50 protein-coding genes and 1 pseudogene (1 of these 51 running past the window's edge) are annotated in these 56909 nt (G+C 69.3%); 34 read left to right on the top strand and 17 right to left on the bottom strand.

Translation table 11 applies throughout. The features are described from left to right. Positions 1-244: the end of a response regulator gene (locus ACFY1U_RS49960; RefSeq protein WP_390700773.1), read on the top strand. It extends 434 nt beyond the left edge of the window; 244 of the gene's 678 nt are visible here — the last part of the coding sequence; the start codon falls outside the window, past its left edge; the stop codon is at positions 242-244. A 139-nt stretch (positions 245-383) separates the two neighbouring features. On the opposite strand, the gene ACFY1U_RS49955 is transcribed toward ACFY1U_RS49960, so the two are convergent. Then, positions 384-869, bottom strand: a complete 486-nt coding sequence (locus ACFY1U_RS49955; protein ID WP_390700772.1) for a MarR family winged helix-turn-helix transcriptional regulator — start codon at positions 867-869, stop codon at positions 384-386. A gap of 205 nt (positions 870-1074) precedes the next feature. On the opposite strand from ACFY1U_RS49955, the gene ACFY1U_RS49950 reads away from it, so the two are divergent. Further along, complete coding sequence (locus tag ACFY1U_RS49950) at positions 1075-2028, top strand: ester cyclase (protein ID WP_390700771.1); 954 nt, start codon at positions 1075-1077, stop codon at positions 2026-2028. 116 nt (positions 2029-2144) lie between these two features. Here ACFY1U_RS49950 and ACFY1U_RS49945 read toward each other — a convergent pair whose 3' ends face one another. Genes ACFY1U_RS49945 through ACFY1U_RS49930 form a run of 4 tightly spaced genes read right to left on the bottom strand, consistent with a single transcriptional unit; the run spans position 2145 to position 6051 of the window. Then, the gene (locus tag ACFY1U_RS49945) at positions 2145-2981 is read right to left on the bottom strand and encodes an SDR family oxidoreductase (RefSeq protein WP_390700770.1); all 837 of its coding nucleotides are present in this window, start codon (positions 2979-2981) and stop codon (positions 2145-2147) included. A 36-nt stretch (positions 2982-3017) separates the two neighbouring features. Then, the gene (locus ACFY1U_RS49940) at positions 3018-3839 is read right to left on the bottom strand and encodes an enoyl-CoA hydratase-related protein (protein ID WP_390700769.1); all 822 of its coding nucleotides are present in this window, start codon (positions 3837-3839) and stop codon (positions 3018-3020) included. Next, positions 3836-4738, bottom strand: coding sequence for a fumarylacetoacetate hydrolase family protein (locus tag ACFY1U_RS49935; RefSeq protein WP_390700768.1), 903 nt, complete (start codon positions 4736-4738; stop codon positions 3836-3838). Before ACFY1U_RS49935 ends, ACFY1U_RS49940 begins: the two co-directional genes overlap by 4 nt. A 17-nt stretch (positions 4739-4755) precedes the next feature. Beyond that, on the bottom strand, positions 4756-6051 hold the full coding sequence (locus tag ACFY1U_RS49930; protein WP_390700767.1) for a CaiB/BaiF CoA transferase family protein: 1296 nt from the start codon (positions 6049-6051) through the stop codon (positions 4756-4758). A gap of 201 nt (positions 6052-6252) precedes the next feature. On the opposite strand from ACFY1U_RS49930, the gene ACFY1U_RS49925 reads away from it, so the two are divergent. The 5 genes from ACFY1U_RS49925 to ACFY1U_RS49905 all read left to right on the top strand — a co-directional run bounded on the left by ACFY1U_RS49925 (position 6253) and on the right by ACFY1U_RS49905 (position 10593). Then, positions 6253-6552: a putative quinol monooxygenase gene (locus tag ACFY1U_RS49925; RefSeq protein WP_390700766.1), complete on the top strand. Its 300-nt coding sequence runs from the start codon at positions 6253-6255 to the stop codon at positions 6550-6552. A gap of 121 nt (positions 6553-6673) precedes the next feature. Next, positions 6674-8380 carry an alpha/beta fold hydrolase gene (locus ACFY1U_RS49920; RefSeq protein ID WP_390700765.1) on the top strand — a complete coding sequence of 569 codons (1707 nt, stop codon included), beginning with the start codon at positions 6674-6676 and terminating at the stop codon, positions 8378-8380. Positions 8381-8419: 39 nt separating this feature from the next. Further along, entirely contained in the window at positions 8420-9007 is a 588-nt protein-coding gene (locus tag ACFY1U_RS49915) for a TetR/AcrR family transcriptional regulator (protein ID WP_390700764.1), read from the top strand. A 210-nt stretch (positions 9008-9217) separates the two neighbouring features. Further along, positions 9218-10390, top strand: a complete 1173-nt coding sequence (locus ACFY1U_RS49910; RefSeq protein WP_390700763.1) for a cytochrome P450 — start codon at positions 9218-9220, stop codon at positions 10388-10390. Beyond that, the gene (locus tag ACFY1U_RS49905; RefSeq protein ID WP_390700762.1) at positions 10390-10593 is read left to right on the top strand and encodes a ferredoxin; all 204 of its coding nucleotides are present in this window, start codon (positions 10390-10392) and stop codon (positions 10591-10593) included. Before ACFY1U_RS49910 ends, ACFY1U_RS49905 begins: the two co-directional genes overlap by 1 nt. Before the next feature lie 116 nt (positions 10594-10709). Here ACFY1U_RS49905 and ACFY1U_RS49900 read toward each other — a convergent pair whose 3' ends face one another. Together ACFY1U_RS49900 and ACFY1U_RS49895 are read right to left on the bottom strand one after the other, a co-directional pair. After that, positions 10710-11483 carry an IclR family transcriptional regulator gene (locus tag ACFY1U_RS49900; RefSeq protein WP_390700761.1) on the bottom strand — a complete coding sequence of 258 codons (774 nt, stop codon included), beginning with the start codon at positions 11481-11483 and terminating at the stop codon, positions 10710-10712. A 202-nt stretch (positions 11484-11685) separates the two neighbouring features. Beyond that, entirely contained in the window at positions 11686-12093 is a 408-nt protein-coding gene (locus ACFY1U_RS49895; RefSeq protein WP_390700760.1) for a RidA family protein, read from the bottom strand. A 140-nt stretch (positions 12094-12233) separates the two neighbouring features. Between ACFY1U_RS49895 and ACFY1U_RS49890 the strand changes: the two genes are divergently transcribed. Then, the gene (locus tag ACFY1U_RS49890) at positions 12234-12614 is read left to right on the top strand and encodes a winged helix-turn-helix transcriptional regulator (protein ID WP_390700759.1); all 381 of its coding nucleotides are present in this window, start codon (positions 12234-12236) and stop codon (positions 12612-12614) included. Positions 12615-13020: 406 nt separating this feature from the next. On the opposite strand, the gene ACFY1U_RS49885 is transcribed toward ACFY1U_RS49890, so the two are convergent. Continuing rightward, on the bottom strand, positions 13021-13890 hold the full coding sequence (locus ACFY1U_RS49885) for a fumarylacetoacetate hydrolase family protein (RefSeq protein WP_390700758.1): 870 nt from the start codon (positions 13888-13890) through the stop codon (positions 13021-13023). Between the two features lie 77 nt (positions 13891-13967). Here ACFY1U_RS49885 and ACFY1U_RS49880 point away from each other — a divergent pair, with 77 nt between their 5' ends. The 8 genes from ACFY1U_RS49880 to ACFY1U_RS49845 all read left to right on the top strand — a co-directional run bounded on the left by ACFY1U_RS49880 (position 13968) and on the right by ACFY1U_RS49845 (position 24271). Next, positions 13968-14663 (top strand): FadR/GntR family transcriptional regulator, encoded by a 696-nt coding sequence (locus ACFY1U_RS49880; RefSeq protein ID WP_390700757.1) that lies wholly within the window; start codon positions 13968-13970, stop codon positions 14661-14663. Between the two features lie 24 nt (positions 14664-14687). Then, a complete protein-coding gene (locus ACFY1U_RS49875) occupies positions 14688-15932 on the top strand; it encodes a DUF3500 domain-containing protein (protein WP_390700756.1) in 1245 nt (414 codons plus the stop codon). A 757-nt stretch (positions 15933-16689) separates the two neighbouring features. Then, positions 16690-17790 (top strand): LLM class flavin-dependent oxidoreductase, encoded by a 1101-nt coding sequence (locus ACFY1U_RS49870; RefSeq protein WP_390700755.1) that lies wholly within the window; start codon positions 16690-16692, stop codon positions 17788-17790. A 142-nt stretch (positions 17791-17932) separates the two neighbouring features. Continuing rightward, a complete protein-coding gene (locus ACFY1U_RS49865; RefSeq protein WP_390700754.1) occupies positions 17933-19429 on the top strand; it encodes an MFS transporter in 1497 nt (498 codons plus the stop codon). A 591-nt stretch (positions 19430-20020) separates the two neighbouring features. Next, complete coding sequence (locus tag ACFY1U_RS49860; protein WP_390700753.1) at positions 20021-21325, top strand: ABC transporter substrate-binding protein; 1305 nt, start codon at positions 20021-20023, stop codon at positions 21323-21325. Between the two features lie 113 nt (positions 21326-21438). Continuing rightward, on the top strand, positions 21439-22374 hold the full coding sequence (locus tag ACFY1U_RS49855) for a carbohydrate ABC transporter permease (RefSeq protein ID WP_390700752.1): 936 nt from the start codon (positions 21439-21441) through the stop codon (positions 22372-22374). Beyond that, positions 22371-23207 carry a carbohydrate ABC transporter permease gene (locus ACFY1U_RS49850; RefSeq protein WP_390700751.1) on the top strand — a complete coding sequence of 279 codons (837 nt, stop codon included), beginning with the start codon at positions 22371-22373 and terminating at the stop codon, positions 23205-23207. The genes ACFY1U_RS49855 and ACFY1U_RS49850 overlap by 4 nt, the downstream gene beginning before the upstream one ends. 56 nt (positions 23208-23263) lie before the next feature. Continuing rightward, positions 23264-24271 carry a sugar phosphate isomerase/epimerase family protein gene (locus ACFY1U_RS49845; RefSeq protein ID WP_390700750.1) on the top strand — a complete coding sequence of 336 codons (1008 nt, stop codon included), beginning with the start codon at positions 23264-23266 and terminating at the stop codon, positions 24269-24271. Between the two features lie 61 nt (positions 24272-24332). On the opposite strand, the gene ACFY1U_RS49840 is transcribed toward ACFY1U_RS49845, so the two are convergent. After that, on the bottom strand, positions 24333-24995 hold the full coding sequence (locus ACFY1U_RS49840) for a TetR/AcrR family transcriptional regulator (RefSeq protein WP_390700749.1): 663 nt from the start codon (positions 24993-24995) through the stop codon (positions 24333-24335). 67 nt (positions 24996-25062) lie between these two features. Further along, positions 25063-25653 carry an NADPH-dependent FMN reductase gene (locus ACFY1U_RS49835; RefSeq protein WP_390700748.1) on the bottom strand — a complete coding sequence of 197 codons (591 nt, stop codon included), beginning with the start codon at positions 25651-25653 and terminating at the stop codon, positions 25063-25065. A 196-nt stretch (positions 25654-25849) separates the two neighbouring features. On the opposite strand from ACFY1U_RS49835, the gene ACFY1U_RS49830 reads away from it, so the two are divergent. Beyond that, on the top strand, positions 25850-28243 hold the full coding sequence (locus ACFY1U_RS49830; protein ID WP_390700747.1) for a glycoside hydrolase family 3 protein: 2394 nt from the start codon (positions 25850-25852) through the stop codon (positions 28241-28243). Between the two features lie 57 nt (positions 28244-28300). Here ACFY1U_RS49830 and ACFY1U_RS49825 read toward each other — a convergent pair whose 3' ends face one another. The 3 genes from ACFY1U_RS49825 to ACFY1U_RS49815 form a co-directional block, all read right to left on the bottom strand. Continuing rightward, positions 28301-29083, bottom strand: coding sequence for a TIM barrel protein (locus tag ACFY1U_RS49825; RefSeq protein WP_390700746.1), 783 nt, complete (start codon positions 29081-29083; stop codon positions 28301-28303). Between the two features lie 116 nt (positions 29084-29199). Then, complete coding sequence (locus ACFY1U_RS49820) at positions 29200-30165, bottom strand: sugar phosphate isomerase/epimerase family protein (protein ID WP_390700745.1); 966 nt, start codon at positions 30163-30165, stop codon at positions 29200-29202. Then, on the bottom strand, positions 30162-31100 hold the full coding sequence (locus ACFY1U_RS49815; RefSeq protein ID WP_390700744.1) for a sugar phosphate isomerase/epimerase family protein: 939 nt from the start codon (positions 31098-31100) through the stop codon (positions 30162-30164). The genes ACFY1U_RS49820 and ACFY1U_RS49815 overlap by 4 nt, the downstream gene beginning before the upstream one ends. A gap of 248 nt (positions 31101-31348) precedes the next feature. Between ACFY1U_RS49815 and ACFY1U_RS49810 the strand changes: the two genes are divergently transcribed. The 5 genes from ACFY1U_RS49810 (at position 31349) to ACFY1U_RS49790 (ending at position 36920) form a co-directional block, all read left to right on the top strand. After that, positions 31349-32731: an MFS transporter gene (locus ACFY1U_RS49810; RefSeq protein ID WP_390700743.1), complete on the top strand. Its 1383-nt coding sequence runs from the start codon at positions 31349-31351 to the stop codon at positions 32729-32731. A gap of 135 nt (positions 32732-32866) precedes the next feature. Continuing rightward, a complete protein-coding gene (locus tag ACFY1U_RS49805) occupies positions 32867-33253 on the top strand; it encodes a DUF6379 domain-containing protein (protein WP_390700742.1) in 387 nt (128 codons plus the stop codon). A gap of 19 nt (positions 33254-33272) precedes the next feature. Then, positions 33273-34754, top strand: coding sequence for a GMC oxidoreductase (locus tag ACFY1U_RS49800; protein ID WP_390700741.1), 1482 nt, complete (start codon positions 33273-33275; stop codon positions 34752-34754). A 4-nt stretch (positions 34755-34758) separates the two neighbouring features. Next, positions 34759-35916 carry a Gfo/Idh/MocA family protein gene (locus tag ACFY1U_RS49795; RefSeq protein WP_390700740.1) on the top strand — a complete coding sequence of 386 codons (1158 nt, stop codon included), beginning with the start codon at positions 34759-34761 and terminating at the stop codon, positions 35914-35916. Next, positions 35913-36920 carry a sugar phosphate isomerase/epimerase family protein gene (locus ACFY1U_RS49790; protein WP_390700739.1) on the top strand — a complete coding sequence of 336 codons (1008 nt, stop codon included), beginning with the start codon at positions 35913-35915 and terminating at the stop codon, positions 36918-36920. The genes ACFY1U_RS49795 and ACFY1U_RS49790 overlap by 4 nt, the downstream gene beginning before the upstream one ends. A 231-nt stretch (positions 36921-37151) precedes the next feature. Here ACFY1U_RS49790 and ACFY1U_RS49785 read toward each other — a convergent pair whose 3' ends face one another. Further along, complete coding sequence (locus ACFY1U_RS49785; RefSeq protein ID WP_390700738.1) at positions 37152-37820, bottom strand: TetR/AcrR family transcriptional regulator; 669 nt, start codon at positions 37818-37820, stop codon at positions 37152-37154. Between the two features lie 247 nt (positions 37821-38067). Here ACFY1U_RS49785 and ACFY1U_RS49780 point away from each other — a divergent pair, with 247 nt between their 5' ends. Further along, entirely contained in the window at positions 38068-39144 is a 1077-nt protein-coding gene (locus ACFY1U_RS49780) for a lipocalin family protein (RefSeq protein ID WP_390700737.1), read from the top strand. Positions 39145-39917: 773 nt separating this feature from the next. Here ACFY1U_RS49780 and ACFY1U_RS49775 read toward each other — a convergent pair. After that, the gene (locus ACFY1U_RS49775) at positions 39918-40592 is read right to left on the bottom strand and encodes a GntR family transcriptional regulator (RefSeq protein ID WP_390700736.1); all 675 of its coding nucleotides are present in this window, start codon (positions 40590-40592) and stop codon (positions 39918-39920) included. Between the two features lie 318 nt (positions 40593-40910). Here ACFY1U_RS49775 and ACFY1U_RS49770 point away from each other — a divergent pair, with 318 nt between their 5' ends. From ACFY1U_RS49770 to ACFY1U_RS49755, 4 genes are read left to right on the top strand one after another with little or no spacing between them, the layout of a single operon-like run. After that, positions 40911-42437, top strand: a complete 1527-nt coding sequence (locus ACFY1U_RS49770; RefSeq protein WP_390700735.1) for an ATP-binding cassette domain-containing protein — start codon at positions 40911-40913, stop codon at positions 42435-42437. Next, the gene (locus tag ACFY1U_RS49765; RefSeq protein WP_390700734.1) at positions 42434-43459 is read left to right on the top strand and encodes an ABC transporter permease; all 1026 of its coding nucleotides are present in this window, start codon (positions 42434-42436) and stop codon (positions 43457-43459) included. Before ACFY1U_RS49770 ends, ACFY1U_RS49765 begins: the two co-directional genes overlap by 4 nt. 51 nt (positions 43460-43510) lie before the next feature. Further along, complete coding sequence (locus ACFY1U_RS49760) at positions 43511-44554, top strand: substrate-binding domain-containing protein (protein WP_390700733.1); 1044 nt, start codon at positions 43511-43513, stop codon at positions 44552-44554. Positions 44555-44597: 43 nt separating this feature from the next. Further along, positions 44598-45386 carry a cyclase family protein gene (locus ACFY1U_RS49755; RefSeq protein ID WP_390700732.1) on the top strand — a complete coding sequence of 263 codons (789 nt, stop codon included), beginning with the start codon at positions 44598-44600 and terminating at the stop codon, positions 45384-45386. A gap of 350 nt (positions 45387-45736) precedes the next feature. On the opposite strand, the gene ACFY1U_RS49750 is transcribed toward ACFY1U_RS49755, so the two are convergent. Then, a complete protein-coding gene (locus ACFY1U_RS49750; protein ID WP_390700731.1) occupies positions 45737-46426 on the bottom strand; it encodes a GntR family transcriptional regulator in 690 nt (229 codons plus the stop codon). Positions 46427-46618: 192 nt separating this feature from the next. On the opposite strand from ACFY1U_RS49750, the gene ACFY1U_RS49745 reads away from it, so the two are divergent. From ACFY1U_RS49745 to ACFY1U_RS49720, 6 genes and pseudogenes are all read left to right on the top strand, one after another. Further along, positions 46619-47971: an MFS transporter gene (locus ACFY1U_RS49745; RefSeq protein WP_390700730.1), complete on the top strand. Its 1353-nt coding sequence runs from the start codon at positions 46619-46621 to the stop codon at positions 47969-47971. 20 nt (positions 47972-47991) lie between these two features. Beyond that, the gene (locus ACFY1U_RS49740; protein WP_390700729.1) at positions 47992-48882 is read left to right on the top strand and encodes a transketolase; all 891 of its coding nucleotides are present in this window, start codon (positions 47992-47994) and stop codon (positions 48880-48882) included. Next, entirely contained in the window at positions 48879-49883 is a 1005-nt protein-coding gene (locus ACFY1U_RS49735) for a transketolase family protein (RefSeq protein ID WP_390700728.1), read from the top strand. The genes ACFY1U_RS49740 and ACFY1U_RS49735 overlap by 4 nt, the downstream gene beginning before the upstream one ends. A 40-nt stretch (positions 49884-49923) precedes the next feature. Next, on the top strand, positions 49924-50691 hold the full coding sequence (locus tag ACFY1U_RS49730) for an SDR family NAD(P)-dependent oxidoreductase (RefSeq protein WP_390700727.1): 768 nt from the start codon (positions 49924-49926) through the stop codon (positions 50689-50691). A gap of 375 nt (positions 50692-51066) precedes the next feature. Next, positions 51067-52032, top strand: a pseudogene (locus ACFY1U_RS49725) (IS110 family transposase); the annotation flags it as partial. 450 nt (positions 52033-52482) lie between these two features. Further along, positions 52483-53754, top strand: coding sequence for an IS256 family transposase (locus ACFY1U_RS49720; RefSeq protein ID WP_390700777.1), 1272 nt, complete (start codon positions 52483-52485; stop codon positions 53752-53754). Positions 53755-53904: 150 nt separating this feature from the next. Here ACFY1U_RS49720 and ACFY1U_RS49715 read toward each other — a convergent pair whose 3' ends face one another. Continuing rightward, positions 53905-56268, bottom strand: a complete 2364-nt coding sequence (locus ACFY1U_RS49715) for an AAA family ATPase (RefSeq protein ID WP_390700726.1) — start codon at positions 56266-56268, stop codon at positions 53905-53907. A 259-nt stretch (positions 56269-56527) separates the two neighbouring features. Here ACFY1U_RS49715 and ACFY1U_RS49710 point away from each other — a divergent pair, with 259 nt between their 5' ends. Further along, entirely contained in the window at positions 56528-56719 is a 192-nt protein-coding gene (locus tag ACFY1U_RS49710) for a hypothetical protein (RefSeq protein ID WP_390700725.1), read from the top strand. The last annotated feature ends 190 nt before the right edge of the window (positions 56720-56909 follow it).

Raw genomic sequence — 56909 nt, 5'->3', positions numbered from 1 at the left:
GCCCAGCCGCACACCGGACGACGACCCCAGGGTCCGCTCGCTGACCGAACGCGAACGGGAGATCTTCGTCGCCATCGGTCAGGGCTGGACCAACGGTGAGATCGCCGAGCATCTGGTGCTCTCGGAGTCCACCGTGAAGACCTATGTCGGTCGTGTCCTCGCCAAGCTGAGAGCCCGCGACCGCATCCAGGCCGTCATCCTCGCCTACGACCTGGGGCTCGCCCGCCCGAACTCACCAGAGTGAGGCGCCGGGTGACCCGTGGCGCTCGCCGGCGCCGGCGATGAGCGTCCGGCGCCATACGAACAGGCGCCCCTTCTCGACGCCCGCCGCTGAGAAAAGGCTCTGAACTGCACGGACGCACTCAACTGCTGCCGGGGGGACGTCAGGTCGCGCCGTCGGGGCGCTGCGCGGCAGGCTCGCTGTGGGCGGTGTTCGCCTCAAGGAGGCCGGTCAGCGTGCGGATCTCGTCCGGGCCGAGCGCGTCGAGCAGGGCTGAGCGAACGGTGCGGGCGTGGCCGGGGGCCGTGCGCGTGAGCAGGTCGGCTCCTTGGTCGGTGAGTTCCACCATCACCACGCGGGAGTCGCCGGCGAAGGGGCGGCGGCGGATGAGTCCGGCGCATTCCATCCGATCGATCTGGTGGGTCAGACGGGTGCGCGGAATGTGCGTCCCCTCGGAGATGGCGGACATGCGCGCCGAGCGGTCGGGCAGCTGAGAGAGCGCCGTGAGGATGGCGTACTGGTTGTGCGTGATGCCTGCGTCGCGGCGGATCTGTTCACTCACCTCGCGTTCGACGCGCCATGAGACATCGACCCAGGCCCGCCACAGCCGCATCTCCTCGGGCGAGAGCCATGTCGGTTCCGCTTCCATCGCTCCGCCTCACGTGTGACTCGAGCCACAGCCCAAAGAAACTCCAAAGTTGGAATACATGGTAGCGTGACGGCACGTAATCCAAATTTGGACCATCTCCGTTTCGGGACGGCCTCGGTGCCTGTGAGTCCGTCCCGCGCTTCAGCGGGCGACAGGACGTTCCGCCCGCACTCCCTGCCTCGGCACACAAGGAGACTCGAGCACCGTGACCCCTATCGCATCAGCCCGAAGCATCCTCGCCGCCACGTTCGTGGCGGCCACCCTGACCGCTGTCACCGCCGTGCCCGCCGTCGCGGCCACCCCGTCGGCCGTCACCGCCTGGCCAGTCAGCCCTGACGCGACTCCGGACCACGGCGACGGCGCCCGCCTCGCCTACCAGAAGTCCGTCGCTGCCCTCGTCCTCAAAGGGGTGTACGAGCGGGGAGACACCAAGGTCGTCGACCGGTACATCCGCCCGGACCTGATCCAGCACGACCCGACGCTCCCCGACGGCACGCAGGCGCTGAAGAACCTCGCCGTCACCGTCCACCAGCAGTACCCGGACGCCACGTACGACATCAAGCGGGTCATCTCCGAGGGCGACCTGGTGATGGTGCACTCCCATGTCGTCCTGACGCCGGGCACCCGCGGCAGCGCCGTCGTCGACCTGTACCGCTTCGAGGGCGGGAAGATCGCCGAGCACTGGGACGTGCGCCAGGACGTGCCGGCGACCTCCGTCAACGGCAACGACATGTTCTCCACGATCAGTCAGCCCCGGAGCCCCTACCCGGGACCGCGGTCCCACACCGCGTACAACAAGAAGGTGGTGACGGACTACTACAACCAGCTCTTCGGCCGCAAAGACCTGTCCGCCATCGACACCTACGTGGATCCCGTGGAGTACGACCAGCACAACGCCACCATCCCGAACGGTCCTGCCGGTGCGAAGGCTGGGCTGGGAGCGCTCTTCCAGCAGTTCCCGAACCTGACGGCCGAACCGAAGAGGATCTTCGCCGAGGGTGACCTGGTGGTCATCCACCAGTATTCCGCCCTCGGGATCGGCGATCGCGGCTCGGCGATCGTGGACATCTTCCGTCTTCGGAAGGGGAAGATCGTCGAGCACTGGGACGTGATCCAGTCCGTGCCGGAAACGTCGGCGAACGACAACACCATGTTCTGAACCCGGTCCACGAGACTCCGTCGTCCATGCGGCGCGCGCGACGGCATCCGGACCACGACATGTCCTCCACGATCGGCCGGCCCCGGAGCCCCGGTTCCGCCCGCACGACCGGACGATCATCCCGCCTGCGGGGGATCCACGAAGAGGTCGAGCTCCGGATGCTGTCCCCCGCCGTACCGGGCGAGATCCGGGTGCCCGGCTTCGGCCAGGACGTCGGCGTCGACGAGGGTCCGGCCGGTCTGTTCACGCGATGGGCGGGAGAGCACGGCGAGGGCCGCGTCCGCCATGATCTCGGGGCTGCGTGACCGGGAGAGCAGGCTCTCGCCGTCGAGGACGTTGGCCACCGCGGCGGTCGCGATCATGGTCTGCGGCCACAGGCAGTTCGCGGCGATCCCGTCCTCCGCGAACTCGGCCGCCCAGCCGAGGGTGAGCAGCGTCATCCCGTACTTCGACAGGGTGTAGGCGGGGTGGGCGCCGAGCCAGCGCGGGGCGAGGTTGAGCGGCGGTGACAGGGTCAGGATGTGGGCGTGGTCGGACTGCTTCAGATACGGCAGGCAGGCCCGGGTCAGCAGGAACGTGCCCCTGCTGTTGACCGACTGCATGAGGTCGAAGCGCTTGACGGGCAGTTCCTCGGTTCCGCGTACATCGAGGGCGCTGGCGTTGTTGACGCAGATGTCGACGCCCCCGAACCGGTCCACCGCGGTGGCGACCGCGCGCTCGACGTCGGCCTCCTCACGGACATCGCCGACCACCGCGACGGCGGATCCGCCGGCGGCCTCGATCTCGGCGACCGCCGTGTGCACGGTGCCCGGCAGCCTCGGATCGGGTGTGTCGGTCTTGGCCAGGAGCACGGCGTTGGCGCCCTCGCGGGCCGCGGCGGTGAGTATGGCCAGCCCGATGCCACGGCTGCCGCCGGACATCACGACGGTCCGGCCCTTCAGTGATGTCCCCATGCCGAGGTGCTCCCGTCGTCGATCGTGCGGTGGGTGTCAGCGGCCGGTGAAGTGCGGGGGCCGCTTCTCCAGGAAGGCGAGGGCGCCTTCACGGAGGTCGTCGGAGGTACGGCAGCGGGCGACGGCCTCGATCGCCTGGCCCAGCGCGGCGCTGCCCGCCGCTTCGTCGCCTTCGCTCAGGCGGCGGACGGCTCGTACGGACGCCTTGGCGGCGCGGACGGACAGGGGGGCGTTCGCCGCAATGGTGGCCGCGAGTTCGTCGACGACCTTTCCCAGCTCGTCGGGTTCGACGACCCGGTCCACCAGTCCCACGGCGTGTGCCTCGGCGGCCGGTAGCCGGCGTCCGGTGAACAGCAGGTCGCTCGCGACCGACGGCCCCACGGTCTGGACGAGCGCGGCGGTCTGTGCCAGGGGGTAGCCGACGCCCAGGCGGGCGGCCGGGATGGCCAGGACACTGCGGGTGTCCGCGTAGCGCAGGTCGGCGCCCAGGGCGAGGGCCATGCCCGCGCCCAGGCAGTAGCCGTGGATGCGAGCGATGACGGGCACCGAGAGCACCGACAGCTGCGTGAACAGCGCCGTGGCCGCGTCGTCCGCCGCCTGTCGCGCGGCCTCGTCCTGGCGGCCCGGGAACTCGCTGATGTCCGCGCCGGAGACGAAGACTTGCTCGCCGGCGCCGCGGACGACGACCACACGTACGTCCTGGTCCTCGTCCATCGCCCGTAGCGCGGCGGCCAGTTCGGTCATCATCGCCACGGACAGCGCGTTGCGCCGGGCCGGGTTGCCGATCTCCACGGTGCCGACCGCGTCCCGTACCTCGGTGCGGATCCATGGCGAGGAGGTCTCGGTCACCGCGGTCATCCGACCTTCTCGGCCACAAAGCGGTTGCGCAGCGCGCCGATCCCCTCGATGCGCACTTCGAACTCCGAGCCGTCGCGCAGGAGCACCTTCGGCTCGCGTACGAATCCCACCCCCGACGGGGTGCCGGTGAGGATCAGGTCACCCGGCTCCAGGGTCATCACGGTGGTGATGTAGGCCAGCAACTCCGGTACACCGAACAGGAGTGAGGAGGTGCGGTCGTCCTGGAGAACCTCACCGTCGAGCGTGCCCTTGATGGAGAGGTCGGGCCGTGCGCCACCGAGTCGCGTGACGGGCACGACGACCGGGCCGACGGGAGTGAGACCGTCCCACGCCTTGCCGGCGACCCGCTGCGTGGTGTGGAACTGGAAGTCACGCACGGAGACGTCGTTGGCCGCGGTGTACCCGAAGATCACGCTCTCCGCGTCCTCGGCCGCGATCCGACGCGCATGGGCACCGATGACCACGGCGAGCTCGCTCTCGTAGTCGATCTGGTCCGACTCCGGTGGCAGCGCCACCTCGGCGAAGGGCCCTGTCAGCGAGGTGTGCCATTTCGGAAAGAGATCGGGGTGAGCCGGTCCCGTGTCCCGGCCGCCCTCGTGCACATGTGCCAGATAGTTCTGGCCGATGCAGATGACCTTGCCGGGCCGTCCGACCGGGCTCAGCAGCCGATGGTCCGGCGCGTCGATCACGGCGCCGCCCTCGATGGCCGCCGGATCGCCCTCGGCCGCCTCCAGCAGCGCGGGCAGGTCGTCGAAGACCTGGCCCTCCACCAGGGCGAGGCGTGCCTTTGCCGCCCCGTCCCGCCGCAGCGCGACCACGGGGCCACCGCCGTGCAGGACCCGGGCGAGGCCGAGCCCGTCCGTCCAGTCCGCCGGTGAAGCGGGTGTCGCAGTGGTCATGAAGGTGCCCTCCTGATTCACTTGCGCGCCTCGGCGCTGCGGGCGGCCGACGTGGCCGCCTCAGTCCTCGCGTGAGCGGCGCCGGCCGTGGCCTCGTCGGCATCGGGCACGCCGACGACACCGCCCTCGACCAGGGCGGCGATCCGCTCGTCGTCGTATCCCAACTCGGCCAGCACCGCGACGGTGTTCGCTCCCAGTTCGGGTGCGCGACCACGGGCGCGTGGCGCCCCGTCGGCGACGATGGGGGTGTTCACGATCGTCGGCTCCGCGAAGCGCTCCTCGTCGTGGACGAACAGGCCGCGCGCGGCGAACTGTTCGTCGGTGAGGATGTCGCTGATGCCGTTGACCGGACCGCAGGGGACCCCTGCAGCACGCAGCGCGCCCATCCAGTGATCCCGGGGAGCCGTGGCGAACCGGGCCTGGATGATCTCCGAGAGGGGCGCCCGGTGCAGGAAGCGTTCGTACTCGGTGGCGAAGCGGGGATCGTCGCGCAGATCGAGCTCCAGGACGGCGCAGAGCGCATCCCACGCCCGGTCGACCGCACCGAGGACGAGGGTGGCGCCGTCCTGGCAGGTGAACGCCTCGTAGGGGGCGGCCAGGCGGTGTGCCGTGCCCAGCGGGGCCGGTTGCACCCCGGTCGCCACGTAGTCGGCGACCTCCCACAGCGACCAGGCGGCCACCGAGTCCGCGAGCGCGACGTCGATGTACGCGCCGCCGCCACCGGCGCGTGCGCGCAGCAGGGCGGCCAGGACGCCGATCGCTCCCCACATGCCGGTGCCCACGTCGGATATGGGGAAGCCCGCCTTGGCCAGTTGCCCGTCTACCGTCCCGGTCACCGACATGAGCCCGCTGTAGGCCTGCGCGATCAGGTCGATGCCCTTCGCGTCGCGCATCGGTCCGAACTGTCCGAAGCCGGAGATGGAGCAGTAGACGAGGTCGGGGCACTCCGTCCGCAGATCCTCATAACCCAGTCCGAGCCGCGCCATCGCGCCCGCCCGGAAGTTCTCCACCAGGACGTCGCTGCGTCGTGCCAGGGAGCGCACGATGTCGGCGCCGGCGGGGGACTTCATGTCGACCGCGAGGCTCTGCTTGTCGCGGTGGGTCAGGTCGAAGGGGATCGACCTGCGATCCGGGCCCATGCGCCGGGCACGCATGCCGTCACCCCTGACCGGTTCGATCTTGAGGACGTCAGCGCCGAGGTCGGACAGGATGGTCGTGCAGTAAGGGCCGGCCAGGGCCCCGGTCACATCCAGGACGCGTACGCCTTGCAGGAAGGCCGGGCCGGGCTCGGCGGACTCCGTTGTCGCTGTCATGGCGCCCTTCGTTTCACTTTTGGTCCGTAGAATGGACCAGTGGACCGTAATAAGGACCTGCCAGCAAACTTAGGCCCGGCATTCCGGAAGCGTCAAGCGGATGGGAAGGGCGCCTCCGGGGCTCGCGAGCCGCACCGAGCGGGAGCTCGACGTGGACCGCAGGGTGGACCCCGTACAAGGAAACGCTGAGGAGTACCTCCCATGGCCATCGCCATCTCGGCCACCTGGACGGCCCGCTCCGGCAAGGAGGACGTCGTCCGCGACGCCCTGGCCAAACTGGTCCCCGTGACCCGCGCCGAACCCGGATGTCAGGCCGTGGGTCAGGCCGCTCCGGCGTTGGCGGACCGCTCTCACGCATTCACCGCCGTGCTCAATTTCTGGCGCATGGCGCCGCGATCCCGGCGGCATCCGCGGTGCGGTCCTTCGTCCGGCCGGTTTGTGCCGCGACGTTCCCGTGAACTGTCGCTTGACGCTTCCGAAATGCCGGGCCTAAGTTGCTGACAGGTCCTCATTACGGTTCACCGGTCCACTTTGCGGACCAAAAGTGAAACGAAGGGCGCCGTGACAGCGACAACGGAGTCCGCCGAGGCCGCCCCGGCCTTCCCGCGAAGCCTCGCGGTCGTTGACGACCTCGCCGGCCTGGGCGTCGTCGGAGGGAGTCATCATGCCGAAACCGTCTGAGACCGACGTGCAGCACGCCACGCGGTTCCGCCGCTACGTTCCCGCCCCCTTCCTGCGGGACAAGACCGGCATCGAAGCGCAGTCGGTGCGCATCACGCGGCATGTCACCTATCGGTTCCGCTCCGAGATCGCCGACCGGATGCGGGTGGGCAACGTCTTCCTCGGTGGTGACGCCGCCCATCTCATGACCCCCTCCGGGGCGCAGGGATCGTGCAGCGCGATGCGGGATGCCATCAACCTCGCGTGGCGTCTCGACCTCGTGCTCGACGGCAGGGCCTCCGACTCGGTTCTCGACACCTATGGGCCGGAGCGGCTCGCCCACGTCGCCCCCATCATCCAGGCTTCGCTGATGGGGTGGGCCCTGGCCGCGGAGACGGACCCGGACAAGGCCGCCGCCCGCGACGCCTTCCTGTGCAGCGGCGAGGGGCCACTCCCGTCCGCGTCTTCGCTGACGACCGGATTCCTGCGGGACACGCCCGAGGGCGGCCTGGCTCCGCTGGCCGGCTCGCTGAGTCCGCAGGGGCGCGTCCGTATCGGGGAGCGCAGCGGGCTGCTCGACGATCTCGTCGGCTTCGGTTTCCAACTGGTCAGCCGGGTCCCGGTCGCGGAGTCGCTGACACCGGCCCACACCAGCCTGCTGGAGCGACTGGGCGTTCATGTCGTCGTCCTCGGTCCGGACCACGTCGAGGACGTCGACGGCACCTACCGAAGCTTCCTGGACGAGAACGGCCTGGTCGCCTACCTCAGCCGCCCGGACTTCTACCTCTTCGGCACCGCGGCGAGGGCGGAGGACCTTCCCGCACTGATCGACGCCCTGGCCGCCGCGCTGACCCGGACCGAACCCGCTGCCTACTCCGCCACGCAGCCACCCGTCCCGCAGCCCGGAGCCGCCTTTACCCGGGCAACGGTCCCGGCCGGTGAATTCACCCTGCACTACGCCGAAGCCGCCCGCGCGGCCCCCCTCGGCACCATCGTGTCACTGCCCGGTTCCGCCGGCCTGGAGATGTCCACCGCCAAGGACCGCCTGGCCGAGCGGTACCGGGTCGTGGAGATCAACCCCCCCGGCTGGGGCGACCAGACGGACGTGTCCCGACCGATGCCCCAGAGCGAGATCGGTGCGTTGTTGGCCGAGGCGATCGGGCACCTCGTCGAGGGGCCGTTCGTCCTGCTGGCCACCTCCATGGGCGGCGCCAACGCGCTGCACATGGCCGCGAGGATCCCGGACCGGGTGCAGGGCATCATCCTCGAAGCGTCCATGGCGCCGAGCCGACCGGAGGACCGTTACCCTCTGCCGACCGGCACTCCTGCGATCCACCCCAACAAGCCGTGGGCAACCCCCGCGTACGTCGCGCACCAGATGGCGAACCGGATGCGGATGATCCAACAGACAACCCCGGACCTGGACGCCACCGAGGCGATCGCCGTCGTACGTGAGCGCGGGATCCCGGTACTGGGGCTTCTCGGCACCGACGACGAGGTCCTGAAGCCGTCCCTGGAGGAGACCTTCCGCACGGCCCTGCCCGAGGGGGAGTTCCGGCTGGTTCCCGGTGGCCGGCACGACCTGCAGAACACCACACCAGAGGAATTCGTCGACCTCGTCGAGACCTTCGTCACGGACCCGGTCCGTTCGGCCACGAGTAATCGGTGAGGCACTCATATGCAGGACCAGCCGATACGCCGCAAGCGAATGACGGCCGAGCGGTGGGTCGAACTTCTCACCACCGCCCTCGACGTGATGCGTGAGATGGGCTACGAGGCCATGACCATGGACGCGGTGGCGGTCCGGGCCCGCTGCAGCAAGGCCACGCTGTACCGCATCTGGCGCGGCAAGCCGCAGATGATCGTGGCCGCGCTGTACGCCACGCGGCGGGTGGACACAGGCGCCATCGACACCGGCACGTTGCGCGGTGACCTGCTGGCCCTGTGCGGCCAACTGGTGGCGGATGTGCAGCGGGACACCGAGTTGTTGGCGGCACTCGCCCACGCCGTGCTCATCGACCCGGAACTCGCATCGGCCATGCGCACGTCGCTCGTCGAACCCGAGTCCGCCGCTCTGGACGGATTCGTGGAACGGGCCGTCCAACGCGGTGAACTGACCGCCCGGCCGGCCGCCGTCGAATTCCTGCCGCAGCTGGTGTTCGTCGCGCTGATGGCCCGGCCGCTGACCGAGGGTGCCTACCTCGACATGGACTACGCGACGCGCTTCATCGACCTGGTGATCATGCCTGCCCTGCTGACCGACTGCCCTGTCGATGCTGCCTCTTTCGACTCTTGAGGCATGCATCCTAGGCTGTGACATATCAGAGCTGTCAATCTGAGATATCGAAAGTCCTTTCAGGAGGGTGGAACGGCTGGTGCCAGGAGCGGCTCCCGACGAGTGGTGAACTCGTCGGAAACGTCGCCAGGAAACTCGTGACATGACATCCAGGCCGGGTTCGCCGAGTATCGCCGCGTAGTTCGAGGAGGAATCGTGACAGTCCCGCCGATGACGGATGTCGACATGTTCGCGACGTCGGATCAGCGCACCCGCTACGAGCAGTACCGGCAGTTGCGGGAGCTGGGTCCTGTTGTCCGGCTGCGTGAACCGGACACGTACGCGGTCACGCGTTACGCCGAGGTGAAAGCCGCGCTGGCGGACCACACGTCGTTCATTTCCGGCGAAGGCGTGGGATTCAATCCCGAGCTGAACCAGATGATCCGAGGCACCACGCTCGTCAGCGACCCGCCGGAGCACGACCTGCTGCGCTCCGTCGTCGCGGACGGACTGAAGCCCCGTGTCATACGCGGCCGTGGCGAGGAGATCGCCCAGAAGGCGCGAAGCCTCGTCGCGGACGTCGTGTCCAAGGGCGAGATCGAAGGTGTCAGGGAGCTGGCCGAGGCGATGCCGATGTCGGTCATCCCCGACTTCCTCGGACTGCCCGAACGCAATCGTGACCACCTCTACGAGTGGGCGAAGGTGGGCGGCGACCTGCTGGGCCCGGTCACGGAGCGCACTCCCCAAAACCTGGAGATGACGCAGAGCATGGTCCGGTTCACTCATGAACTCGCCGAGAACCGGGAGGTCGCGCCGGGCTCCCTCAGCGCGGCCATGCTCGAGGCTGCCGACGAGGGCGTCATTCCCCCGGAGAAGTGCCCGCTGCTGTTCATCGACTACATCAATCCCTCGCTGGAGACCACGGCCTCGGCGATCGGTCATCTGCTCGTCATCTTCGCCGAGCGCCCGGACCAGTGGGCCGCGCTGCGTGCCGAGCCCGGCCTGGTGGCCTCCACGATCAACGAACTCGTCCGGTACGAGAGTCCCTTCCGGGGCTTCACCCGTGTCGCCACGCGCGATACGGAACTCGGCGGGGTGACCATCCCGCGGGGTGCTCGGGTGTGGCCGCTCGTCGCCTCCGCGAACCGTGACGAGCGGAAGTGGGAGCGCGCGGACGAGTTCGACTTCCGCCGGAATCCGATCGACCACCTCGGATTCGGCTACGGCACGCACACCTGCGCCGGCCAGGGTGTCGCCCGCCTCGAGTTGCACGCCCTGATCCACGCGCTTCTCGATTCCGTCGAGCGCATCGAGCTCACCGGCGATCCGGTGATCGCGGAGAACGCGATGGTGAACACGTATGCCGAGATCCCCGTCCGGCTCGTCACGGGGAAGGCGGCCTGATGCGGATCGAGGTGGTCCGTGAGAGCTGTGAGGGGCACGGACTCTGCGGAGAGCGGGCGCCGACGGTCTACGGTCTTGACGAGGACGGCTATGTGACCTTCGCGTACGAGGACCGGCAGGTATCGGCGGACAAGCAGGAAGCCGCGATGGCCGGCGCCGGCGTCTGCCCCGTGGCCGCGTTGCGGGTGCGGGCGGACATGTGAGTGTCAGGGGGCCCAGTATCGCGTCGTCGGCCTGCTGCTGCGCCCCCGCCACGCTGACTGACTCCGGCCGGAAGTGAAGTACGTACGGTACGCACCCGGCAGTCGCCGGGCGTTCGTCAGCGGCGCGCGAGTTCCGCCGAGATCCGCTCGGTCGCCTCCATCACCAACTGTCCGTACGGCTCGTGGAGATCGTCGGTGAGTCGGTAGCTGGGCAACGAGATCGACAGGGCGGCCACGGGCTGCCCCCGGCGATCGCTGATTGCCGAACCGACCGCGGAGACGTCCGGCCGCCACCGCCCCGAGTTGACGGAAAAACCCCGTCCCGCGACGGCCTCCAGCTCGGCGAGAACCTCCTTGCGGGTAAGGCGCGCGCCGGTGGCCAGCTCGACCACGGACGGGACTCGGGCGGCCCGCTCCGACACCGGGAGCCGGGAGAGGTACGCCCAGCCCGACGCCGTAAGGACCATTGGGACCCGCTCGCCGACCTGCGCGACCGTCTGAACGGGCCGGGTGGACGGCACCTTGTCGATCAGGACCAGCGACTCGCCGTCCGGGACGGACAGGTGGATGTTCTCGTCGGTTCGCCGGCCGAGCTCTTCGAGGACGGGGCGGGCTCGTTCTCGGAGGTCGTCCTGAGTCATGACCCTTGCTCCGACCGCGAGCGCCCGGGCAGTCAGGACCCAGCGCTGTTCCCCCGGTGCTCCCTGCGGGGCCAGCCAGCCGGCCTCGCCGAGAGTGCGCAGGATCCGGTGGACCGTCGCCTTCGGGATTCCCAGCGACCTCGCGAGGGCGCTGATGCCGACGGGCTGTGACAGGGCGACGGCCTCGAGGACCTCGAGGGATCGCAGCACCGACTGCATTCCCTGCCGCGTGTCCGACGACTCGCTCACGCTCTCTCCTTCGGTGGTGGACCCCGACATCGTAGTGAGGCGGCCTGCGGACTACTTCTGATCGTAGCTGCGAGCCGCCCCGTCGGTCCGCATGATGGATCGCTTGACCGCATTACGGTTCGACTCTACGCCGAATTCCTGATGCCGGCGCCCTGCGGTCCACGGAGTGTCCGTCTCGATCCACGCCGAATCTGGCACATGGTCAGTCGAGGACCGCGGTGGCTTCGATCTCGACCAGATGCTCGGGGACGTCCAGCGCCGCGACGCCGATCAGCGTGGTCGGCGGCACCGGAGTGACCCCCAGCTTCGCGGCCGCCCGGGAGATTCCCTCCAGAAGCGGGGGCATCTTGTCGGCGGTCCAGTCGACGACGTAGAAGGTCAGTTTCGCCACGTCGTCGAAGGAACCGCCCGCCTCTTCCAGCGCGGTGGCGATGTTGAAGTAGCACTGCTCGACCTGCGCGGCGAGGTCGCCCTCGCCGACCGTGACCCCTTCCGCGTCCCAGGCGACCTGACCGGCGATGAAGACCGGCTTCGAACCGGAGGCGATCGCCACATGCCGGTAGACATCGATGCTCGGCAGTCCAACGGGGTTCTTCAGGGTGATGGCCATGCTGTCCTCCTCCTTGTCCGGGCTTCGGTAAGCCCGGGTTCGTCAAACCAGACCCCTGTGGTCTCTTGTGGTTACTCAGGAACCGTAGGAGAGTGTGGGTTGACATGGAAGAATGCACTTTTCAGTGACTGGGGAACCTGATGGTGACCAAGCAGCTCAGCGGATCAGCCGACGACGCCAATCTGCGACTCGCCGATTCCCTGGCGCGGGAGATCTTCTCCGACGTCGCCAACAAGTGGGCGCTGTTGATCATCGAAGCCCTGGGGGAGGGCACCCTGCGCTTCAGCGAGCTGCGCAGCCGGGTCGAGGGCATCAGCCACAAGATGCTCACCCAGAACCTGCGCATGCTGGAGCGCAACGGCCTGGCCGAGCGGACCGTCCACCCCACCGTCCCGCCCCGCGTCGAGTACACCCTCACCGAAGCGGGCCATGGACTGCGGGCGACGGTCGACGGGATGTGCGAGTGGACCTACCGCTACTTCCGGCACATCGAGTCGGCCCGGCAGCGCTTCGAAGCCTGACCGGCTGCGCCTGGCGTGTCGAGTTCCGTTCTGCAGGACCACATCTCCGGCGGCGCGTTTCACGTCCTTTCCTTCACCAGACGCATCGACTCCGCGGTCCGGCCGTCGGAGGTGCGGCCGGTCATGATGTAGTACGTCCTCCGCCGCGATGGCGAGGTCGCAGCCGACCAGAGGGACGAACGTGCCGCCGAAGCACCAGCCGTTGACCATGGCGATCGTCGGCTTCGAGTAGTCCTGGAGGTGGCGCCACTGCCACTCGGCCTTGACCCGACGGACATGGATTTGCACAAACGGGTGCACCTTGTCGACGTCCCCCAAGCGCATTGTGCGAGCGCCCCCATTCGACGCGTCCCGGCGCCGGGGCCGGGCCACCCCGCTCGGGGACGCCCTGATCACACCGTCGTCCTCAATCGAGCGGATCCCCGAGAGGGGTTTTCCGGCGGTGCTCCCCGTCCACGATCGTGTTGCGGAGTGTCCCGAGGCGCTCGACCTCGACCTCCACCACGTCACCGGGCCGCAGCAGCCAGGGCGGTGTGCGGGCGTAGCCGACGCCGGACGGGGTGCCGGTGGCCAGCAGGTCGCCGGGGTGCAGTGTGAGGGTGCGGGAGATGTGGGCCAGTGTCTCGCCCACGTGGTGGATCATCTGGCTGGTGGAGGCGTCCTGGACGGTCGTGCCGTTGACCCGGGTCCGCACCCGCAGTCCGTCCCGCAGGTCACCCACCTCGCCGGCGGGCACCAGGGGGCCCAGCGGGCCGGAGCGGTCGGCGTTCTTCCCGAGGGTCCACTGTGAGGTCAGTTTCTGCGCCCGCCGCGCGGTGACGTCGTTGAACGTCGAGTAGCCGACCACCGCGTCGAGCGCCTCGGCAGGGTCCGCGTCCACCAGAGGTCGGCCCACCCAGGCCACGATCTCGCCCTCCCAGTCGAGACCGTCCTCGGTGGAGGGCACGGGGATCTCGGCCCCGCCGACTGTCAGCGACCGCGTCCACCGCGCGAACAGCGTGGGGTGCTCGGGCAGTTCCTGGTCGCGGTAGGACCCTTCGGCGGCGTGTTCGAGGTAGTTGAGACCAACGCACAGCATCTGTGCCTCAGGTAGCACCGGCGGCACCAGGCGTGCCTCGCCCGCGGGTACCACCTCCCCGGTCGGGGCGCGGGCCAGCCATGCATCGGGGTCGGCCCAGAACTCCCGCAGCCCGGCCACCACGGTGAGCCGGTCGCCGTCCGGCGACAGATTCGCAACCCGCACCTCGTCGCCGTACGCCACTCCAACGATCCGCATCCGCACTTCTCCACTTCGGAAGAGAACAGTCACGCCATAGGTTCTAAAGGTTATAACCTTTATGGTTGAATGGCGTCATGGTCACCGAGAACCGCGCCCTGCTGGCCGGCCTGAGTGCTCCCGGCGGCACACGGGCCGAGCAACTCGCCGGTGCCCTCGAAGACCGCGTCCGCGGACTGAATCCCGGCTCCGCGATCGGCACCATCGAGGAGATCCGGCAGGAGTCCGGACTGGCACGCGCCACGGTCAGTGAGGCCATCCGGCTCCTGCGCGACCGTGGGGTGCTGGAGATCCGCCCCGGTCGCGGGGGCGGACTGTTCGTCGCGGACCAGAGCCCGGTGGTCCGGCTGCGGCACACCCTGCTCAGCGTGGTGGGGGAGCCCGGCACGGTCGCGGACGCCATCGAGCTCCGCAACCACCTGGAGGAGCTCATCACCGTCGGCGCCGCCCGGTGCGCGGGCAAGGCCGACGTCCAGGCGCTGCGAGCCTGCCTGGACGACATGGCGGCCGCGCCGGACTGGGACGTCTTCCTGCGCGCCAACTGGGCGCTGCACGAGCGCATCGCGCAGCTGTGCCCGAACACCATGGCCCGCGCGGTCTACGTCGGCACGCTCGGGCACCTCACCTCGTCCACCGCGCGCGCCACCGACCGGGACCCCGACGCCTACCGCGCGAAGCGGCTGCGGATCCACTCCGACCTGGTGGAGGCGATCGCAGCCGGGGACGAGGACGCCGTCCGGGCGGCCGTCGCGCGCCACAACCACACCGACTGAACGTACGGGGGCACGGGAGCCGTCATGTCATCAGCCCAGTACCGCAAGTACCTCTACCCGTCCGACTCGCCCCGCCTGTCCTCGATCAGAGGCATGGACGCCTACGCATACCGGGAGGCCGCCAAGGCGGGCCCGTTCACCGGCGAGCTGATCCGCGGCTGGAAACCCCTGCAGTACGCCGAATTCCGCGGAGTGACCGAGAACGGCACGCTCCGGCCCGAGGTACACGCCTGGGAGCCGGTCCGCCCCGGTGAGGAAGCTCCCGTCGCCGACATGGTCGCCGCGGCGCGGGACCTGCTGGCGGCGCTGGACGACGAGGGCCGCGCCAAGCTGTGCCACCCGGTGGACGCGGTCGAGTGGCAGACCTGGGCCAACCCGGAGTTCCTGCAGATCGACACCGGCATCCGTCTGGAGTTCCAGCCCCCCGAGGTCCGCAAGAAGGCCCTCGCCCTGGTCGAGGCCTCGCTGAGCCCCGACGGCTTCCGCCTGGTGCACGACATGATGCTGATCAACGGCTTCCTCGGCGAGGTCGTGGGCCTGCAGAGCATCCTCAACGAGTTCAGCTACAACATCGCGCTCTACAGCGATCCCGACCCCACCGCCCCATGGGGCTGGCAGCTGTTCGGCCACCACTGCGCTGTCCACTGCCTGGTCGTCGAGGGCCGCATGGTCGTCAGCCCGGTCTTCCTCGGCGCCGAACCCAACGAGATCGACGACGGCCCGCACGCCGGCACGGTGGCCCTGACCGACCGGATCCGGCTCGGCACGGACCTGATGGCCGCGCTCCCGCAGGACCTGCGCGCCACCGCGACCGTGTACGAGCACATGGTCGACCCCGCCATGCCACCCGGCCGCATCCACCCCGGCGACGAACGCCACCTCGCCGGGGCCTTCCAGGACAACCGGGTGATTCCCGCCGAGGGCCTGCGGGCCACGGACATGCCCGAGCAGGCCCGGGAGATCCTCCTGGCGATCGCCGAGTCGTTCGTGTCCCTGCTGCCGGACGGCCCGCGCGCGGCCCGGATGCGCGAGATCCGCGACCACCTCGACGAGACCTGGTTCAGCTGGATCGGCGGGCACGAGGTCGGCGACGTCTTCTACTACCGGCTCCAGTCGCCGGTGCTCATCGCCGAACTCGACCACCACTGCGGCGTCTTCCTCGACTACGACACCCCCAAGCCCTTCCACATCCACACCGTGCCGCGTACTCCGCACGGCAACGACTACGGCCGCGCCTACGTGCGCGCCTCGCAGGCACGGAACGCCTGAAGGAACCTCGCCCTCTGACCTCCCTCTCCACCCCTCGCGTCCACACGGCCCTGGCGCGCGGCGTGGGGCTCGACGCCGCCTCCGAAGCGGCCGAGGGAAGCGGTCTCACCGCTGGTCGAGGATTTCGGGGATGTGGGCCCTGCCCTTCCTGCGGACCGAGCCGGATCCGTCGATCCAGGTCCCGCCGGGCGATCGAGGCCAGCTCGGTGCAGGTGCCGTCCGGAGCCGACAGCGGGCCCTGACCGGGACGGAGTCGCGTGTGCCGCCGCGCGGGCTGGGCCGCCCGTGCGCAGGGACGACGTAGCGCAGTGCCGGGAGCGTCGTGCCGCACGCCTGCCGGCCATCGGGCCAGTGCTGCCGCCGCGTCTCGCCGCGCCGCTCGGCGGCCGCCAAGGCTGTGCGGACGGCGAGCTCACCGCTGCGCCCGAGGAGGTCAGGGCTGTTGACGATGCCGGGAGCGACGCCTACTCTTCAACAGAATCAGGATTCTGAATTTGATGTGAGGGGGTGTCAGTAGTGCCCCTGACCGGGGATTGGACCCGGCCGGGTGGCCTGGCACCACGCGGCACCGTCCTGCCGTAAGGCGGGCGGGAGTGCCGTCCCGACGCACGCCGTGTTCGCCTGTGTGCCCGTCCAGGCCGCGGTGGCAGAGGCGTCGTCGGGCCGGCCTTCTCCAGGGATCACCACGGTCCGACTCCCTCGAAGGCATTTCCCTGTCACCACTCACCCGGTCCGTTGCATCGGCCAGGAGGTTTCTGTGCGCTTCTCTGCCTTTCTCACCACCCGTTCGGCCGGCCCGCACGAGGACCGCGACGTCATGAAGGCGATGGTCGAGCACGCCGTCGACGCCGAGCGGCTCGGGTTCGACGCGGTGTTTCTGCCGGACCACCACTTCACCGGGTACGCCCCGCCGGCCAGTGACCCGATGATGTTCGCGGCCTACCTCTCGGCTCTGCTGCCCCGGCTGCACTTCGGCTTCTCGGTGCAGACGATTCCGCTGCACCACCCCGTCCGCTTCGCCGAGCGGCTGAACCTTCTCGACCAGCTGACGGACGGCAAGATCCTTGTGGGAACCGGCAGCGGCACCACGCCCGAGGAGATGATCGGGCTGGGCATCAACTACAAGGACACCCCACAGCTCTCCGTGTCCAACCTGGAGATCGTGCGGCGGCTGTGGGACAAGAAGCCGGACGACGAACCGGTCCTCTTCGACAACGGTTCGTACAAGGGCGCCGTCGTCTCGCGCATCGTGCCCGTGGCGCACTCGTCGCGCGGCCCGCAGCTGATGTCGGTGGCCTTGCGTCCCTCCAGCACCCAGCGGGCCGCCGATCTCGCGCAGCCGGCCTTCATACCCGCCTTCACTCCGCCCGCGCTCGACGACGGCGAGCCCCTGTCGCACCTCCGCAAGCATTTCGCCGCCTACCGGGACGCCCTGGGGGCGGCCGGCCATCCCCAGGATCTGGTGGACCATGCGCTGAGCTGGACCACGCACACCTACCAGCACGTCCATGTCGCACCGACCGATGAGCAGGCCGAGGAGGAGTTCCAGCAGATCATCGACCTCTACCAGACGGCGGTCGAGCGGGAACACACGGCCAACAAGGCTGCCGAACGGCTCAGCGGCGTCGAACTCGGAGCGGTCCACAACGCCCGGAACCCGGGCTGGCAGCGCACCTGGTGCCTGTGGGGCAGTCCGGAGACGGTCACCGAGCACCTGCGTGAGGTCGCCGACGTGGGTATCGGCAACATCCTCGGTGGCTTCCTGGGCGGGACGCTGACCCCGGAGCGCACGGAATGGGGCAAGCGCTCGCTGGAGCTCTTCGCCACCGAGGTCATGCCGCGGTTCCGGTCCCGGTGAGCGGCGACACTCACTCCCGCGGGAGGACCGTGGGTGCTTCGTCGGACCCTGGCGCCAAGGAGCACGACACGCTGCGCGCCTGCGCCGAACGTCCCCCGTGCCGGTCGTCGGCGCAGTCCTCGAACCGTCGGGCGGTCGATCTGTGACGCCCCCGCCAGAACCGCACACGGACGGTGGCCACGGCCTCGACGCCGTCGCCCCCAGGCGCCCATGGGTGATCCTGGCGATCGCCTGCGCGGCCCAGTTCATCTGTGTGCTGGACGTGTCGATCGTCAACGTCGCCCTGCCGTCGATGCGCGAGAGTCTCGGTCTGTCGCCCGGCGGGCTGCAGTGGGTGGTCAACGGCTATGCCCTGACCTTCGCCGGCTTTCTGCTGCTCGGTGGGCGCGCCGCCGACCTGCTGGGGAGCAGACGTGTCTTCCTCGCCGGGCTGGCGCTGTTCACCGCGGCGAGCCTGGCGGGTGGCCTGGCCCAGACGGGCTGGCACCTGGTCGCGGCGCGTTTCGTTCAGGGGCTGGGCGGAGCGCTGGTGGTGCCCACGACACTGACGGTGCTGACGACCACCTTCCCCCAGTCCCACGCCAGAGCCCGGGCGCTCGCCGTGCTGACGGCGGCGGCCGGGGCTGGTGGAGCGCTGGGAGGCGTCTTCGGCGGGCTGCTCACCGGGCTGCTCGGGTGGCGTTGGGTGCTGTTCGTCAACGTGCCCCTGGGAGTCGTCCTGTCCCTCGCCGCAGCCGGCGCGCTGCCCGGCGCGTCGCGAGGCGCGGCGCGAGGCGCGGCGCGAGGGCGGCTCGACGTGCCGGGCTCGCTCGCGGTGACCCTCGGAACGTCCGGTGTCGTGGCGGCGATCGTGGTGTCGGAGGGCCGCGGCTGGACCTCGGCGCCCACCCTGTCCCTGCTCGGGGCGGCGGTGCTGCTGCTGACCGGTTTCCTGCTGTGGGAACGGCGTGCCCGTCACCCGCTCGTCCCCCCGGCGGTGTTCCGTCTCCGCGCTCTCATGACGGCCAACGCCCTGGCCCTGCTGACCAGCGGTGTGCTGCCGGCGACCATGTTCTTCCTCTCCCTCTATCTGCAGAACGTGAGGGACATGACGCCCTTGTGGGCCGGTGTGGCCCTGCTGCCCAGCGCCGCGGGTGTCGCGCTCGGCGCGGCGGCCGCCTCCCGGCTGGTCGGCGTCCTCGGCCCTCGCGCGGTCTTCATGGCTGGTTCACTGCTCGCCGCCGTGGCCCTGGTGTGGCTGTCGCGGCTCGGCCCGGACAGTGGCTACGTGGGGTTTGTCGCGGTTCCGCTGTTCCTCTCCATGGCGGGGCTCAGCGTGGCGGGACTGCCACTGACACTGACCGCCGTCGCGGGCGCCGGGCCCGACAGAGCCGGGCTCGCCTCGGGTCTGCTCAACACCGCCAAGCAGATCGGCGGAGCCGTGGGCCTGGCCGCCCTGGTCACACTGGCGGCCACGCGTACGGCCGTCCTCACGGCCGCAGGGCGGACCAGTGAGGACGTGGCCACGACCCAGGGCTTCGGCCTGGCCCTGCTGGTCGCCGCCGGTGCGGTTCTCGGAGCGGGTCTCTGCGGCCTGGCTCTGCCGCGGGACGCACCGCCGAAACCGGCTCCTGCTTCGCCCCGGGCCGGGGTGGCCTGAGTCCGTGCCCGCGTCGCTCCGACCGAGGCGCGGGCGAGGAAGAAACGCCGGCGGAAGTGACCCACGCCACTTTTTCTTTTTAGAATCAGAATCTTGAATTTGTTCGTTATGGCGCGCACACTCGCCCGTAACGTGACGCACACGCCAGAACGGACTGGTTACGGCAGAGGAGGCATTGTGGCCCCACGTGTTCCACCCGGCTCGCGCCGTACCGCCGCCCCGCCTGACGCCCCCGTGGACGTGTCACCTCTCGGCCTCCGTACGGGCACCGCGGGAAACGAAGCCGGCAACTTACGCGGTGCCCGGCACACCAACGGGCGGACACAGCGAACGATGCGCGCCACAAGATCCGCTCCCCCTTCCCGGTGACTCCCTTCCGGAGCTGAGCCGGGACCGCTCGAAACAGACTCGCCCCGTGCCGTTCGGACGGCCCGCCGTACCGGACGGTCTACGAGGACGTCCCGCGTCCCCACGCCGTCCGTACCGCTGCGGCCCATGTCCGTCTGCCGCCCCGATATCAGGACGCCCTCCTCCTCGTCGGCACCGCCCTCTCGCCGAGGGCCGGCCCAGCGCCAACCGAAAGGCAGCGCCATGCAGTCAGCCTCCCGATCGACCATCGTCCTCGCACTCGCGGCGGCCGGGGCACTCACCCTGTCCGCTTGCGGGGGCGGGGGCGGCACCAAGAACCAGGCCGCCTCCGCGGCAGCCGTGGCCGCCCCCGCCGACAGCGGCAGCCTGACCCTCCTCTACCAGTCCAGCGGCAACAAGACGGAGCCCATGGACGAGGTCATCGCCGCCTTCGAGAAGAAGTACCCCGACATCAAGGTGAAGGCGGAGTACCTGCCGATCGGCACCAGCTACGCCGACTCCCTGCGGACCCGGCTGCGTGGCGGCAACCAGCCCGACGTCTTCTACGCCGCGCCCGGCGGAGGAGGCCTCACCTCCCTGCTCAACCTGGCCGACGCCGGTCTCACCGCCGATCTGGCCAAGCAATCCTGGACCAAGGGTGTGGTGGACACCAACGCCCGCGAGCTCTTCTACCAGGACGGGGGCCTGTGGGGAGTCCCGTTCGACCGGGTGGTCGTCGCCCAGGTGTACAACACGACCGCCCTGAAGAACAGCGGCATCGAGATCCCCAGAACGATGGACGAACTCCTGGCCGCCTGCAAGAAGGTGAACAGCCAGGGCAAGTCCCTGCTCTCCTTGGCAGGCGCCAACGCGGAGAACTCAGGACTGTTCGCCTCCGCGCTCGCCGCCAACTACGTGCTCGCCGACCAGCCGAAGTTCAACTCCGAGCGAGCACAAGGCAAAACGACGTTCGCCGGCAGCAAGGGCTGGCAGAACACCACCCAGGCCATCGTCGACATGAAGAAGGCCGGGTGCTTCCAGAAGGGAGCCGAGGCGGCCGACATTCCGCAGGCTGCCCCGGCCCTGGCGCAGGGCAAGGCCCTGTCCTTCGTCATCCCCACGGGGGCGCTGTCCGCGCTGCGCGGCATAGAGCCGAGCCTGCAACTGGAAGCCCACCCGCTGCCCGGCGTGACCGCGGAAGGAACGAACATCTACTCCTCCCAGTCCGACGCGCTGGCCATCTCGACCAAGGGCGCCAAGAACGGGGCCGCCACCACGTTCCTGCAGTACGTCGCCACCGGCGGCGGCGAGGTCTACGCCAAGGCGACCGGCAACCTGCCGCTGAAGGGGATGCTCGACGACCCCGCACTGAGCGGGCTCTCCGGCATCCTGGCCGACGAGAAGCACAACTACCCCATGATCAACCTCCCGTGGCCCAACCCCGAGGTCTACAACGACCTGGGCAAGGGCGTCCAGGGACTGCTGACCGGCCAGCAGAGCCCCGCCGACGTCCTGAAGAGCATGGACGGCGCCTGGCAGCAGAAGTGAGCGCGGGTGCCGGCCGGCACCGCCGTGCCCGCCGGCACCCGTCCTCCTCCACCGGTTGACGACAGCGAAGGGGCGCCTCCTCCGCCCTCACCCCGACCCCGCAGGGAGTTCCCGTGACCACCACCCTTGAGGCGCCCCCGGCCGCCGAGACCGGCCAGCGGCCGGTGCGCCGCCCCAGGCGCCGCCCTCGGGCACCGTTGATCTGGCTCGCACCGGGGCTGCTGCTCCTGCTGGCCGCCCGCTACCTCCCCACGGTCCTCGGTGCCAACTATGCGTTCACCGACTGGAACGGGCTCAGCTCGGTCTACAACATCGTCGGCCTGGACAACTTCCAGACGATCTTCAACGACCCGGACTCCCGGCAGGCGTTGGTCAACACCCTCGTGCTCGCGGTGACCGTCGTGATCGCGAGCAACGTCCTCGGCATGGCCCTCGCCCTCGCGCTGGACTCGGCGATCAAGACGCGCAACATCGTGCGCGCCGTTTTCTTCGCGCCGGCCATCCTCAGCCCGCTGGCCACCGCCTACATCTGGCGCTACATCTTCCAGATCGACGGACCGCTCAACCACCTCTTCGGCGCCGTCGGACTGGACGCATGGGAACGGAGCTGGCTCGCCGACCCCACCTGGGCCCAGTGGGCGGTGGCGGTGGTGACCGTCTGGCAGTTCACCGGCCTGGCCATGGTCGTCTATCTGACCGGACTGCAGTCCATCCCCGCCGAACTCACCGAAGCGGCCTCCGTCGACGGCGCGGGCCCCTGGCGCCGCTTCCGCACGATCACCCTGCCCCTGCTCGCCCCGGCCACCACGATCGCCCTCACCCTGACCACCATCATGGCACTCGGCATCTTCGACCAGGTCGTCGCGCTCACGGGCGGCGGCCCCGCCGGCAAGACGGACACCCTGTCCACGGTCATCTACGAACAGACCTTCAGCCTCGGCCGGTTCGGCTACGGCACCGCGCTGGCCGTGATCCTCACCGTTGTGATCACCCTCGCCTCGGTCACCCAACTCCTCGTTCTGCGTTCCCGTGAGAGGCGGATGCGATGAACTCCGGAATGCAGCGCTACACCCGGCGCACCCTCGCCCGCGAAATCGTGCTTATCGTGGCCGGGCTGCTGTGGCTCTTCCCTCTCTACCTGCTGGTCATGACGTCGGTGAAGCCCGACAGCCAGATCTTCAGCGCCCCGACCGACCTGCCCACCAGCCTCGACATCGGCAACTACGCCGAGGCGTGGAGCACCGCGCACCTCGGCCGCGCCCTGCTCAACAGCCTGATCATCACGGGCGGCAGCGTCACCCTGCTGATCATGGTCGGCTCCCTGTGCGCCTACACCATCGCCCGCCGGCCCGGACGCTGGAGCGCCGTCTTCTACCTGCTGTTCGTGATCGGCATCATCGTGCCCTTCCAGCTGGGGCTGCTCCCGCTGTACTCGATCATGCGCTCCCTGGGCCTGGTCGGCAGCTACCTGGGGATCATCCTGCTCTACGGCGGACTGTGGATCCCCATGGCGGTGTTCCTCTACACCGGGTTCATCCGTGCCATGCCCAAGGACTACGAGGAAGCGGCCCTGCTGGACGGAGCGACGCCCTTCCGGACCTTCCGGCGTGTCATCTTCCCCCAACTGCGGCCGGTGACCGCGACGGTGGCCACCCTCTGCGGAATCCTGGTCTGGAACGACTTCTTCACACCGCTGGTCTTCCTGTCCGGCACGGACAAGGTGCCTCTCCCGCTCGCGATCTACGAGTTCGTCGGCTCGGTGGCGACCCGCTGGAACCTCGTCTTCGCGGGGATCCTGGTCGCACTGCTGCCCGTCCTCATACTCTTCGTCGTCGCGCAACGACACCTGATGCACGGCTTCTCCGGCGGGCTCAAGAGCTGACCCCCGGCATCCGATCCCCCAAGACTTCCCGAGCGAGAAACCGGAGACGAGGACCCATGGCCGACACCACCACCCCCAGCTCGCACAGGATCAGGCGCGGAGTCAGCTTCTACTCCTTCCAGGAGGAGTTCTTCCTGCGCACCATGACACTGGAGGACTGCGTGGCAGCCGCCGCGAGCATGGGCGCGCGCGGCATCGAGATCATCCCCGAGCAGTCGATCCCCGGCTACCCGGCCCTGTCCGACGCCTTCGTGGCCGACTGGCACGGCTGGATGGACCGCTACGGCACCGTCCCGGTGGCCACCGACCTGTTTCTCGACACGAAGCTGCACACCGGACGATGGCTCAGCCATGAGGAACAGGTGGCATCGGTCCGCCGGGACATCGACATCGCCGTACGCCTCGGCGGGCACGTCATCCGCATGATCATCAATACGCCGCCCGAGGTCATGGAGTCCGTGGCCGGCTACGCCGAGGAACGGGGCGTCCGTCTGCTCCTCGAAGTGCACGCCCCGTTCCACTACGAGCACCCCTGGATCCTCCAGCACCTCGAGGTCATGTACCGCCTCCGGTCACCCGCGCTGGGCCTCATGCCCGACATGGGCACCTACGTCCAGCGCTTCCCCAGGGTGGTGAGCGAACGCGCCCTGCGCGACGGCGCCCGGCCGGAGCTCGTCGACCTGATCGTGCGCACCTACGACAACCACGAGGACACCCACGCCCTCATGGACATCGTCAACTACCGGGGCGGTGGTCCGGTGGAGTTCGGGCTCGCGCGACAAGCCACTCACTACATCTGGAGCGAGCCGAAGGCGATGCTCGACCACATGTCCCTCATCGGGCACATCCAGGCCAAGTTCTACGAGATGACCGAGGACGGCGAGGAGTACAGCATCCCGTACGCACAGATCGTCCCCGTCCTGCTCCAGGGCGACTTCGACGGTTACCTCTCCAGTGAGTACGAGGGCAACCGGCACATCCAGGACGCGTTCCCCGTGGACAGCGTGGAGCAGGTCCGCCGTCAGCAGACCATGCTGGCCCGGCTGTTGGGCGAAGCCGACTGACCCTCGGCTCGCGTCGAACCGGCCTCGACGACGGTCGCCCCGGGCGGCCGTGTCGAGGCCGTCACTGTCCTTCGTAGCGCAGGAAGGCGAGCATCATCGCGCCGAGGTCTTCGATCAGTGTCGGCAAGTCGCTGCCCTCCGCGGCCTCGGGAGCGACGTCGAGGGCCAACGCCCTGGCGAGCGCGGCGTAGACCGTGGTGAAGCAGGAGCTGACGGCGCGAATCGGGTCCGGGTGCCGGATCTCGTCGCGGCGGGAGAGGATCAGGTCGATGAACCGGTCACGGGCGTCCATGTAGCCGGCTTTGCCGACCTTGGCCACCGCCGGGTCCACGGCGCCTCGCTGGAGGAAGGCGCCCAGGGTCCTTCCCTGCCGTTCCAGCACGCCGGCGAATTCCGCGATGAGCCGCGGGACGAGCTGGGCGAGCGGTACGCCGGCCCAACGCTGCGGGTCCGTCATTTCGCGCTGCGCGGCGAGCAGCCGTTCCTGGAACCGCGCCTGCGCCGCCCGCAGAAGGTCGTCCTTGCCGTCGACCCGGGTGTAGATCGAACCCACCGATACCCCGGAGCGCCGGCTGACCTCGGTCAGGGCGAAACCGGAGTAGCCCTTCTCGGAGAGCAGCTCGAGGGTCGTGTCGAGCACCAGATCGAAGGAGCGCTGACTGCGCTCCTGTTTGGGGGCACGGATACCGCTGGTCTGCGGGGGCTGCTGTGGCGTGGTGGGCATTCAGTCAGTGTATTCAGCCCTGCATGCCGCCCGGTCGTGGCGGGCGGCCGTGCGGGAACCGGCCGAGTCAGGCGACACGTACCGCCCCCGCGGGAGCGGCGAAGCGCTGGGCGAACTCGTGGACCTGCCGGCCCAGCAGGTCGAGCTGGGCGGCGGCGGTGGGTTCGGTGCAGGTGCCGTCCGGGGCGAACAGCGGGCCCTGGCCGGAGTTGAGGGTGACGCCGAGCGGGGTGGGCCAGCCGCGCATGGCGTGGACGGTACTGCGCAGGGCGGCGAGGGTGGTGCCGCACGCCTGCCAGCCGGCCGCCGTCACGACCAGTCCGACGGCCCGTCCGTCGAAGTACACGCGCTCGTCCTCACGGAGGTCCTCCAGCAGATCGAGCGCGTTCTTGACGAGCCCGGAGATGCCGCCGTGATAGCCGGGTGAGCCGATCACCAGGCCGTCCGCCCGGCGCACCGCCTCCACCAGTTGGCGCTGCTGGTCGGTCCGTTCGGTGCGTTCGGGGGCGTAGTGGGGGAGTGCGGCGAGGAAGTCGCCTCCGAAGCGGACCGTGCGGGCGCCACGCCGTTCCGCGGCCGCGAGGGCGGTGTGGACGGCGAGCTCGCTGCTGGAACCACGACGGGTGGTGCCGCCGATGCCGACGATCAGGTGACTCATCGGGTGGAGTCCTTTCGGAAGTGAGGCATGGCCTCGGAGGCGAAGGGCCGCGGCAATGAATTAGAATTAGGATTCTGAAAATATGCGAGGGGTTCATGCTCGTCAAGGGGTGCGCCCGGTATTGACTGGCCGGATCCGAGCTGCCTAGGTTTGAACAGAATCAATATTCTGGTTTGAGTGACATCGAGAGGTCGCCATGCACGCCTCCGCGCACCCGCTCCCGACTGCCGCTTCCCTCACCGCGGGGAAGACGGGCTGGAGCACCCTGGACGAGCCGGCCTTCGGTCTGCGGTCGTTGCACCTGGTCGACGGGCCGCTGGGCCTGGTCAGTCCGACCTTCGACGAGCGGGAGACCTCTTTGCTGCTGCCCAGCGGCATCGCGCTGGGGGCGACCTGGGACCCGGATGTGGTCGGCGGGGTGGCGGCGGCGCAGGCGTCGGAGGCGCGTCGGCGCGGTTTCGACGCGGTCTACGCCCCCAATCTCAATCTGGCCAGGACCGGGCTGTCCGGCCGGACCTTCGAGATGCTGTCGGAGGACCCGTTCCTGGCCGGCGTGCTCGGCGCGGCCTACGTGACGGGCTTGCAGGACCAGGGCGTCGCGGCGTTCCCCAAGCATCTGGTCTGCAACGACACCGAGACAGCCCGCCAGTCGATGAGCGCCGAGGTCGACGACACGACATTGCGCGAGGTCTATCTGCGCCCCTTCGAGATGGCCGTCCGGGCCGGCGCCTGGGGGCTGATGGCCGCCTACAACCGGCTGGGCGGCACACCGTGCACGGCCCACGCCGGACTGCTGGCGATCGTGAAGGAGGAGTGGGGCTTCGACGGGGTCGTCGTCTCCGACTACTTCGCCCTCAAGGAGACGGTCGGCCCGGCGCTCGCCGGCCTCGACCTGGAGATGCCCGGTCCCGCGATCCACTACGGTGCGCGGCTCGCCGAAGCGGTGGAACGGGGTCAAGTGCCGCACGCGCGACTGGAAGACGCCGTGGAGAGACTGCTGCGTCTGGCCCGGCGGGTCGGTGGCATCGAGGGCGTCGACCGGCAGGTGGCCGCGGGTGCCGCCTCCGTACCGCCCGAACAGGCGCAGGAGACTCTGGTCCGCGCCGCCGCCGCCTCGTTCGTTCTGGTGCGCAACGAGGACGCGTTGCTCCCGCTCGACCCGGCCGGGACACGACGGCTCGCCGTCATCGGACCGAACGCCGGCCGGCCCTGCTACCAGGGAGCGACGTTCGGCCGGATCCGGCCCGAGCAGCCCCCGGCGACCCCGCTCCAGGCGGTGAGGGAACGCTTCGGGCCCCTCTGCGACGTCGTGTACGAACCCGGGGTCGACACACTGCCGCCCGACTCCCTCGGTGCCTTCCGGGTCACCACTCCGGACAAGGAGCCCGGAGTGCGGCTGGAGTACCTGCGCGACGGTCACATCGCCCTGACCGAAGTCCGCGCCGACAGCGCGTTCATCTGGTTCGGGAACATCCCGGGCGTCGGGCCGACCACCGAGCCGGTCACGCTCAGACTCACCGCCGTCCTCACCCCGGAGACCGGCGGACACTGGACGTTCGGTGCCGGTGGATCCGGTACGACCACGCTGTCGGTCGACGGCGTGGTGCTCGCCCGGCGGCCGGCGCCCGCCGCCGGGGACGTGATGGGACAGGTGGCCCGCGCCGAGACCACGACCGGGCAGGTGGAACTGAGGGCGGGAGAACCGGTGACCGTGGTCGTCGAGATGGTCGCGACGGGCGGCCCCGTCCAGGCGCTGACCGTGGGCTGCACACCGCCGGCCACCCCCGGAGCCCTGGAGCGCGCGCGGCAGGCGGCCGCGTCGGCCGACGCCGTCGTCCTGGTCGTGGGCGACGAACTGGAGACGTCGCGGGAGAGCAAGGACCTCGATCACTCGGCTCTGCCTCAGGCCCAGCGTGAACTCGTCGACGCGGTGGCCCGGGCGAATCCGCGCACCGTCGTGGTCGTCAACGCCGGACGGCCCGTCGACGCGCCCTGGGCGGACTCGGTCCCCGCCGTGCTGCAGAGCTGGTTCGCCGGGCAGGGGTACGGCACGGCGCTGGCCAGGGTGCTGGCCGGGGACGACGAGCCCGGTGGCCGGATGCCCGTCACGGTGCCGCTGCGCGACGCCGACCGTGCGACGCACGGTGAGACGCTCGACGCCGAGCTGCGGCGTGTCTACCGGGAACCCACCGGCTACCGGCATCTCAGTCGCAGCGGCACCCAGGCCCGGTTCGCCTTCGGCGCCGGACTCGGCTACACGACCTGGCGGCTCGGGACGGCCTCGCTCGTTGCGAGCGGAGGGCGTTGGGCGGTGCGCCTCCCGGTAGCCAACACAGGGGAGCGCCGCGGCCGTGAGGTCGTCCAGGTCTACGTCCGCGCCCCCGGGGAGACGGATGCCCGCCTCGCCGGCTTCACCGGGATCCGGCTCGACGCGGGGCAGGAAGCCGAGGTGGAGGTGGAGCTCGACGAGCGTGCCTGGCAGCGCTGGGATGCCGCGAGGGGAGGCTGGTCCGTGATCGGGGGACGGCACGAGGTCCGCGTCGGCCGGTCCGCTGAGGACATCGCGCAGGCGCTCGTCCACGAGGTGTAGGCGATACGGAAGGGGGGGAGGCGCGGTGCGCGCCTCCCCCCCTTCCGGCTGTCGCGATCACAGCGCCGCGACGACCTCCCGGACGGACCGAAGCGACGCGGCCGACGCGGTGGTGGGGTGGTACTCCAGACCGATCGGGCCGTCGTAGCCGAGCTCGCGCAGGCCCTGCAGCCGCGCGGCCCAGTCGACCGTTCCGGTGCCCGGTTCCGTGCGGTCCGGCAGGTCGGCGATCTGTACGTGTGAGACGAGGTCCATGGCGCCGGTCAGTTCCCGCTCGGGCGTCTCACCCATCTGCAGTGAGTGGTAGACGTCGTACAGCAGGGCGAGCCCGGGGGAGTCGACCTCACGCACCGCGGCGAGGCATTCGGCGGTCGTGTCGAACAGGGTGCCCGGGTGGTCCACCCGGGTGTTGAGGTTCTCCAGCAGGATCGTCACACCATGGTCGGCGGCGATCTCGGCGCCGGCCTTCAGGCCGTCGACGACGATGGCGTGCTGCACCGCGCGCTTCATGTACGGCAGTCCCACGCCTGAGCCCGTGACGACGCGGGTGCAGCCCAGCCGGGCGGCAGCCTCCGCCGCGGCCCGGACGTGGCCGAGGAACTCCTCGTGGGTGCGGGCGTCGGCGAGTGTGAGCCGGCCCTCGACGAGCAGGGTGTGCAGGGACGAGCCGGTGGCCTCCAGGGCCTTGCGGATCGACTCCAGGTCCTTGTCGCTGTGCGACCAGATCTCGACCACGTCGATGCCGTGATCGGCGGCTGCGCGGATGCGCTCGCCCAGATCGTCTCCGGCCTCCCGGAAGAGGAGTTCGACGTTGACGGACAGACGGACGGGACGGGACATGCGGGCTCCTGAAACGGAGAGGGAAGCCCCGCGACGGTGACCGCGGGGTGCGCCGGAACGCTCGGCGGCGCCGGCCGGGAGGGAAGCGACACCCGGTCGCTCCCCTGCGTGAGGTGTCAGCCGCGCAGCAGCCGCTGTGCGTACCAGCCGTTGAGCATGGCGCTGCGGGCCGGGTTCGGGGTCTGCTCGCTCTCGAAGACGGCCCAGCCGGACCAGTCGTGGGCGCGCAGACGTTCCGCGAGGGCGGGGAAGTCGACGAGGCCGCCGGTGGTGCCGCACTCGTAGAACCAGCGCTCGATGCCGCGGGCTCCGCCCTCGGAGAGCATGCTCGCCTCCGCGTGCGGTGCGAGCCGTTCACCGTCCTCGTCGACGTACCGGGTGTCCTTCAGGTGCAGGTGGTCCACCCGGTCGTGGTGCGTGTCGAAGAGCTGCACGGGGTCCAGCCCGGCGACGGTCAGCTCGGCGGTGTCGAGCGTGAGGCCCACCAGGTCCGGGTCGGTCTCGGCGAGCAGCGCGGACAGCGTCTTCTCCTCGGCCGCGGCGCTCAGGCAGTCCACGTGCAGGGACAGCCGTACGCCGGTCTCCGCGACGGCCGCGCCCACGCTGTTCCAGCCGGCCGCGGCATCGGTGAGCACCGCGCCGGACAGCGGCCGGTCCAGGGTCCAGGCGGCGGGCAGGGCCCGCACCACCAGCCGGGTGCCGCCCGCCGTGGCCAGGAACTCGGCGAAGGGCAGCAGCGCTGCGGCGATCTCGCCGTGCCGGTCGCGCTCCAGGATCGACCGGCCTCGGCTCAGCTCCTCGTCCACGGGCTCACCGGGGTCGACGTACCAGCTGGACACCGCCTCGAGACCCGTACGCCGGACGATGTCGAGGAAGGCCCCGGTGGAACCGTAGGTCGCCGCGATCGACGCGGGTCGGCCGAGCGGATCCCAGCGGCCGGTGCCGCCGCGCAGCTCGACGCCGGTGAACCCGCAGGCGGCGATGACCTTCAGGGCGCGCTCGTGCTGTTCGGGGCGGGTGAAGTCGTCGAAGTTCGGCTTCCACTGGTTGATGGCGTAGCCGAGACGGATGCGGGGGCTCATGCGTAGATCTCCGACAGGACGTTGCGGGCGTACCACATGGACAGGGCGGTGGCCTCGGCGTAGTCGCCGCCGATGTTGACCTTGTCGTGCTCGACGGTGATCCAGCCCGTGTAGCCGACGTCCTTGATCGCGCGCATCAGCCGCGGGAAGTCGACCAGACCGCCCTCGGTGCCCATCTCGTGGAACCACTGGTCGGTCTGCGGTGCCATCAGCTCGGCGTCCGGGCTGTGCTTGAAGGCCTCGGTGGTGTCCCGCTGCCGGGTGTCCTTGAAGTGGAAGCCCGAACAGCGCTCGTGCAGGTCCATGAAGAGGGAGACGGGGTCGATGCCGGCGATGCAGTGCTGGGCGGTGTCGCAGAAGAACGACACATACCGGGGGTCGGTGAAGTCGTAGAACTTGCGGATGTCGTCCTCGGTGCGGATGGCGCAGAAGAACTCGTGATGACAGGTGGTGCGTACGCCGAACTCCGTCAGGGTCATCTCCCCGACCCGGTTCCAGCACTCGGCCGCCGCCTTGATCTTGTCGTCGGTGACGGGCGCGGTCTGTGCGTAGAGGCTGGCCGGCATCACGATGAGGCTCTCGATGTCGAGGGCGTCCCACATGCCCAGCATCCGGCGGGTGCTCCCGACGATCTCGTCGTGCGTCTCGCGGACATGGGCGTCGGCGACGCGCGGGTCGTACATGATGCCGCGGAACAGGTTGACGATCTTCTCGATGCCGTGGTCGCGCAGATAGCGCTGGTAGTTCTCGACGGAGCCGAACATGCCGGTCAGGGCGTAGACCTGGAAGTCGAACATGTCCAGGCCCTCGAAACCCACCGCACTGATCTGCTTGACGAAGTCGTCCATGTAGCGGCGGGCGGCGTACTGGGTCACCGGGCCGCGTGGGCTGTCCACCCGCCAGTGGTCCATGTAGCTCCAGCGGAGCTCGTTCATGCGTGATCAACTCCAGGAGGGGGAGGGGAACGCAGCCGACCGGATGCGCTCGCGCGTAACAGAATCTACATATTGATTCTGGGTCTGGATAGGGGTCGAGCCGCTGGCAGGGCGCCCATTGGAGGAATAACTGAAATCTGAATTTTGAATTCACTTCGTCTTGCGCTGGGCCCAGGCGTGGTGTGCCCTGTTCACCCAGGGGCGCCCGACGGGCGTCGTGCCACGCAAAGGAGCGGAGCACCTTGGACATGACGATCAGCGCAGTCAAACCGCGGACGCCCCAGGGAACGACGACCCGCATCGGCTGGCGGGAGAAGTTCGGCTACGGGGCCGGCGACCTGGCCTCCAACCTGTCGTGGAACCTCGTCGGAGGCTTCCTCCTCTACTACTACACCGATGTCGCCGAGGTGCCCGTCGCGGCCCTGGGCACCCTCTTCCTCGTCGCCAGGCTGGTCGACGCCGTGATCGATCCGGCCATCGGGGTCCTCGTGGACCGCACCAGGTCCCGCTGGGGCAAGGCCCGCCCCTATCTGGTGTTCGCCTCGATACCCTTCGGGGTCGTCGGCGTGCTGACCTTCATGGTTCCCGACGTGAGCGACAGCGGGAAGCTCATCTACGCGTTCGTCACGTACCTGACCCTGGGGCTGCTGTTCTCCCTGGTCAACGTCCCCTACAGTGCCCTGCTGCCGATGATGACGCGTGACTCGGACGAGCGGATGCAGATGGGCGGCCTGAGGGCGATCGGCAGTTCCGCCGGTTCCATCATCGTGACGGCGTTCACGACACCGTTCGTGGCCTGGCTGGGGGCCGGCGACGAGCAGCGGGGCTGGACCCTCGCGACCATGATCTACAGCGTGCTGAGCGTCGGCTTCTTCGCCGTCACCTTCCTCACCTGCAAGGAGCGGTACGCCCTGCCCGCCGAGTCCGAGCAGGTCGGCGTGACGACCGCGCTGCGGACGCTGTGGGGAAACCGGCCGTGGAAGGTGGTCTTCGTCTACGGGGTGCTCAACTTCGTACGACTGTCCCTGGTGCTCGGGGTGACCGTGTACTTCGCGCTGGCGGTCCTGCACGCGCCCTGGGCGATCTCGGTCCTGCTTCCGCTGGTGTCCGGCACGATGATCGTCGGTGGCATGGTGGCCGCCCCCTACTACCGCCGCTTCGGCAAGCGCCGCGGCAATCTGCAGGCGCTGGCGGTGGGCTTCGTCGCCTGGGCCGCGCTCTACCCGGCCGAGGGCGTCTTCCCCGTGTTCCTGGCCTTCTACGTCATCGCCACCCTTGCGATCGCGGTGTCGATGGTGTCGATGTTCACGATGGTCGCGGACGCCGTGGAGTACCAACAGTGGCGGTTCGGCACGCGGCACGAGGGGCTGCTGTCGTCCGGCATCAGCTTCGCCACGAAGGTCGGTTCGGCCATAGGCTCCGCCGCGATCGCGTACGGGCTCGCCCTGGCCGGTTATCGCGCGGGCGGCGAGGGCGGGACGGCGGTGACCGCCATCCGCGTGCTGTTCTACGGCGTCCCGCTGCTCCTCGTGGTCGCGCAGGCCGTGACGATGGTCTTCTGGGATCTGGACGGGCGGCACGAGCAGATGCGGGCCGAGATCGACCGCGCGGCCCGCGTGGCGAAGGGCTGACGCCCCGCTGTCGGTCGGCGGCACGGTCTCTCGGGAAAAAACAGAATCAGAATCTTGCATTTATTTCAGTGCGGGACGCACACTGGCCCCAGGGGCCGCACAGCAGACGTCCCACCATCGCGGAGAGGCTTCACCGTGTTCGACAAGTACATCGTCTGCGAGGACGGATTCCGCACCCGCGGCGACGGCCGCCCGGGCGGCGAGCTGGAGGTCAGGATGCCCTACTACCGGGGGCTGTTCCTGTCCATGGTCGAAGCCGTCGACCTCACCCTCGACGGGCACCCGGTACCCGCCGAGCGCACCACCTTCAGCGTGCACGGCAACACCTACACCTTCGCCGAGCTGCCCCACGTCACCGACGACCGCTGGGAGATGGGGGAGCGGGCCGTGCTCGCCTTCGAGACCGACACGCCACTCGGTCCCGGTGACCACGACGTCGCCGTGGCGGTACGCCTGCGGATCTCCTACATGCCGGTGCCCGGCGGCGGCCGTGACCGCAAGCGGCTGCGGCTCGGGTCCTGACGGCGGGAGACACCACAATATGACGAAGGACTTCCCGGCATGTGTCGACGTGGCCGTCGTCGGCAGCGGACCGTGCGGCGCCGCCTACGCGCGCATCCTGTCCGAGCAGCGCCCCGACCTGGACCTGGCCACCTTCGAGGTGGGCCCCCTGCTCGCCGACCCGCCCGGCCTGCACGTGAAGAACATCGCCGACCCGGACGAACGGCAGCGTGCCCAGCTCCGCTCCCAGGGACCGGCACCGGCCCCCGCCGACGGCCGCCTCGCCCGCCCCGGCACCTTCCTGCTGCCCGACGGCTACCAGAACCCCGGCGAGGACGGCCTGCCGAACGCGGCGATGTCCAGCAACGTCGGCGGCATGGGCGCCCACTGGACGGCCGCGTGCCCGCGCCCCGGCGGCAGCGAACGCATCGACTTCGTACCGGACCTGGACGAACTCCTCGACGAGGCCGAGCGGTTGCTCGGCGTCGACGCCCACGCGTTCGACGACGCCCCCTTCGCCGCCGAGGTCCGCAAACGCCTCGGCGCCGCCCTGGACACCGGCCGCCCGGAGGAACGCCGAGTGCAGCCCATGCCGCTGGCGGTACGGCGCCACGCCGACGGCCGCGTCACCTGGTCCGGAGCCGACGTCGTCTACGGCGAGGCCACCCGCGCCAACCCACGGCACACCCTCCACCCGGAGGCCCTGGTCACCCAGGTGCTGGTCGAGGAGGGCCGGGCCGCGGGCGTCCTGGTGCGCGACCTGCGCGACGGCACCGAGCACCAGGTGCGCGCCGCACGGGTCGTGGTCGCCGCCGACGCCTTGCGCACCCCGCAACTGCTGTGGGCCTCCGGCGTACGGCCGCCCGCACTCGGCCGGTACCTCAACGACCAGCCGCAGATCGTGTACGCGGTCCGCCTGCGCGACGTCCAGGCGGCACCCGGTGGGGCCGCCGCCCCGTCCAGCGGCGTCAGCTGGGTGCCGTACACGGACGACGAACCCTTCCACGGCCAGGTGATGCAACTCGACGCCTCACCCGTCCCGCTGGTCGGCGACGACGTCCCGGCGCCCGGGTCGATCGTGGGCCTGGGCTGGTTCTGCGTGAAGGACGTACGGGCCGAGGACCGCGTCACGTTCGACGACACCTGCGACGACGCCTACGGCATGCCCGCGATGCGCATCCACTACCAGCTCACCGAACGCGACCACGCCTCCCTCGACGCGGCCCGCGCCGCCGTCCGCCGGGCGGCCGACGCCCTCGGCGACCCCCTCGACGACGCACCCCGCACCCTCGCCCTCGGCGCGTCGCTGCACTACCAGGGCACCGTCCGCTCCGGCCCGGCCGACGACGGCACCTCGGTGTGCGACCCCGTCGGCCAGGTCTGGGACGTACCCGGCCTGCACGTCGCCGGCAACGGCGTCATCCCCACACCGACCGCCTGCAACCCGACGCTCACCTCGGTGGCCCTGGCCGTCGCCGGCGCCCGCCACATCGCCCGCACCCTGCCCCTCGAAGGACGGTGACCCCATGCCCGGCGACACCTTGCGCGTGGCCCTCGTCGGACACGCGTTCATGGGAGCCTCGCACTCCCAGGCGTGGCGCACCGCGCCGCACTTCTTCGATCTGCCCCTGACTCCCGAGCAGACCGTCATGGTCGGCAGGGACGCCGAACGCGCGGCACAGGCAGCCCGGCGGCTGGGCTGGCAGGAGAGCGCGACCGACTGGCGTCAGGTCGTCGAGCGCGACGACATCGACCTCGTCGACATCTGCACCCCCGGTGACACCCACGCCGAGATCGCCGTCGCCGCCCTCGCGGCCGGCAAACACGTCCTGTGCGAGAAACCCCTGGCCAACACGGTCGCGCAGGCCGAGGAGATGACGGCGGCGGCCCGCCACGCGAGCGGGCGCGGCATCCGCTCCATGGTCGGCTTCACCTACCGGCGCGTGCCCGCCGTCGGGCTCGCCCGGCAGCTCGTCGCCGAGGGCCGGATCGGGCGCGTACGGCACGTCCGCGCCCAGTATCTGCAGGACTGGCTGGCGGATCCGGCCACTCCCATGAGCTGGCGGCTGGAGAAGGACCGCGCCGGGTCGGGAGCGCTCGGGGACATCGGCTCCCACATCGTCGACCTCACGCAGTACCTCACCGGCGAACGGCTCACCGGGGTCAGCGCCCTGACCGAGACGTTCGTCGACAAGCGGCCGCGGCCGGACGGCACGGGCCCCGGCAAGGTGACCGTGGACGACGCCGCCGTCTTCCTCAGCCGTCTCGAAGGCGGCGGCCTGGCCACCTTCGAGGCGACCCGCTACGCCCTCGGCCGCAAGAACGCGCTGCGCATCGAGATCAACGGGGACCGGGGCAGCCTCGCCTTCGACTTCGAGGACATGAACGTCCTGCACTATCTCGACGGCACCGAGCCCGCCGCGAGCGCCGGATTCCGCCGGGTGGTCGCCACCGAGCCCGAACACCCGTACGTTGCCGCCTGGTGGCCGCCCGGCCACGGCCTCGGCTACGAGCACGGCTTCACCCACCAGGTCGTGGACCTGCTCACCGCCGTCGCCCAGGGCACCGACCCCGAGCCGTCGTTCGCCGACGCCCTCCAGGTGCAGCGCGTACTGGACGCCGTGGAGCACAGCGCCGCACATCAAGCCCAGTGGACCGCCGTTCAGGACAAGGAGAGCCGATGACCCGCCCCGTCACCCTGTTCACCGGCCAGTGGGCCGACCTGCCCTTCGAGGAGGTGTGCCGGCTCGCGTCCGGATGGGGCTACGACGGCCTGGAGATCGCCTGCTGGGGCGACCACCTCGACGTCGCCCGCGCAGCCGAGGACGACACCTACCTCGCCGGCCGCCGTGCCCTGCTCGACAAGTACGGCCTCCAGGTCCACGCCATCTCCAACCACCTGGCCGGTCAGGCCGTCTGCGACGACCCGATCGACGAGCGCCACCGCGCCATCGTCCCTGCCAGGGTCTGGGGCGACGGCGACGCGGAAGGCGTACGCCGCCGCGCCGCCGAGGAGATGAAGCTCACCGCACGCGCGGCGGCACGCCTCGGCGTCCGTACCGTCGTCGGCTTCACCGGATCGAAGATCTGGAAGACCGTGGCGATGTTCCCGCCCGTACCCGAGTCGATGATCGACGACGGTTACGCCGACTTCGCCGCCCGCTGGAACCCCGTCCTCGACGTCTTCGACGAGGTCGGCGTGCGCTTCGCCCACGAGGTGCACCCCTCCGAGATCGCCTACGACTACTGGACGACGACCCGCGCCCTCGAAGCGGTCGGCCACCGCGAGGCGTTCGGGCTCAACTGGGACCCGAGCCATTTCGTCTGGCAGGACCTCGACCCGGTCGGCTTCCTGTGGGACTTCCGGGACCGGATCTACCACGTCGACTGCAAGGACGCGAAGAAGCAGACGGGCAACGGCCGCAACGGCCGGTTGGGCTCCCACCTGCCGTGGGCCGACCCGCGCCGCGGCTGGGACTTCGTCTCCACCGGCCACGGCGACGTGCCGTGGGAGAGCTGCTTCCGCATGCTCAACACCATCGGCTACGACGGCCCCGTCTCCGTCGAATGGGAGGACGCCGGCATGGACCGGCTGGTCGGTGCCCCCGAGGCCCTGGCCTTCGTGCGGCGCCTGGCCTTCGACCCGCCCGCCGCGGCGTTCGACGCGGCATTCTCGACGGGAGGGTGAGGGTGCGGGGCGACCGCCGCCCGAGCGTGCGGTCGCCCGGAGCCCACGGCCGGCCCGGCGGTGCTGTCCGGACGGCCTGAAACGGCATCGTGCGGCTCAGCCCGGAGAACGTCTCGGCCATGCCGTACTACGCGGCCGAACACCGCTGCGCCTTCTGGCGCGTTCTTGGACGGGCGTAGCCGAGCAGGGGTTGGGCTTGGGCGCACGTACCGTGAGCGGTTTCGTCGGGCCTCACGCCATGACCCGGTTGAACTCGTCCTTGTCGAGTGCGCGGTGCGGCAGGGGAGTCGGATGGTGCTGGTCGTGGCGCAGGCCGTCCAGGAAGAGGACGAGGTAGCGCCTCCACACGTCGGGGGCGACGGCGCGGGTCTGCTCCGTGACGGTTCCGAGCATGAGCTGCATGAGCGGGAAGTCGGTGGCTTCGAAGTCGCCGCGGAGCCGGCCGGCCTGCTGGGCGCGTGCGATGAGGGCGCTGAGCGCCTGGATGAGGCGGTCCCGGGCGGCGGCCACCCGGATCTTGCCGTGCACGCCCTCCAGCAGGGCTTCCCGCAGCCCGCGGTCTCCGGCGAAGTTCTCGGCGGTGGTCAGGAAGAACTGGACGAATCCCTCCCAGGGGTCTTCGTGCGTGAGTGCCTGCTCGGCCAGTGCGACGAGACGCTCGGTGGCCTCTTCGAAGACCGCTTCGACGAGTTGCTCGCGGTTGGCGAAGCGACGGTAGGCGGTGCCGACGCCGACGCCCGCCTGGCGCGCGATGTCGTCGATGGTGACATCGAGTCCTCGCTGGGCGAAGACCTCCCGGGCGGCGGCGAGGATGCGCAGCCGGTTGCGTTCCGCGTCGGCTCGCAGGGGGCTCGGGTGTGGGTCCGGGGGCGGTGGTGTGGAGTCGGTCCTGCGGCTCATGGATCCACTGTATCCCGCATCTGGAGAAGGCTTCTCCAGTTTTGGTGCTAGGGTGGATCCGCAACTGGAGAAGACTTCTCCGGTTGTGCGGTCGAGCTGCCATGTGGGCCCGACCGGGTATTTCGTCATGCTTCCCTTCCCTACGGCAACCCTTCTCCCCGGTCCATCCCCACATCCAGCGAGAGTACGAAACAGTTTCGTACACCACTGCAGGCACCTGAGCAGGACATCCGTACAAGGAGTCATCATGCGCAAGACCACCATCGGCGCGGCCGCCGTCGCCTCCGCCCTGATCGCCTCGTTCGCCCTCGCCTCGGGAGGAACGGCCACCGCGAGTACCGACGCCGGCCCGGCCGCGGCGGGCAGTACCGCCTCCGGGCAGGGGCTGAGGCAGACCGGTCTTCCGGTCGCCGTCGACCCCGCCGCCGGCCTCACCGCCAACGCCGACCGGCCCACCGAGTCCTGGTACGTGACCGCGCACGTGACCGCCGGAGGCCACCGGTACGGATTCATGGCCAACTACCTGACGTCCGGTGACGGCAAGCAGGGGTACACCCTCTCGACCGTGTCGATCACCGACGAGGACACCGGCTGGTTCACCAAGTCGGAGCTCGCTCTCCCGCCCCGGGCGGGCCTGTCCGGCAAGCAGGGCCTGGACATCCACACCGACAACATCACCTGGACCGGTGACACCAAGGAACAGAAGCTGCGCGCCAAGGTCCCCGAGGGAACCCTCGACGTCACCTTCCGCCCCCAGGGCAACGTCCTCTACAACATGGGCACCGGCTACTTCCCCATGTTCGGCGACGCGAAGTACCCGAACTACGAGTACGCGCTCCCCACCATGGACACCTCCGGCACGCTGACCCTCAAGGGCCACACCGAGAAGGTCCGCGGGGAGTCCTGGCTGGACCGCCAGTGGGGACCCCTTCCCGACATCTCCACGGGCAAGGCCTCGTGGACCTGGATGAACCTCGACCTGTCCAACGGCGACAAGATCAGTCTCTGGAAGACGAAGGAGAGCAAGGAGAACACCTGGGCGACCGTGCTCAATCCCGACGGCACCCACACCCTTGCCGAGGCGACCCTCACGCCGGACCAGTCCACCCTCTGGACCAGCCCCCACACCGGCAAGAAGTACCCCACGCGCTGGAAGGTCACCATCCCGGGCGAGCACGCCAAGCTGAACGTCAAGCTCTACGCCGACGACCAGGAACTGACGGTCCCCGGGCCCCGCTACGAAGGCAGCGCCGCCGTGACCGGCACCTACGACCACCGCCCGGTCGCCGGCAGCACCTACGTCGAGATGACCGGCGGACAGTAGCCGCCCACGGCCACTGCACCACCACTCGGCCACAAGAGTCCTGTCCCTTCGTTCGGCCCCGGAGTCTCTCCAGCGCCGCCGCCGACTGCCTCGACGGCAGCAGCCCAGCGGACCCGGCCCTCCAGGCCCAGGCCGGCCTGGAGGGCTACTCCACCGCCTACTGATGGTCGGCCGTCTTCTTCTCCGTCGGCCTGGTCATCAGCGTCGTCCTGTACCGCCGCGGCATACCCGCCCAGGACCCGGACGCGGCGCCCGTCGTCCACAGGTAAGACCCCGACCGGGCCCACGACCGCACCCCACCCTCCGCGACGGCTCGCCGTAAACCCGGCGGGCCGTCGCGGCTCTGCGCCCAAGCACCCTCGTCGGGCGGCCTGACATATGGAATCGGCGCGGGACCGTCCTGACGAATGCGTATGCCCGGAGGGGGTGTTACACCTGCCGGGGAGAAGGACGACGGTATGAAGCTGGGCGCCGCCGACGAGTGTGGTGCGTCTGAAATCGCGGGGTCGTCCCGCCCTCCGCGCGTCGCAGCACGATCCTCGCGTGAAGGGTCAGGAGTCGTGTCGGTGAGAAGCCGCTCGGCCTTCGCGCGCCTCGCCCGACGCGTCAGCTGGTCTCGTCGTCGCGGATGCCGGACACGGTGATGACGCCGCAGGCATCCCGTGAAGATCGAGCAGGCGATGTCGCGGCCGTCACCGCCTCAGCCCTGATCGGCTGAGGCCCTCGTCCGCTCTGCACCCCGGCGCCCGGGACGACCTGGGCCGCCAGAGGCTTCAGCCTGCTGAGGTGCGGTCGTCGTCGCTGGCCAACTGGGAGCCGGCGAGAGCCATGTGCCCCCGCAGCACATCCAGGGCGCCGGCTTCGTCGCCGCGTTCGATGGCGTCCACGATCGGTTCGTGCCGAGCGGCGGACATGGGCAGGCGGCGTTGCTCGTTGCTGGCGCTCATCACGGTCACCCGGATCGGGCCTTCCAGATGTCGCCACGTTCTGACCAGCATGGAGTTGCCGGACAGCTCGCACAGCAGGAGGTGGAAGCCGAGATCGGCCTCCACCTGGGCGGCGAAGTCGCCCGCGGCCTGATCGAGCCGGATCAGTGCCCGCCGCAGTTCCTCGACCGCGGCCTGGCGTCCGGCGGAGGCGATCACACCGGCGACGGCCAGGCCCTCGAGGGCGGCCCGCACCTCGTACAGTTCGTGCACCTCCGTCGGCGAGAGCCGGTGCACCTGGAGCATGCCTCGTGCGGCGGGAACCAGCAGTCCCTCTTGTTGCAGGTGCCGCAGCGCCTCTCGGACCGTGCCCCGGCTGATGCCGAGCCGACTGGCCAGTTCGACTTCTCCCAGATGCTCACCGGGCTGGTACTGCCCGGTGAGGATCGCGGTCCGCAGGGCACGCAAGGCCCGTTCTCGCAAGGTGCTGCGATCCAAGCTGGACAGGGATTCTGCGGCCATGGAGGGTCACCACCCCAACTTCAGTCCCAGACAGGATAGCCGACAATCGGCTGATGACTGTTGACACTCGGCAGTCAACTCACTTCACTATGAGCTGCGACACAGCCGTCACGCCGTTGAAACACGCATTTTGAGCCCAACCGCTAGCTAGTCGTCTTTCGGTCACACGTTGCATGTGGTGTGTGAGTACACCGTCGGTAAGCAGTGGCTACTGCCTGCTACCGGTTTGCCCCGGCCTATCGGCCCATGGGCGACCACCGGCGAAACAGCGACTCATACAGCGACGTGCCATCGAAACCTCGAATCGAGGTAACAGCCATGACCGTCGCCACTCCGCTCCTGGCCGTTCGCGGTCTCACCAAAGCCTTCGGGTCCACCCGCGCGCTCGACGGTGTCGACCTGACCGTCGGGGCCGGCGAGGTGCACGCGCTGCTCGGCGCCAACGGGGCCGGCAAGTCGACACTGCTCGCCATCGTGGCCGGCGTCGAAAGCGCGGACGCCGGTGAACTGAACGTGGCAGTCGAGGACTCCCGTGACCACCCGCCGGTGGCCATCGTCCATCAGGAGCTGTCGCTGCTGCCGCACCTGTCGGTTCTGGAGAACATCGCCACACACGAACTGCTGCTCGCCGGCCGGGGACGGGGGCGGCGACGTCGGGCGCGTGCCGCGGCCGGGGCCGCGCTGGCCTCCCTGGGCCAGGATGCCGCCATCGACCTGGGCGCCCGGGTCGGCGATCTTCCGCTGGACCGCCAGCAGATGGTGGAGATCGCCCGCGGGCTGGCGCAGGGATCACGACTGCTGCTGCTGGACGAGCCCACTGCCTCACTGAACCGGCCGCAGGCGGAGAAGCTGTACACCGTGCTGCGCGGGCTGACTGCCAGCGGGGTGGGAGTGGTGCTGGTCAGTCACCGCTTCCGGGAGATCCGCGAGGTGGCCGACGTGGCCACCGTGCTGCGCGACGGACGCACCGTGGTGGACCGTGTGCCGTTGACCGACATCGACGACCGCACCCTGCTGGCGGCCATGGTCGGGGACGCCGCCCGGGCACTCGACCGGCCGGTGCCCAAGGCCGACCCGGCGGCCGGTGAGCCGCCCCTGCTCGAACTGCTCGACTCCGAAGCGCCCCTGCGGGTCGACCCCGGCGAAGTCGTCGGGATCACCTCTCTCGATCCCAGTGCCGCCAGTGACCTGCTGCTGCGGGCCTGGGGTGACCGCCCCCACCCGCCCGGGCAGACGATGCGGGTCCTGGGCCTCTCCACCGCCCGCTGGTCGCCTCAGCGCGCGTTGCGCGCGGGTGCCGGCTATGTCTCGGGCGACCGGGCCCGCGACGGTGTGCTGGGTGACCTCAGTGTGCTCGAGCATCTCCTCGGCCCGCAGCGGGTGGCCCGGCGGCGCCTGATCGCCCGCCCGGACGTGGCCACCGCCCGGCAGCTGGTCGACCGGTTCGCCATCAAACTGTCCGACCTCGCCGCCCCGCCCGAGGCGCTCAGCGGCGGCAACCAGCAGAAGGTGCTGTTCGCCCGCTGGGCCCCGCTGGGGGTACGGCTGCTGCTGCTCGACGATCCCACCCGGGGCGTCGACATCCACGCCAAGGTGGACATCTTCCAGGCCGTCGACGAGGTCGCCGCCGCCGGCGGCGGCGCCTTGTGGTGGTCCTCCGACCCCGAGGAACTGGCCGCGCGATGCCATCGGGTGCATGTGCTCGCCGGCCCCCGGGTCACCGCGACCCTCTCCGGCTCCCAGCTCACCGAGACGCAGATCGTCGACGCCCTGAACGCGAGCAGCACCACGGCCGCCGAGGCGCGGCCCCGACCCGCCGGCCCCGCAGAAGGAGGACCCCGGTGACCACCGTCCACACCGACCAGAAAGACGTCAGCCCCGGTCCGGCCCACTCTGTCCGCTACGGCGGGCCACGGCTGCTGCAGGTCGCCTCCCGGTTCCGCGTGGAGCTGGTCATCGCCGCCGCCTGTGTCCTGGTCGAACTCCTGCTCAGCACCGTCCAACCGGCCGCGATCAGCAGCGGCAACATCACCAACATCGCCCAGACCGCCGCCCCGCTGGTCATCATCGCCCTGGGGCAACTCCTGGTCATCGTCACCGCCGGGATCGACCTGTCCGTCGGATCGGTGTTCTCCCTGACCGGAATCGCCGCCGCCGCCCTGCTCAACCATCACGCGCCCACAGGCGTCGCGGTGTTGGGGGCGCTCGGCCTCGGCGCGTTGTTCGGCCTGTTCAACGGCGTGTGCGTCGCCGTGCTCGGACTGGCCCCGTTCATCGTCACCCTGGTCACCTACTCGGTGGCGGCCAGCCTCGCCTTCGTGGTCACCAACGGCAACTCCCAGCCGGTCGGCTCCACCGGCTTCGGCTCCCTCAACTCCGGCCACTACCTGGGGATCCCCAACTACCTGCTGTACGTGATCGTGCTGGTCGTCCTCCTGCAGTTGCTGCTGTCCGGTACGACCCAGGGCCGCTGGCTGTACGCGGTGGGCAGCAACGAGCGCGCCGCCCGGCTCATCGGGGTGCCGGTGCGCGGCATCAAGCTGGCCGCCTACACCGCGTCCGGGCTCCTGGCCGCGTTCGCCGCCGTCCTGTCCGTCTCCTACCTGGCCAACGCCGAATCCACCGCTGGGACGGGCCTGGAGCTCCAGGCCATCGCCGCCGTCGTCATCGGCGGCGCCAGCCTGTTCGGCGGGGTCGGCTCCGCGGTCGGCGCCCTCACGGGAGCGGTGCTCGTCGTGGTGATCCAGAACGCGGTGAACCTGCTCGGGGTCAACAGCTTCTACCAGGGCACCATCACCGGCCTGGTCATCCTCCTCGCCGTGCTCGCCGAGCGCCTCACCCGCCGCAGCCGCGCCCGCGGCGCCTGATCCGCCCGCCGGCGAGCACCCCACCCGCAGACCCCCAGAAAGGACCAACCCATGCGCTCAGCCCGTTCCCGCAGAGACCGCAGGGCCCGCCGACCGCTCGCCCTGTCCGCAACCGTCCTGGCCACGGCCCTGGCCGCGGTCGGCTGTCAGGCCAACAGCTCGGCCACCCCCGGCCAGGCCAAGACCGTCAAGGGCATGAAGGTCGCCTACCTCGCTCCCTCGCTCGACATCTCCTACTGGCAATGGGTCTACTCCGGCGTCCAGCAGGAGGCCCGCAAGCACGGCCTCAAGGTCACCCGGTACAACGCCAACAACTCGCCCAGCGCGCAACTGGCCAACGTCAAGACCGCGATCGCCGCCGGAGCCGACATGATCGTCATCGGTCCGGTCAGCTCCACCAGCACCCCACCGGTCCTCGCGGCGGCCAAAGCCGCCAAGGTGCCCATCTCCTTCGCCGGCATAGGCCCCCAGCCCGGCGCCACCGACTACACGTCCGCGATCACCGCGAACAACTACCGCACGGGCGTCGACGAGGGAAGCTTCGTCTGCCGGCAGGCCAAGAAGCGCGGCGGCAACAAGATCGGCATGCTGTCGCTCCCACAGGACAGGGAGAACGCTCAGAAGTACCTGCGGGGAGCGCGGGAAAGTTTCAAGCGCGACGGCTGCAAGCTGGTGCAGATCCTGCAGAGCCACAGCCTGACCGTCAGCGAGGCGGTCTCCCAGACCAACGACCTGCTCACCGCCCACCCCGACATCACCGGCATCTACGGCATGTACGACGCGGCCGGCACGGGCGCGGCCAAGGTGCTGAAGACCCGCGGATCGGTCGGCAAGATCGCCCTCGCGACCGCCGACGGCAGCCCCACCACCGTCGCGCTGCTCAAAGAAGGCGCCATCCAGGGACTGTTCCTGCAGGAGGCCGTCGGACAAGGGATCGAGGGCGTGATCCAGGACGTCAACGCCATGCTCGGCAAGCCGGTGAAGAAGAGCATCCCGCTCAACGAGCCCCTGGTCACCACCGGGACGCTGACCTCGCCCGAGGCCCAGAAGGTGCTGCAGCGGACCTACCCGCCGTCGGCCGGCCCCTACAACTGACCAACCGCATACGGAGACCGCCCAACTGCATACGGAGACCGACATGTTCACCGATCACGATCTCGTCGACCTCACCCTCACCCTCGACGAACGACTGCCCACCACCTGGCCGCCCCACGTTCCCTTTCTCCGGCACATCTGGAACTGGTTCGAGGACGTGGACGAGGGTCACCACGTGCTGCGCAGCCACTGCGGCTCGTACTTCACCGAGGCTCTGCTGCTGGACGAGCACATCGGAACCCACTTCGACGCCCCCTCCCACTTCCTCCCGGAGCACGCCCACACGGGAGCGGACCCCATCACCGGTGACATGGTCGACGTGAGGGTCTTCTCCGGCGCCGCCGCGGTCATCGACGTCACGGCCGTGGAAGCCCGCGGCGCCGCACCCGGCACCAGCCCCTTCATCACCAAGGACGACGTGGAGAGCTGGGAGAAGCAGCACCGGACGCTGCAAGCCGGAGACATCGCCCTGTTCCGCACGGGCTGGGACCGCTACTTCACCAGCCGCAACGGCGGGCGCGGATACGCCTACGACGTCGCCGTACTGAAACAAGCCCCCGGGTGGCCGGCCCCGGACGTCGACTGCATGCGCCACCTGCTCGACCGCGAGGTGCGCTGCATCGGTACGGACGCCCCCAGCATGGGAGCCGCGCAGGACGGGGGCCCGGTCCATGTCGAGGGCCTCGGCGGTGGCGCCGTGTTCATCGAAGGACTCGCCAACCTCGGCCAACTCCCCGACACCGGCGCCTACTTCCAGTTCCTCCCCTTGAAGATCTCCAGGTCGTCCGGCGGCCCGGGCAGGGCGATCGGCTGGCTGCCCGCAGCCCGGTAGTGGGCCGTGTGCACCCGGCCGGGGAGGGCGAGGGAAGAGTGCGCCGAGGACGCCTCGGTCACGAACGGGACGTCGACGACGTCGCAGCGCCCGGCCACCGGTAAGGCCACACGCCGGAGCCCGTCCCGGCGCGTGGGCTCCGGCCTCGTCACTCGCAGCTCGCCATCCCGTGGCGGAAGGCCGTTTCGGCGCACGGACCGTCCGTCGTACGCGGACGCTGGGCCCTGCGTCTCGATCACCGTCGGCCGACGGGCAGATCGTGGCGAGCCGACGGCTCCGGACGCACCGCCACACTGCAACGTCCTGTCACCTCGTCCAGAGTCAGTCCGGCAGCAGACGTCGGTCCAGGGTCAGGCGGTCTCACGGGTGCCGTCGTGTTCGATGCCCAGCTGCTCGATCGCCGAGGTCATGTGCGCGTGCAGGATCGCCTGGGCAGCCGCCGCATCTCCGCGTGCGATCGCGTCGGCGATGGGCGCGTGGGAGGTCGCGGACATGGCTACATCACGGCGTTCGCCGGCTGCGCTCATGATGACCACGCGCATGGGTCCCTCGAGCTGCCGCCAGGTCCTGAGGAGTATCGAGTTGCCGGAGAGCTCGCACAGCAGCAGATGGAAGCCGAGATCGGCCTCGACCTTCGCGGCAAGATCCGCTCCTGACTTGAAGGCGTCGTGGAGCTTTTCCAGTGCCTTGCGCAGTGCTTCGGCCGCGTCCTGTCTGCGTGGTGACGCGATGATCTGCGCAACCGCGAGTCCTTCGAGGGCTTCCCTTACCTGGAAGAGTTCCCGCACCTCGGTCGGGGTCAGCTGGGACACGCGCAGCATGCCGCGGGCTCCCGCGGTGACGAGCCCCTCCTGCTGGAGGTGGCGTAGAGCTTCGCGTACCGTGCCGCGGCTCACCGACAGGTGCTCGGCGATCTCCACTTCTCCGAGGTGGTCGCCGGGGCGGTACTGACCGGTGGTGATGGCCGTCCGCAGGGCCACGAGCGCTTGCTCCCGGAGGGTCGTCGAGCGGGTGAGACTGGACAGCGCCTGACCGGACACGGTCGAAACCCCTTTCAACGCCGCGAGCGATCATAGTAGCCCAGCTGTCGTCTGCTGACAGTCGGCAGTTTGCCCGCCGGGAGGGTTGACACGTCTCTTCATCGGGCCCAGCATCATTTCTCGACTGTTAACAGTCGACAGCCAACAGCGAGCCCGGGACGGCTCGCTCGCCTACGATCAAGGAGGATCGGCATGGCTGAGTTCTCGGCGCCGCAGCAGGCGGCGCACGGGTCGCCTGAGCGTCTGAGGGTCGCCGTCGGGTGCGGGGTCGGCGCGACCATCGAGACATACGACTTCATCGGCTTCGGGACGGCCGCCGCTCTCTATTTCGGTGATGTGTTCTTCCCGGACTCCGATCCGCTCTCGGCCACCCTGCTGTCCTTCGCGACGCTCGGGATCGGCTTCGCCGCACGGCCGCTCGGCGGTGTGATCGCCGGACACCTCGGCGACCGGATCGGCCGCAAGCCCGTACTGGTCGGCTCCCTGCTGCTGATGGGCATCGCGACTGTACTGATCGGCTGCCTGCCCACGTACCAGATGGTCGGGATCTGGGCGCCGGTGCTGCTGGTGGTCGTCCGGGTGATCCAGGGGCTCGCCTTCGGCGCCGAGTGGGGCGGTGCCATCCTGATGACCTTCGAACACGCTCCGTGGCGGCGGCGTGGGCTGTACACGGGCATCACCCAGGCCGGCTTCCCGGTCGGGCTGCTGCTCGCCAACCTCGCCTTCCTGTTCAGCCGGCACACCCTGAACGACACCTGGGCCTGGCGCGTGCCGTTCCTGCTCAGCTCCGTCCTGATCGCGGTCGGCATCTTCATCCGGCTCAAGATCGACGAGTCGCCCCAGTTCGAGGCGCTCAAGGAGTCCGGCGAAGTCGTCAAGAACCCGTTGCTCGAGGTGATCCGGGAGGACTGGCGCAACGTCCTGCGGGCCTTCTGCCTGCGCATCACGGAGACCGCCGGGTACGCCGTCTCGGTCACCTTCGTGCTGTCCTACCTGGACGACGGCGACGCCCCCGACGTCTCGAGCACCACCACCCTCACCGCCCTGGTGACCGCCGCGGCCCTCGGTATCGCCGCCACCACGCTCTGGGGCCGCCTCTCGGACCGGATCGGCCGCCGCCCGGTCTATCTGCTGGGCTGCGCGGTGAGCGTCGCCTGGGGCTTCCCGCTCTTCCTGTCCGTCAACACCGAAGCCGCGGCACTCGTCCTGCTCGCCTTCCTGATCAGCTACGCCGTCTGCCAGAACTCTCTCGCGGGTGTCCAAGGGGCCTGGTTCTGCGAGCTGTTCGCGACCAGGACCCGTACCGCCGGAACCTCCCTGGCCTACCAACTGTCCGCTGTGGTCTCCGGGTTCACACCGATGATCGCCACGGCGCTCTACTCCGCCACCGGTTGGACCGGGCCCGCCATCCTCTTCAGCTGCTACGGGCTGCTGGGCCTCGTGGCGGCGCTGGTGACGCGCGAGACATGGGGCGTGGACGAACGCCGGGCAGCCGACCGGGCGGTGACCGCGTCCGCCCAAGCCCCTCTCCCTGCTACCCCCTGACAGAGACGAGGATCAACGTGATGTCCCCTCAGGCAGTCGGAACAGCGGTTCCGTCGACCCGGCGCGTCAGCGCCCTGAAGGACTCCGCCTACCGCATCCGTATGCACGCGCTGGACATGGGGGAGACCCAGGGCCAGGGCTACATCGGACAGGCGCTGGGCGTGGCCGACATCCTGGCCGTCGTCTACCAGGATGTCCTCAACCACCGTCCCGCCGAGCCGGACTGGCAGCAGCGCGACCGGTTCCTGCTCTCGATCGGCCACTACGCGATCGCGCTGTACGCGGCGCTCGCCGAGGCCGGCGTTCTGGACGTCGGCGAGCTCGCCACCTACGGCAGCGACGACTCGCGCCTGCCCATGTCGGGCATGGCCTCCTACACGCCCGGCATGGAGATCTCCGGCGGCTCCCTGGGCCATGGCCTCGGCGTGGCCACCGGCATGGCGCTCGGCCTGCGCCACCAGGGCAGCGACGCACGCGTCTACAACCTGCTCTCCGACGGCGAACTGGACGAGGGCTCCACCTGGGAGGCGGCACTTGCCTGCGCCCACCACGGCCTGGACAACGTCACCGCCATCGTCGACGTCAACGCCCTGCAGGCGGACGGCCCGACCAAGGGCGTGCTGCGCACCGAGCCGGTCACGGCCAAGTGGGAGGCCTTCGGCTGGCACGCCATCCGCGTGGACGGCAACGACATCGAGGCGCTCCTCGCGGCCTTCGACAGCCTGCGCGGGCACCGCGGCTCACCGGCCGTGGTCATCTGCGACACCCGGATCGGATGCGGCGTCCCGATGCTGGAGACGCGCGAGAAAGCCCACTTCATGCGGGTCGAGGAACACGAATGGCAGCTCGCCCGCGACCAGTTGACGGAGCGTCACCACACCGCCGCCCAGGAAGAGGGAACCGCCCGATGAGCACCTCCGTCCCGGCCCAGGCCCCGCAGCGCAAACTCACCACCTCCGCGATGATCGCCTCGATCGCCGAGGAGGGCCAGCGCACCACCAAGGCGCCCTTCGGACACGCGCTGGCCCGGCTCGCCGACGAACGACCCGACATCGTCGGACTCTCCGCGGACCTCGCCAAGTACACCGACATGCACGTCTTCCGGGACGCCCACCCCGACCGCTTCTTCCAGATGGGCATGGCAGAACAGGCGATGCTGGGCGCGGCCGCGGGTCTGGCCGAGGTGGGCCTGACCCCGTTCGCCTCCACCTACTCCGTCTTCGCCACCCGCCGCGCCTACGACTTCCTGTGCCTCGACATCGCCGAGCCGCAGCTGAACGTCAACGTCGTGGGCGCCCTGCCCGGCCTGACCACCGGCTACGGCCCCAGCCACCAGGCGACCGAGGACCTGGCCATCCTGCGGGGCATGCCCGGCCTGACGATCGTGGACCCCGCGGACTCGATCGACATCGAACAGGCTGTCCCGGCACTGGCCGCCCACCCCGGCCCCACTTACATGCGGCTGCTGCGCGGAGCCGTACCGACCGTCCTCGACGAGTACGACTACCGGTTCGAACTCGGCAAGGCGGCGCGGCTGCGCGGCGGACGCGACGTGTTGTTCATCTCCACCGGCCTCATGACGGTACGGGCCCTGACCGCGGCCGAGGAACTCGCGCACGACCAGGTGGACGTCGCCGTCCTCCACGTACCGACGATCAAACCGTTCGACCGCGAGACGGTCCTGCGGGAGACCGCCCAGGGACGCCTCGTGGTAACGCTAGAGAACCACAGCGTCGTCGGGGGCCTCGGCGAGTCCGTGGCGTCCTGTCTGGCCTTCGCTCAGCAGACGGCACGCATCGTCCCGATCGGGCTGCCGGACGAGTTCCTCGCCGCGGGCGCGCTGCCCACGCTCCACGACCGCTACGGCCTCTCCGTCGCGGCGATCAAGGAACGCGTCCGCCGCGAACTCTGAACCCGTCCACTCCTCTTCCCCCCCTTCTCAGGAGCACCGCATGGGCACCGACCCCACCCCTCGCACCGCCGTCATCACCGGCGCCGGCTCCCGGCGCGGCATCGGCCGCGCGACCGCGCACGCCCTGGCAGCTGCCGGCTACCACATCGCCGTCCTCGACCTGGACAAGGAGGCCGCCGAGGACACCGCCCGGGAAGTCGCTGACAGGCACGGGGTGCAAGCCCTCGGACTTGCCGCGGACGTCACCGATGCCGACGCGGTCGACGCCGCCGTCGGGGCGGTCGAAGCAGCGCTCCCGCCGGTCGGCGCCCTGGTCAACAACGCGGGGATCACGTCCCCGACCCGCTTCCTCGACGTCACGCCCGCCGAATGGGACCGGATCCTCGAGGTCAACGTCCGCGGGAGCTTCCTGGTGACCCACCGGGTGGCTGCCGGGATGGCCGAGCGCGGGTTCGGCCGCATCGTCTTCCTGTCGTCCGTCTCCGCCGAGCGCGGGGGTGGGGTGTTCGGCGGAGTAGCCTACTCGACGGCCAAGGCCGCCCTGTTGGGCTTCGCCAAGGCGCTCGCCCGCGAACTCGGCCCGTCCGGAGTCACCGTCAACTCCGTCGCCCCGGGCCTGATCGACACCGACATCACCCAAGGCAAGCTGGACGAGCAGCGCAAGGCGGCCATGATCGCGGACGTTCCCGTACGCCGCATCGGCGCGGTCGAGGACGTGGCCGCCGTCATCGCCTTCCTGGCCCGGCCCGAGTCCGGCTACCTCACCGGCGTGACGTACGACGTCAACGGCGGGTCCCACATCCATTGACCGGGCCCCGAGCGGAGGGGAAGGCCGACCGGCGGATCACGTGCGCACCTCCCGGTCGGCGGCCGCCACGGGGAAGACCCGTTCGGTCGGCTGCGAGACTGAGGTGCAGGACGCGTTTCCTGCAGACGGCGCTGGTCGCACACATCGGCGGGGACCGCGGCGCAGCCGCCATGCGGTGGGACATGAGGAAGGGGCACGGTACATGCGGCTCATCCCTGCCGGCGAGATCGCCTGATGACGGTCATCGCTCTTGAGGAGCACCACGGCACGCAGGCCTTTCGGTATGCGAATGCGGACCATCCCCTCCTGCGGACCCCGCAAGTGCGAGAACCCCATGACGGCCCCGCTGGAGCGGGGTTCTCGGGGGTCGGCGAGCAGATACTCGTCTATCTCACCGGCCTCGCCGTCTACCGGGCCTCGGCGACCTACCGCGGCGAGGGGAAGACGGACGCCAAGGACGCCTTCGTCATCGCCGACCAGGCCCGCGTCCACCGGGACCTCGGCCTGCTGCGGCCCGGTGACGAGATCGCTGTCGACCTGCGCACCCTGACCACCAGGCGCCTGGACGTGGTCTTCGACCGTACCCGGCAGATCAACCGGCTTCGTGCTCAACTGCTGGAGATCTTCCCGGCGTTGGAGCGGTCGCTCGACCTGACCCGCAAGGGGCATGTCCTGTTGCTGACCGCTCACCAGACTCCGGCCGCGATCCGCCGGGCGGGCACCAGACGGATCGAGACCTGGCTGAGGAACAGGGGTGTCAGAGGTGCCGCCTCGATCGCGAAGACGGCCGTGGAGGCGGCGCAGGCCCAGCACACCGCGCTGCCCGGTGAGAAGCTGGCCGCTGCCATGGTGGCCCGTCTCGCGAAGGGGGTGATGGCCCTCGATGAGGAGATCGCGGAACTCGATGCCCTGATCGAGGCCCGGTTTCGCGAGCATCCGCACGCCGAGGTGATCCTGAGCCTGCCCGGCATGGGCGCCAGACTCGGCGCCGAGTTCATCGCCGCGACCGGCGGAGACATGGACGCCTTCGGCAGCTCCGACCGCCTGGCCGGCTTCGCCGGCCTGGCCCCCAGACCTCGTGACTCTGGACGCGTCAGCGGCAACCTCCGCAGGCCCAGGCGCTACCATCGCGGTCTGCTCAGGACCATGTACCTGTCGGCCATGGTCAGCTTGCAATGCTGCCCGGCCTCGAAGGCGTACTACGACCGGAAGCGAAGCGAGGGCAAGGGACACAAGCAAGCCCTGCTGGCCCTCGCACGCCGACGCCTCAACGTTCTGTGGGCGATGATCCGTGACGGAGAGTGTTTCCATTCTTCACCTCCCGTCACACTCGCGGCTTGACATCACGATTGGGAAGTTCCTTAGGAATGTTGGGCGGTCCGGCAGGACCGGGTGTGGCCGATGGGGTGTATTCCGTCGGTGGTTTGTGGAGAATGGCCGCCCGGTACTCCGGGACGCTCCCACTCGCGCCAATGGCTTGCCGGCCCCACGAGGCCTGACGTCGGGGTGTCGTCCTCATCCTCGACGGCCTGCGCATCGAAGCCGTCCACCCGCTCCCCGCCGCCCCGGCAATCGCATGGCAATACGGGATGGCCGCTCGCGGTCACGACGACCGCCGCCGTACTCCTGAAACCGCCCCCAGCACCGACCAACACGCAACAGGACACATCGGAGCAACCGTGCTGACCGTCAACGCCTATGCCGCCGCCTCGCCCCTCGGGTCTGTACGCTCACCGGTGTAATTGATGATCATGGAAGAGACATCAAGTGACTGACACCGTGACCGAGTTCGTGGCCGCCGATGACCAGGCGGAACCGTCGCTGGAGACTGCGGCGGTCGAGCAGAAGCTGATCGACCAGCTCGTCGAGCAGGCCCGGAGCAAGGGCCTGCAGCTGACCGGCGAGGGCGGCCTGTTGCAGCAGCTGACCAAGACGGTTCTGGAGTCCGCCCTGGAGGGCGAGATCACCGACCATCTCGGCTATGACAAACACGATTCGGCGGGCAAGGACGGCGGGAACTCCCGTAACGGCACCCGGTCCAAGACGGTGCTGACGGACATCGGGCCGGTCGAGATCGACGTGCCCCGTGACCGGGAGGGCTCCTTCGAGCCGGCCATCGTCAAGAAGCGGCAGCGCCGGCTGACGGGTGTGGACGAGATGGTCCTCTCGCTCTCGGCGAAGGGCCTCACGCACGGGGAGATCTCCGCGCACCTGGCCGAGGTCTACGGCGCGAGCGTGTCCAAGACGACCATCAGCACCATCACCGACAAGGTGATGGACAGCATGGCCGAATGGCAGAACCGCCCGCTCGACCGCGTCTACCCGGTCGTCTTCATAGACGCCATCAACGTCAAGATTCGCGATGGCCAAGTAGCGAACAGGCCGATCTACGTGGCTCTGGCGGTGACCGCTGAGGGGCACCGAGACATTCTCGGACTGTGGGCCGGTGACGGTGGCGAGGGCGCGAAACACTGGCTGCGGGTGCTCTCCGAGCTGAAGAATAGAGGCGTCGAGGACGTCCTGATGCTGGTCTGCGACGGGCTGAAGGGGCTGCCCGACGCGGTCGGCGAGGTCTGGCCGCGAACTGTGGTGCAAACGTGTGTAGTTCACCTGCTGCGGGCGTCGTTCCGATACGCGGCCCGGCAGGACTGGGACAAGATCGCGAAGGCGCTGAAGCCCGTCTACACCGCGCCGAGTGAGGACGCGGCCACGACCAGGTTCCTGGAGTTCGCCGAGGTCTGGGGGAAGAAGTATCCGGCGATCGTCCGCCTCTGGGAGTCCAGTTGGGCCGAGTTCACGCCGTTCCTCCAGTTCGATGCGGAAATACGCCGCATTGTGTGCACGACGAACAGCATCGAGAGCGTCAACGCCCGCATCCGCAAGGCCGTCCGCTCCCGCGGGCACTTCCCGACGGAGCAGGCCGCGCTCAAGTGCGTCTACATGGCTGTCATGAGCCTCGACCCGACCGGCGCCGGCCGCAAACGCTGGACCATGCGCTGGAAGGGCGCGATGAACGCCTTCGACATGGCCTTCGACGGCCGCCTCACCGCAGGCCAACTCTAGCCACACCAACCCCAGTTACACCGCTAGCTTTACAGACCCGGTGGCGGTAACAGTTCCACGGTCGCTTGAGCTGAGGTGATCCCTGTCAGGGCGAGGCAACTGTGCCTCGCCCTGACAGCGAGCCGAATGGCCTGCTGGCTGCGGAGTGGTTCATTCTTGCTGGGCTTCGTTGACTTCCCGGTAGACGAGCGTCTCCAGTTCGTCGCGGAACGCGTCGAAGTCGTTGATCATCTCGTTGGGATCGTCGTCCAGTTCGAAGCGGCGCCGCACGCGGCGCATCTCGCTCCTGAGGTCCTCGGCATCCACCGAGTCGTCCAGGACTGCGTCGATGTCCTCAAGGAGTAGCGTTGCATCTGCCCGTGTCGCGCCTGCAGGGTGATCGAGAAGGAAAGAACGCTTCAGCCGCTTGATCTTGTCACGGGTCTTCTCGCTGGTGATCTCCCGTATGGCTTGTCGCTGCCTGCGGTTCAGCTCACGAAAGAGCGCACGGAAATTGGCATCCATGGCGTGCAACGCATCGTCGAGACCGGAGCCGTGCCGGATCGAGTCGGTGACGCTTCGGGCCAGTCCCACCTTGTCCAGATGTAGACCAGGCACCTTGGACTGGGCGGCCGCGGCGAGGGCTTCGTGCGTGCCGTCGCAGTCCGAGAAATCCACGTCACCGACGTCCAACGACTGAAGCTGCTGGGACTGTTCGGGTTCCAGGAAGTCATTCGCATAGCGCTTCACGGCGGAGACGCCGATCGCCAGGGGAATAAGGTCTTCGATGGTGCGTACACCGTCAGGTGCGGTGCTGGCGACTTTGTCTCCCGGAACGTCGCCCAGTTGCAGGATTAGATCTGGGTCGATCAGTCTCTTACCTTGAGGCCCGCGCTGCAGCCCCTTACGGGCCTTGTCGCCCGCCTCATCGCTGTCCAGCAGAACGATGACCGCCGGCCGGTCTGCATCGCGCCCCCGGGCGAGGTACACCATGTACGGGATGTGGGAGGCCGAACCCGCGGGAACCAGCGTCAGCGCGTTCAGATCAATGTTGTCGAGCGCCGGCGCCTTCTGCTGCCGCAGTCGCGCGGACATGCCGGCAAGCAGGATCTGGTCCGACATGCCTTCGAGCATCAGGTTGCAGTTGCTGATGAAGGTGGTCTCTCCGACAAAGCCGCCGAACGCCGAGCGCAGCGGCTCGTAGTGATTGCGGGACGCGTTCCGTACGACGCGTGTGCCCTCGTCTCCTTCGCCCTTCTCCAGCACCCGGATGCGTTCGCCGTGGTTCTTGTCGATCAGGAACGGTGAGTGCGTCACGTACACGACCTGGCAGGGTGCACGCTTCGGGTCCTGTGGATGGGCGAAGTCTTCGAAGATTCGCAGGAGATCCTGCTGGCCCGAACTGGACAAGTAGGCGTCCGGCTCATCCATCAGCAGGATCTCCGGGGCCCCGGATGCCGGTGGCTCGTGAGAGAGGTACTGCACGAAATAGCTGAGGAAGTACTTGAGGCCGCCGCTGCGCTCGTCGGCTGAGTACTCTGTTCCCGTTCGGTCTCTGATCGTGAAAACAAGGTCCTGATCCCGGAGGGTCAGCCGCAGCTCGAACTGGTGGTCCTGTGACCACCATCTGGGAAAGTTCAAGGAAGCCGCGAGCTCGCGATTCATCTGCTCGACGATGCCGTTGGCGAAGCCGTCCTTGCTGGCGTCCACGGCGTCGAGCAGTTCCAGAAATGCACTCCTGTCGATGCCTGCTACCTTCAGCAATAGGTCTTCAACAAGGAGAAGCTGATCCTCGCGGTTTCCGGCACCTGTATTGGCGGAGGTGAACGCGGATACGACGCTTGGTGCTGCCGCAGTGATCTGCTCGGCGGTGCTGAACCATGAGGAGGCGTTCTCCATCAGGGTGTTGATGAACACTTGGCGTTCTTTGCGGGGGCTGGTACGCAAAGAGGCGGCTCCACCGCCTGCGAGGTACTTCAAGGGGACGCTTTCCGGCAGTGCGACCGTAGCGTCGATCTCGAACCAGCTCGGCAGGAGGTCGGCGACAGAGTTGGCGTCCCTGAGGGTGTAGGTAGTCCACTCCTCACCCTGGCGCAGATAGATCACCGGGTCCTTGGCTCCGATACGAAACAGGAGAAAGCTGTCGAACCCGTCGTCGCTTACTCTTCCCTTGCACGCTTTGGTCAAGGCTTGCCGTTCACTGGCCGAAATATTCTTGAACTCAAGTCCGAAGTCTGGGTACGCCATTGACCTATTGACGGCAAAGAACTGTGAGTAGCGGCAGAAATCGCCACGCTCAATTCCCTCGCCGCTGAGGGCATGCTTGATCGCCGACAGCAACTGACTCTTGCCGGACTCGTTGGCGCCTACGATCGTGGTCACGCTGTCCTCCAGCGGAACCTTCACGAACGGGTACTGCAGGTCCCCGGACTCCAGTACGTCCCAAGGATCCGGGACGAAGGAATTATGTGCCTTGCGCAGGTAGTCGAAGTTGAACGAGCGAAAGAAGCGGAGGTACACGGCCGAAACGAACATCCATAGCCCCATTCCGGGCGGCAGTTGCTAACAGATAGCAATGCTACTCAAGAGACATGAGAGCGGACTGGCCTTCGGAAGCAGGAGCGAGATGGGATCTCGGCTGGTTCCCCCTGCGAAAGGCGGCTTCGTCGAGAGCCGGCCAGCGGGAGTTGATCGCGCGTCCCGGTCATGATGCTTGCACCTGGGGTGGTCTGAGGTCAGGCGGATAGCCCTTGGCTCGCAGCCAGGTGTCGAGGGCGAGGGCGACAACATCACCGTGCTGAAGGCCGTGATCAGCATGGTAGCGGCGGATCCGGCGCTGAAGTTGGAGAACTTCGGGGACGGCGTAGTTGAGTTGCCCCCGTTTGGTGTGCCGGTTGCTGACGATGCCCAGGGTGTCTGGGTGCGGCGCGAGGGCGTCTTCGATCGGCTGCATCATGGCGTCGAGCGCGTCAGCGATGTCACGTAGTTGGCGGGCGTGTTGGGAGTGATCAGGCACGAGAGCTGCTCCGGTCGGTCCTTCTAGGCGGATAGCTGTCCGCCTAGTGGGCTATTGGAATAGTCGGCAGGGGGGTGCTTCTATCTGTTCGGTCAAGGTCTGTGGGCTTGGTCAGGCTGTTTGTTCGTGCCCGGGTTGGTAGAGGGTGCGGTGCTTGAGC

This window comes from Streptomyces sp. NPDC001351 (genome assembly GCF_042896045.1).
GTDB lineage: Bacteria > Actinomycetota > Actinomycetes > Streptomycetales > Streptomycetaceae > Streptomyces.
This window is presented reverse-complemented; position numbering and strand designations above follow the sequence as displayed.

What these genes read in the sequence shown, in the direction of transcription:
- ACFY1U_RS49955 (WP_390700772.1), bottom strand. Translation starts at nt 869, where the DNA reads ATGGAAGCGGAACCGACATGGCTCTCGCCCGAGGAGATGCGGCTGTGG.
- ACFY1U_RS49945 (WP_390700770.1), bottom strand. Translation starts at nt 2,981, where the DNA reads ATGGGGACATCACTGAAGGGCCGGACCGTCGTGATGTCCGGCGGCAGC.
- ACFY1U_RS49940 (WP_390700769.1), bottom strand. Translation starts at nt 3,839, where the DNA reads ATGACCGCGGTGACCGAGACCTCCTCGCCATGGATCCGCACCGAGGTA.
- ACFY1U_RS49935 (WP_390700768.1), bottom strand. Translation starts at nt 4,738, where the DNA reads ATGACCACTGCGACACCCGCTTCACCGGCGGACTGGACGGACGGGCTC.
- ACFY1U_RS49930 (WP_390700767.1), bottom strand. Translation starts at nt 6,051, where the DNA reads ATGACAGCGACAACGGAGTCCGCCGAGCCCGGCCCGGCCTTCCTGCAA.
- ACFY1U_RS49925 (WP_390700766.1), top strand. Translation starts at nt 6,253, where the DNA reads ATGGCCATCGCCATCTCGGCCACCTGGACGGCCCGCTCCGGCAAGGAG.
- ACFY1U_RS49915 (WP_390700764.1), top strand. Translation starts at nt 8,420, where the DNA reads ATGACGGCCGAGCGGTGGGTCGAACTTCTCACCACCGCCCTCGACGTG.
- ACFY1U_RS49910 (WP_390700763.1), top strand. Translation starts at nt 9,218, where the DNA reads ATGACGGATGTCGACATGTTCGCGACGTCGGATCAGCGCACCCGCTAC.
- ACFY1U_RS49905 (WP_390700762.1), top strand. Translation starts at nt 10,390, where the DNA reads ATGCGGATCGAGGTGGTCCGTGAGAGCTGTGAGGGGCACGGACTCTGC.
- ACFY1U_RS49895 (WP_390700760.1), bottom strand. Translation starts at nt 12,093, where the DNA reads ATGGCCATCACCCTGAAGAACCCCGTTGGACTGCCGAGCATCGATGTC.
- ACFY1U_RS49890 (WP_390700759.1), top strand. Translation starts at nt 12,234, where the DNA reads ATGGTGACCAAGCAGCTCAGCGGATCAGCCGACGACGCCAATCTGCGA.
- ACFY1U_RS49885 (WP_390700758.1), bottom strand. Translation starts at nt 13,890, where the DNA reads ATGCGGATCGTTGGAGTGGCGTACGGCGACGAGGTGCGGGTTGCGAAT.
- ACFY1U_RS49880 (WP_390700757.1), top strand. Translation starts at nt 13,968, where the DNA reads ATGGTCACCGAGAACCGCGCCCTGCTGGCCGGCCTGAGTGCTCCCGGC.
- ACFY1U_RS49875 (WP_390700756.1), top strand. Translation starts at nt 14,688, where the DNA reads ATGTCATCAGCCCAGTACCGCAAGTACCTCTACCCGTCCGACTCGCCC.
- ACFY1U_RS49860 (WP_390700753.1), top strand. Translation starts at nt 20,021, where the DNA reads ATGCAGTCAGCCTCCCGATCGACCATCGTCCTCGCACTCGCGGCGGCC.
- ACFY1U_RS49850 (WP_390700751.1), top strand. Translation starts at nt 22,371, where the DNA reads ATGAACTCCGGAATGCAGCGCTACACCCGGCGCACCCTCGCCCGCGAA.
- ACFY1U_RS49845 (WP_390700750.1), top strand. Translation starts at nt 23,264, where the DNA reads ATGGCCGACACCACCACCCCCAGCTCGCACAGGATCAGGCGCGGAGTC.
- ACFY1U_RS49840 (WP_390700749.1), bottom strand. Translation starts at nt 24,995, where the DNA reads ATGCCCACCACGCCACAGCAGCCCCCGCAGACCAGCGGTATCCGTGCC.
- ACFY1U_RS49835 (WP_390700748.1), bottom strand. Translation starts at nt 25,653, where the DNA reads ATGAGTCACCTGATCGTCGGCATCGGCGGCACCACCCGTCGTGGTTCC.
- ACFY1U_RS49830 (WP_390700747.1), top strand. Translation starts at nt 25,850, where the DNA reads ATGCACGCCTCCGCGCACCCGCTCCCGACTGCCGCTTCCCTCACCGCG.
- ACFY1U_RS49825 (WP_390700746.1), bottom strand. Translation starts at nt 29,083, where the DNA reads ATGTCCCGTCCCGTCCGTCTGTCCGTCAACGTCGAACTCCTCTTCCGG.
- ACFY1U_RS49820 (WP_390700745.1), bottom strand. Translation starts at nt 30,165, where the DNA reads ATGAGCCCCCGCATCCGTCTCGGCTACGCCATCAACCAGTGGAAGCCG.
- ACFY1U_RS49815 (WP_390700744.1), bottom strand. Translation starts at nt 31,100, where the DNA reads ATGAACGAGCTCCGCTGGAGCTACATGGACCACTGGCGGGTGGACAGC.
- ACFY1U_RS49810 (WP_390700743.1), top strand. Translation starts at nt 31,349, where the DNA reads ATGACGATCAGCGCAGTCAAACCGCGGACGCCCCAGGGAACGACGACC.
- ACFY1U_RS49800 (WP_390700741.1), top strand. Translation starts at nt 33,273, where the DNA reads ATGACGAAGGACTTCCCGGCATGTGTCGACGTGGCCGTCGTCGGCAGC.
- ACFY1U_RS49795 (WP_390700740.1), top strand. Translation starts at nt 34,759, where the DNA reads ATGCCCGGCGACACCTTGCGCGTGGCCCTCGTCGGACACGCGTTCATG.
- ACFY1U_RS49790 (WP_390700739.1), top strand. Translation starts at nt 35,913, where the DNA reads ATGACCCGCCCCGTCACCCTGTTCACCGGCCAGTGGGCCGACCTGCCC.
- ACFY1U_RS49785 (WP_390700738.1), bottom strand. Translation starts at nt 37,820, where the DNA reads ATGAGCCGCAGGACCGACTCCACACCACCGCCCCCGGACCCACACCCG.
- ACFY1U_RS49780 (WP_390700737.1), top strand. Translation starts at nt 38,068, where the DNA reads ATGCGCAAGACCACCATCGGCGCGGCCGCCGTCGCCTCCGCCCTGATC.
- ACFY1U_RS49775 (WP_390700736.1), bottom strand. Translation starts at nt 40,592, where the DNA reads ATGGCCGCAGAATCCCTGTCCAGCTTGGATCGCAGCACCTTGCGAGAA.
- ACFY1U_RS49770 (WP_390700735.1), top strand. Translation starts at nt 40,911, where the DNA reads ATGACCGTCGCCACTCCGCTCCTGGCCGTTCGCGGTCTCACCAAAGCC.
- ACFY1U_RS49760 (WP_390700733.1), top strand. Translation starts at nt 43,511, where the DNA reads ATGCGCTCAGCCCGTTCCCGCAGAGACCGCAGGGCCCGCCGACCGCTC.
- ACFY1U_RS49755 (WP_390700732.1), top strand. Translation starts at nt 44,598, where the DNA reads ATGTTCACCGATCACGATCTCGTCGACCTCACCCTCACCCTCGACGAA.
- ACFY1U_RS49745 (WP_390700730.1), top strand. Translation starts at nt 46,619, where the DNA reads ATGGCTGAGTTCTCGGCGCCGCAGCAGGCGGCGCACGGGTCGCCTGAG.
- ACFY1U_RS49740 (WP_390700729.1), top strand. Translation starts at nt 47,992, where the DNA reads ATGTCCCCTCAGGCAGTCGGAACAGCGGTTCCGTCGACCCGGCGCGTC.
- ACFY1U_RS49735 (WP_390700728.1), top strand. Translation starts at nt 48,879, where the DNA reads ATGAGCACCTCCGTCCCGGCCCAGGCCCCGCAGCGCAAACTCACCACC.
- ACFY1U_RS49730 (WP_390700727.1), top strand. Translation starts at nt 49,924, where the DNA reads ATGGGCACCGACCCCACCCCTCGCACCGCCGTCATCACCGGCGCCGGC.
- ACFY1U_RS49715 (WP_390700726.1), bottom strand. Translation starts at nt 56,268, where the DNA reads ATGTTCGTTTCGGCCGTGTACCTCCGCTTCTTTCGCTCGTTCAACTTC.